This is a genomic window from Plantactinospora sp. ZYX-F-223 (assembly GCF_039649625.1).
In the GTDB taxonomy this organism is placed as follows: Bacteria; Actinomycetota; Actinomycetes; order Mycobacteriales; family Micromonosporaceae; genus Plantactinospora.
Genome location: NZ_JBDJAV010000046.1, coordinates 1 through 57,671, shown reverse-complemented (window position 1 = coordinate 57,671; position 57,671 = coordinate 1). Strand labels below are relative to the sequence as shown.

The window sequence follows — 57,671 nt, the reverse complement described above, 5'->3', positions numbered from 1 at the left end:
GGTCCGGACCCTGCGCGAACTCGGGCTCGACCTCGGGACGGTGCAGCGGATCCTGGAGCGGCAGAGCACCCTGGCCGAGGTAGCGAGGGCGCACGTACGCGCCCTGGACACCGAGATCCGCGCGCTCCAGTTGCGCCGGGCCGTGCTGCGGTCGATCGCCCGACGGAACAGCACGACCGAGGAGATGAGCGTGATGAACAAGCTGGCCCGGCTCTCCGCACAGGAGCGGCAGCGGATGATCGACGACTTCGTGGACCGTACCTTCGCCGGCGTCGACCCGGACGAGCCCGGGGCGAAGATCGCCGAGGCGATGCGGCAGCTCCCGGCCGAGCTGCCCGACGATCCCAGCCCGGAGCAGGTGGACGCCTGGCTCGAACTCGCCGAGCTGGTCGGCGACCCGGAGTTCGCGCAGCGGGCCCGGCAGATGGCGGTGGCCGGCGCGCAGCCAGCCGGCGACCGGGCGGCCGCGCCGCCGCCGTACGACCCGACGGTGGTGATCGAGCAGGTCGGTCGGGCGATGGCGGACGGGATCGCCCCGGACTCGGCGCAGGGCCGGGCGGTGCTGGACCGGATCGTGGATCCCGGCGTACCGGCCGACGAGCGGGTCCGGGTCGCCGACGAGGTGGAGACCTTCACCGACCGCCGGGTCGAGCGGTACTGGGAGTTGCTGGGCGTGCTCAACGGCCGGCCGCCGTTCCCGCCCCGGGTGCCGATGTTCGAGTGGTTCATCGCCGCACTGCGCGCCTCCGCCTGAACCGCGCTGGGCGCCTGAGGCTGAACCGCGCTGGGCGCCTCCGGCTGAACCCTTCCGGGCGCGTGCCGGGCGGCGGTCCGTAGCTTCGCCGACCGCCGCCCGGTGCGGCTCAACCCCGCCGGTCCGGCAGCGCCGCCGCGATCTCGCCGATCAGCCGCCAGGTCTGCGCCACGTGCTCCTCCCGGGTGTACGGCGAACCCGGCACCAGCCGCAGCGTGTAGCGGCCGTCCACCCGGGTGTGCGTCAGGTACGCCCGGCCGGTGGCGTTCACCCGGGCCAGCAGTTCGGCGTTCGCCCCGTCGTCGGCGGCACCGTCGGATGTGGACCGCAGCCGGAAGCAGACCAGCGCGAACGGGCTCGGCGCGACCAGCTCGAACCGCTGGTCGGCCCGGACCCGGTCGGCGAACCGCTCGGCCAGCGCGATGCTGTCCCGGATGTGCGCGCGCAGGCCCTCGGCGCCGTACCAGCGGAGCACGAACCAGAGTTTCAGGGCCCGGAACCGCCGCCCGAGCGGCACCTGCCAGTCGCGGTAGTCGAGCACCTCACCGGACTCGGTCGCCGCATTGCGGAGGTACTCCGGCAGCACGGTCAGCGCCTCGACCAGTTCCGCCCGGTCCGCCACCCAGAACGCGTCGCAGTCGAAGCCGGTGAGTAGCCACTTGTGCGGGTCGAAGCAGTACGAGTCGGCGTACTCCAGCCCGGCGTGGGTGTGCCGCAGTTCCGGGCAGACCGCGGCGGCTCCGGCGTACGCGGCGTCGACGTGCAGCCAGAGGCCGTACTCCCGGCACAGCTCTCCGATCGCCGGGATCGGGTCGACCGCGTTGGTGGAGGTGGTGCCGATCGTCGCCACCACCGCCGCCGGAACCAGCCCGGCCGCCAGATCCGCCTCGATCGCGGTACGCAGCGCCGCCGGATCCATCGCCAGGGTCTCCGGGTCGACCCCGACCGTACGCAGCCCCGCGTCGCCGAGTCCGGCGATCCGGACCGCCTTCTCGATCGCCGAGTGCCCCTGGCTGGAGGCATAGACCCGGTACGCCCGCTCCACCCCGTGCCCCCGCCACCGCCCGGCACCGGCCCGGTGCAGCGCGGCCAGTACGGCGATCAGGATGGCCGAGGAGGCCGAGTCCTGGATCACGCCGCCGCCGGAGCCGCTGGACCGGAACCGTGCCGGCAGGTCGAGCAGTTCCGCCAGCCAGTCCAGCACCACCGTCTCGACCTCGGTGCAGGCCGGGCTGGTGGACCAGAGCATGCCCTGCACGCCGAGGCCGGCGCAGACCAGGTCGCCCAGCACGCTCGGGCCGGAGGTGTTCGCCGGGAAGTAGCCGAAGAACCGCGGATGCTGCCAGTGGGTGAGGCCGGGCGTGATCACCGTGTCCAGGTCGGCGAGGAGCCGGTCGAACGGCTCACCCCGCTCGGGTGGGCCGGGCGGCAGCCGGGCGGCGACCGTGCCGGGCGGATCGGCGGAGGTGACCGGCCGCTGGTCCAGTGTGGACCAGTAGTCGGCGATCCAGTCGACGACCTGGTACCCGTGTCGCCGGAACTCGTCCGGGGTCATGTGGTTGGCCATGTCCCCGAGTCGACCAGCCCGGCCGTTGCCGATCAAGAACCGTTGCCGATCAAGAAACCGGGTGGCAGGAATCGTGCGGCGGGAGCCGTGCGGCAGGGGACCTTGCGGCAGGGGACCTTGCGGCAGGGGAGCCGGTCGGCGTGCTCAGGCGGCCGGCGAGCCGGTGGGTACCCGACCGGACCGGACCGGGCCCGGCGGCGGCGCGGCCGCCGTGCTGGCCCGGACGGTCAGCCGGGGTGGCAGCAGGGTGCCCTCCGGGACCGGCTCGCCCTCCAGCTTGCGCATCAGCAGCGACACCGCCTGCCGGCCCACCTCCTCGGCCGGGATCAGCACCGAGGTCAGCGCCGGACTGGCCCGCTCGGCGACCTCGTCCGGGCAGATCGCCACCACCGAGATCTCCTCCGGCACCCGCCGGCCCAGCGTCGGCAGCGCGGCGAGCACCTGGCCGACCGCCGCCTCGTTGTGCACCACCAGCGCCGACAGGTCCGGCGTTCGGGCCAGCAGCCCGGCCACCTCCTGGACGACCGCCTCGAAGTTCTCCTCACACGGCTGGGCGATCGCCGCGATCCCGTGCCGCTGCGCGGTCTCGGCGAACCCGGCCCGGGTGCGGTGGGCGAAACCGGTGTCCCGGTCGTAGACCACCGCGGGGGCGCCGAGCAGCGCGATCGTGCGGTGGCCGAGCCCGGCCAGGTGCTCGACACAGACCTGACCGGCGCGATAGAAGTCCAGGTCCACGCAGGTGAGTCCGGACGGGTCGGCCGGAAAGCCGATCAGTACGCTGGGCCGTTCCAGGTCGCGCAGCAGCGGCACCCGGGGGTCGTGCATCTCGACGTCCATCAGCACGATGCCGTCGACCATCGCGCTGGCGGCGATCCGGCGCAGCCCGGCCGGGCCCTCGTCGGCGGTCATCAGCAGGACGTCGTGGTCGAACTGCCGGGCCGTGGTCACCACGGCGGTGGCGAACTGCATGAGCACCGGCAGGTGCATGCCGGAGCGCAGCGGCAGCACCAGGGCGATCACGTTGGCCCGCTTGCTGGCCAGCGCCCGGGCCCCGGCGTTCGGGTGGTAGCCGAGGCCGCGCACGCTGGCCAGTACCCGCTCCCGGGTGGACGCCGAGATGGCGCGCTTGCCGCTGAGCACGTACGACACGGTGCTGACCGCGACCCCGGCGTGCCGGGCGACGTCGGCGATGGTCACCATGTCCGCACGCTTGGCGGAGCCTCCGCTGGACTGCCCGGGCGTCGGTCGCGAGGTGGGGCGCGACGATTCGGACACTAGGCGCCTCCAGATCCCGTCCCGGTACGGTCGCCGTCCCCGCCGGCCGTGAAGGTCAACCAACTCACCGTAGCGCCGGGGGCGTCGAACAGCACATACAGGTCCCGTACCCCGGTCGCCGCACCGTGCCAGTGGCCGGTCACCTCCCGGGCCGGCTGCCGGTCCGGGGTGGCGGCCCCGTTCGGCGGCGCACCGGCGCCCGGCTCCGGCGCGCCGGTGCCGGTGGGTGGGACGGCGATGGTGCCGGCGACCGGGCCCCGGACCGGATCGTCAAGCCGGAGTACGAGTTCGGCGCCGTCCGGCAGCGGTCGCCGGCCACCCACCCGGGCGGCCACGCCGCCTACCCCGGCACCGAAGTCGACCCGGGAGAACCGGATCCAGCCACCGGCCTCCCGGGCGACCACGGCGGCACCGTCCGGTCCGTCCGGCAGCGGCTCGGTGCCGGCGTACTCGTCGTGGTCGGCCGCCCAGAGTGGACCCGCCAGCGGTTGGCGGGGGCGCACCGGCTCGCCGTGCACCGCCAGGGTGGTGGTCAGCACCAGGTCGGCACTGGACCGGCCGACCGCGACGGTGTGCCGGGCGTCCTCCACCACGTACCGGCCCCGGGTCACGTCCCAGTGCGCCAACTCGCTGGCGCGCAGCCGGAGCCGCACCGTGGTCTGCGCGCCCGGGGCCAGGCTCACCCGGGCGAAGCCGCGGAGCTGGCGCAGCGGCTGCTTCACCCGGGACCGCCGCTGCCTGGTGTAGAGCTGGACCACCTCGTCGCCCGGTCGCGAACCGACGTTGGCCACCCGCACGCTGACCTCGATCTCTCCGGCCGCGTCCACCTCGTCCGCGCTCAGCCGCAGGTCAGAGTAGGCGAATTCGGCGTAGCTCAGCCCGTGGCCGAACGGGTAGAGCGGGGTGCCCCGATGGTAGAGGTACGTAGTGTCGGTGGCTATCACGTCGTAGTCGAACAGGTCGGGCAGCTCGGCCGCGTCGTGGTACCAGGTCTGGGTCAACCGGCCACCCGGATCGGCGTCCCCGGCGAGCACGGCCGCCAGCGCGGCGCCGTACTCCTGGCCGCCGTGCGCCGACCACAGGATCGCCGGCAGATGCTCGTCGGCCCAGTTCAACGCGTACGGATAGCTGCTGCTGACCACCAGCACGGTACGCGGGTTGGCCGCGTACACCGCCCGGAGCAGTGCCTCCTGAGCGCTCGGCAGCGCCAGGTCGGCCCGGTCCTCGGTCTCCCGGCCGCAGACCATCGGGTGGTTGCCGAGCACCACCACGGCTACGTCGGCGTCCCGGGCCAGCGCCGCCGCCTCGGCCGCACCGTCGGCGACGAGCTCGACGGTGAAGCCGGTGCCGTCGACCGGGTCCACCGCGTCGGCCCGGAGCACACCGTCCGGGCCGACCCGGACGTACCGCCGGCTGGCCAGGTGGAGCAGCACGGGGTCGCCGGTCTCCCGGTCGACCAGCCGGAACGTCTCCCGGACCACCCAGCCGCCCGGGCCGGGGCGGTCGTTGAGCAGCGGACCACCCTCCTCGCCGGCGCCGACGTGCCGGCCGTTCGCCACGCTGCGCAGCGCGACGACGTCCTGGCCCCAGTCGAAGACCTCGAACCAGCCGTCTCGGGGCACTGTCCCGGCCCCACCCGGCGCCGCCCCGCCGTCACCATCCACCGGCCCGACTCCGCCGTCCGAGGCGGCGCCGTCCGGCGCCGTCACCGGGCGGACCTGGTCGACCCGCAGGGTGGCGCCCTCCGGGTCACCGGCGGCCCGGACGTAGCCGTCGGCGGTCCGCAGCGCGATCCGGTCCGCCCCGCTGTGCTGCGTCGTGCTCGCCGGGGCGAACCGGGCGGCCAGGCCGTCGCGGGCGGTGATCGCGTACGGCAGGGTGCCGCTGTACCAGTCCTCGTAGAGCGTGTCGGCCAGCGGCCCGAGTACGGCCAGCCGGCCGATCCGGCCCGGATCCAGCGGCAGCAGTGCCCCGGTGCCGGGCCGGGCCACGTTGCGGAGCAGCACCAGCGACTGCCGGGCGGCCTCCCGGGCCAGCTCCTGGTGCGCCGGGCAGTTGATCACGTCCGAGGTGATCGCGGTGTACGGGTTCCGCTCGGGCGGGTCGAAGTCGCCGAGCCGGAACCGGAGGGTGAGGATCCGCCGGACCGCCGTGTCCAGGTCGGACTCGTCGAGCAGTCCGCGCCGCAGCGCCTCGGTCAGCCGCGCGATCGTCGGCCCGGAGTCCTCGCTGTCCTCGGTGAAGCTGTCGATGCCGGCCCGCAGCGCGGCGGCGTAACCGCTGGGATGGTCGGGGTGGTAGCCCTGGGCGCCGGCGATGTTGGAGATGGCACCGGCGTCGCTGACGACCAGGATCTCGTCGCTGGTCCAGCGGCGCAGTTCGGTGTCGATCAACGGGCTCAGGTGCGCCGGCCGACCGTTGACCAGGTTGTACGACGCCATCACGGCCACCGCCGCCCCGGTGGCGATGGGCGCCCGGAACGCGGGCAGTTCGTATTCGTACAGCACCCGGGGCGGCAGGTTGCTCGACGTGGTGCACCGGTCGGTCTCGTTGTTGTAGCCGAGGAAGTGCTTCAACGTCGGTGCGGTCTTCAGGTAGTCGGGGTGGTCGCCGCGCAACCCCCGGGCGTACGCGGTGCCGAGCCAGCTGGTCAGCCAGGGATCCTCGGCGTAGCCCTCCTCGTTGCGGCCCCACCGGGGGTCGCGGAGCGGGTTGACCACCGGCGCCCAGACGTTCAGCCCGACCCGGGTCGGGTCCTTGTGGTGCAGGCCCCGCACCTCGTCGCCGACCGCCGCGCCGACGGCCCGGATCAGTTCGGGGTTCCAGGTGCTGCCCAGACCGAGCGCCTGCGGGAAGACGGTGGCCGGGCCGAGCCAGGCCAGCCCGTGCAACGCCTCGGTGCCGGTGCGGAACGCCGGCAGCCCGAGCCGGGGCACCGGAGCCTGGTGCTGGTGCAGCAACGCGGTCTTCTCCGCCCGGCCGAGCCGGCCGAGCAGGTCGGCGACCCGTACGTCGAGCGGCTGGTCAGGGTCGCGGAACGTCGTGTCGGTCATGGTCGATCACCTTCCATGATCTTCGACTAGCGCTGCGCGGCGGTGGAGGCCGGGGTGGTGGCGACAGTCGAAGCGCTTCGAGCAAGCGGGACGGGATGGAGCGGGCGGGTGCCCGGCCGTCAGCCCGGGAAGCTCGAAGCGCTTCGACGACCGGGGAAAAAGTACTCCACCGTGGATAGCGGTTTCCCGCTGGTCACGAGGGAGCATTTCGAGGCTTCCACCAGCCGCCGTACCGGTCAAGGGGTTGTGTCGAACGGATTGGTAGGTATCGGTTTCCATCGGTCCCGCCGGACCGGCCGGTCATGCCGTCGTGGCTGCTCGGGACGGTACGGGCCGGCGCGGTCCCGGTCGGCTCCGCGCCTGGCGTGGCGTGCCGCCGTGGACGCGGCCGTCCGGTGTGGTCGGTCCGGTCAGCGCTGCCCGGCCGGTTGCCGGGGCGCGTCGGACGGCCGTGGATCTTGCGGAGCGGGCGCCTGCGGGCCGGACGTGGCCGTCCCGGCGCTCGCCTCCGGCTCCGGATCGCCAGGTGTGGTGCTGGATCGGGTGGGCGTCTTCCGGGAGACCCGGGCGGACGGGCCGGCATCCCGGGCGGTGCCCTGGGCCGGGTCGCGGAGCGGTAGCCGGCCGGCGTCGACGGTCTCCAGGGTCCGGGCCGCCCCGCCGGCCGCCGCCGCGCCGGTGCCGAGGGCCGAGGCGAGCAGCCGGGCCCCGCCGGCCTCCGGAGCCAGCGTGTGGGCGTGTAGTTCGGCCTCGGCGGCGGGCAGCAGCCACGGCGCCAGCGTCGCGAAGTAGCCGCCGAGCAGCACGACCTCGGGGTTGACCAGGTTCGCCAGCAGGGCGACGGCCCGGCCCAGGTGCCGGCCGGTCTCGGCGAGCGCGTCGAGGGTGGCCCGGTCACCCCGGCGGGCCTTCGTCCGGATCCGGTCCACCTCGGGGGCGAAGTCGGTGACCGGGCCGTCCTCGGCCGCGTCCGGCAGCGCCCGCCGGATCAACGCCGGGATGCCGGCCACCACCTCCAGGCAGCCGCGTCGGCCACACGGGCAGAGTGGACCGTCCGCGACGACCGGTACGTGACCCAGCTCACCGGCGAACCCGCGCCCGCCGCGCAGCAGCCGGCCGTCGGCCACCACGCCCGCGCCGAGCCCGGCGCCGCCGGTCAGGTGCACCAGGTTGGCGGTGCCGGCGTACGGGCCGTGCCGGTATTCGGCGAGGGCGGCGAGGTTGGCGTCGTTGTCCACCACCACCTCGTAGCCGGGATCGCGCAGGGCGCGCCGCAGATCGGCACCGAGTGGTAGGTCGCGCCAGCCGAGCGTGGTGGCGAGCCGGACGGTGCCGCTGGGGTCCACCAGGCCGGGGACGGCGACGGTGAGGCCGAGCACCTCGCGCCCCTGGTTGCCGACCCGGTTGACGGCCCGGCCGGCGAGCGCCGCGATGGCGCTGACCGCCCGGCCGGGGGAGGCGGACGAGCCGTCGAAGGCGCGCCGCCAGGAGAGCAGTTCGGTGCCGGCGAGGTCGACGGCGACCACGGTCAGCTCGTCGATGCTCACCTCGATGCCGATCGCCGCGTACGGGGCGCCGTCGACCACCAGCATCGTCGCGGGGCGGCCGATCCGGTTCTCGGCCAGCCCGGTCTCCCGGACCAGGCGCCGGTCGAGCAGTTCGGCGACCAGGCTGGAGACGGTCGCCTTGTTCAGCCCGGTCGAGGCGGCGATGTCGGCGCGGGAACAGGGTGCGTGTGCCCGGACGAAGCGCAGCACGACGGCAAGGTTCGTGGCCCGTACGTCGGCGAGATCGGCCGGCTGTGGCCCGGTCTGCGTCGTGAACAAGATCAGCCCCGCTCCTCGCGTGTCGGTCTCCGGGCCCGGTGTCACGCCGGTTGCCGACGGCGCGCCCATCATGCCGCACCGCCACGCACGGGCCACGCTCGCCCGTCGCGCCATGATTCCGGTGTCTTGTGGCACCGGTCACCGTCGATTACTTTTGTTTAGTCACCCGACTAACTAACTCTACCCCATACCCACCCAGCAACCGAACGGGTTCGTCCGCCGCGTGCCACGCGGGTCGCCGACCCGGACGGTGATATCGAAGGGAGCGCCCCCCGTGGAACCATCCGGCCCGGGCAGCGCCACCAACCGTAGGAACTTCCTGAGCCTGGTGGGCCTCGGTGCCGCGGCGACCGTCGGCAGTGGCCTGCTCGCCGGCTGCGGCGGCGAGGTCGCCTCCACCAGCGACGCGCAGAACCTCGACAAGCTCGCCGGCCTGCTGCCCAACCAGAAGGAGCTGCCGCCCGGCATCCCCAAGCCGAGCATCGTCGGCACCCGCCCGGTGCCGGACGGCTACACCGAGTTCCCGAGCACCCTGGTCGACGCCATCACCGACAAGCCCGGCACCAGCGGCCAGCGGATCAACGCGATGACCCCGGCCTGGGGGCCGGCCCCGCCCGGGCTCGGCCAGAGCCAGTACCTGGCGGCGGTCAACGCGGAACTGGGCGTCGAGGTCAACTTCAGCGTCCAGGACGGCAACCTCTACGCCGACAAGCTCAACGCCATGCTCGGCGCCCGGGACGTGCCGGACCTGCTCTGCGTACCGGAGTGGGAGGTCTCCAAGCTGCCGCGGTTCGCCGACGCGACCGCCGCGCTCTTCGAGGACCTCACCGACTACCTCAAGGGAGCCGGGATCGACCCGTACCCGATGCTGGCCACCTTCCCGGTCGGGGCCTGGCGGCACGCGTTCTGGAACGAGCGGCTGATGGCGGTGCCCTGCCCGAAGGACGGGCCGTTCCCGTGGGCGCTCTTCTACCGCAAGGACCTGCTCGACGCGGCCGGTCTCGGCTATCCGAAGACGATCGACGAACTCTTCGAGGTCGGCAAGAAGGTGACCGACCCCGGCAAGGGGGTCTGGGCGTTCAACGACATCTTCGCGATGGTCCAGATGTTCCACAAGGTGCCGGGCACCGACGACGGCTGGCGGCTGAAGCCGGACGGCACGCCGGAGTTCAAGTACGAGACGCCGGAATACAAGCAGTCCGTCGAGTTCATGGCCAAGGTCTACCAGGCCGGCCTGGTCCACCCGGACCTGGTGGCCAGCAAGGGCGCCGACTCCAAGCAGTTGATCGCGGGCGGCAAGATTATGTTCTTCCAGGACGGCCCGGGCGCCTGGCAGGTGATGCAGGCCGAGCAGCAGCGGATCACCCCCGGCTTCAACATCCAGCCCGTGCCGATCTTCTCGGCCACCGGCGGCGACCCGCTGGTCTGGGGCGACGACAACCCGATCTCGTACACCTTCATCAAGAAGGGGCTGGGCAAGGCCCGGGTGGAGGAACTGCTGCGGGTGATCAACTGGTGCTCGGCGCCGTTCGGCACCAGGGAGTTCGACCTGCGTGAGTACGGGGTGGAGGGCACGCACCACAACCGGACCGCGACCGGCCCGGTCAAGACCGACCTCGGCTTCAAGGAGATCCAGAACCAGTACTTCTTCATCAGCGGGCGCAGCCCGGTGGTGCAGCCGTTCCCGCAGACCCCGAACTACGTCCGGGACATGCTCACCTACTCCAACGAGATGGTGAAGTACCTGGAGAAGGACCCCTGGTCGGGGTTGAAGCTGGAGATGCCGGCCCGGTTCAAGGCGAGCCTCACCCCGACCGACGACAAGGTGACCGACCTGCTGCGCGGCCGCCGGCCGATCAGCGACCTGGAGACGATCGTCGCGGAGTGGCGCAACGGCGGCGGTGACGAGGCCCGGGAGTTCCGCGCCAAGGCGCTGGCCGACGCCGGACGATGAGTACCCGCGAAACGGCCCGGCCGGGTGGCGCCGGCGAGGACCGGAGCCGGCAGCCCGGCGGGTACGCCCCGGTGACTCCGCAGGCCGGCGGCCGGGCGGGCGAGCCGAGTGCCCTCGTCGAACCCACCGTCGCGCCGACCCGGCCCGGCGAGGATCCGCGGAGCGGGCCGGAGCAACCCCGGGACAGCCCCGCAGCAGCCGTACCCGCCTCCGGCGGTCCGGGCCGGACGGGTAGCGGGCCGGTGCGGCACGGGCGGAAGCGGCGTCGCGAGCGGGCGCCGCTGCGGGCCCGGCTGCGTCGGGACTGGCCGCTGCTGGTGATGGTCGCCCCGGCCGCGCTGCTGCTGCTGGTCTTCCACTACCTGCCGACGCTCGGCAACGTCGTCGCGTTCCAGGACTACAACCCGTACGCCGGGGACAGCCCGCTGCAGGCGTTCCTGCACAGTCCGTGGATCGGGACGACCCACTTCGAGACGCTCTTCGGCGACCCGGCGTTCTGGGACGCGCTGCGCAACACCCTGGCGATCACCGCGTTCCAGCTCGTCTTCTACTTCCCGCTGCCGATCATGCTGGCGATCATGCTGCACAACATCCTCTCCCCGAGGCTGCGGGGTTTCGTGCAGACCGTCGTCTATCTGCCGCACTTCTTCAGCTGGGTGCTGGTGGTCACGTTCTTCGTGCAGATGTTCGGCGGGGCCGGGCTGCTCGCCCAGGAGATGCGTGACGTCGGGCTCGAACCCTGGAACATCATGTCCAACCCGGACACCTTCATCGTGCTGGTCACCGCCGAGACGGTGTGGAAGGACGTCGGTTGGGGCACCATCGTCTTCCTCGCCGCGCTCTCCACCATCGACCCGCACCTCTACGAGGCGTCCGCGGTCGACGGTGCGAGCCGGTGGAAGCGGCTCTGGCACGTGACGCTGCCCGGGTTGCGGCCGGTGATCGTACTGCTGCTGATCCTGCGGCTCGGTGACGCGCTCTCGGTCGGCTTCGAGCAGTTCATGCTGCAACGCGACGCGGTGGGACGGCAGGCCGCCGAGGTGCTGGACACCTTCGTCTACTTCAACTCCATCACCACCGGCAACTACGGCTACGGGGCGGCGGCGGGGCTCTTCAAGGCCGTGGTCGGGCTGGTCCTGATCCTGGCGGCCAACCGGTTCGCCCACGCCCTCGGCGAGCGGGGAGTGTATTCGCGATCATGACTGTGACAGATCCCCTGCGGACGGCTCCACCGCACCGGCACCGGGGGCGGAACCAACGACCGGCCTGGGAGGAGAAGCCGAGCGCGGTCGGCCAGGTCTTCCGGGGCGGCGTGCTCACCGGTGTGGTGCTGGCGGTGCTGATCCCGCTCTGGGTGGTGCTGGTGACGAGCCTGGCGTCCCGGGAGACGATCAACGAGGCGGGCGGGTTGGTGGTGGTGCCGAGGGAGATCGACTTCTCGGCGTACCGGGCGATCTTCTCCGGCGGGTTGGTCACCCAGGCACTCTGGACCAGCACGCTGGTCACCATCGCCGGTACGGCGGTGAGCCTGGTGCTGACCGTGCTGGCCGCGTACGGGTTGTCCCGGCCCGGCTCGGTCGGGCACCGGGGGCTGCTCTTCTACTTCCTGCTGACGTTTTTGATCTATCCCGGCATGGTGCCGAGCTATCTGGTGGTCACCGCGCTCGGGCTGAAGGACCAGATCTGGGCGCTGGTGCTGCCCACCGCGATCAGCGTCTTCAACCTGGTGGTGGTGCGGGCGTTCTTCCAGAACATCCCGACCGAACTGCTGGACAGCGCCCGGATCGACGGCGCCGGCGAGTTCCGGATCCTGGCCCGGATCGTGCTCCCGCTCTCCCGGGCGGTGATCGCGGTGGTCGGGCTCTTCTACGCGGTCGGCTACTGGAACGTCTGGTTCAACGCCCTGCTCTACATCGACGACAACTCGAAGTTCCCGATCCAGCGGGTGTTGCAGAGTTTCATCCTGGCCGGCCAGTCGCCGAACAACGCCGGCACGCTCGGTGTCTCGATGCCGCCGACGCTGGCCATCAAGATGGCCGTGGTGGTGGTCACGGTCTCGCCGATCGTCCTGGTCTATCCGTTCGTGCAGCGCCACTTCGTCAAGGGCGTGATCATCGGGGCGGTGAAGGGCTGACTCGGGTCGCCGGGAGTGACCAGAGGAGCCGGAGTGCCAGAAGTGTGACTTGTAGTAGACGATCCGTAACGGACCGGATTGATATGCTGGTCGGCATGACCGCCATGGCCCCGACCCGTACCGTCCCGGACGTCTCCTTCCTGCTCGATCGCACCAGCCACGTGCTGCGCACCCGGATGGCCGCGGCGCTGGCCGAGATCGGGCTGACCGCCCGGATGCACTGCGTGCTGGTGCACGCCATGGGGGAGGAGCGGACCCAGGCCCAGCTCGCCGAGATCGGTGACATGGACAAGACGACCATGGTGGTCACGGTCGACGCGCTGGAGGCGGCGGGTCTGGCGCAGCGGCGGCCGTCCGGTACGGACCGGCGGGCCAGGATCATCGCGGTCACCGCCGAGGGAGCCCGGGTCGCGGCGGAGAGTCAGGCGATCGTGGACCGGGTGCACGCGGAGGTGCTGGCGACGCTCGGCGAGCGGGACCGGGAGGTCTTCCTGCGGGTGATGGAGGGCCTGGTCACGGGCCATCTGGCCGAGCCGGTCGAGACCCCTGGACCGGTACGCCGGGCCCGGCAGCGCGAGAGCTAGATCCCAAACAGATAGTCTGCAACAAAACTATCTGCTACGGTCCCTCCTGTCGGCATCACTGACAGGAGGACGACGTGTCCCAGACTTCCGCGCCCCGCGCCGCCACCGGCACCGCCCCGGCGACGGCCGAGCCGCCGGTCACCGGCGGACCCGCGTCCCGGCGGCGGTGGCTTGCCCTCGGAGTGATCGCCTCGGGGACGTTGATGACCATCCTCGACGGCAGCATCGTGACCGTGGCGATGCCGGCCATCCAGCAGGACCTGGGCTTCTCCGCCGCCGGCCTGAGCTGGGTGGTCAACGCCTACCTGCTCGCCTTCGGCAGCCTGCTGCTGCTCGCCGGCCGGCTCGGCGACCTGTTCGGCCGCAAGAGGATGTTCCTGGCCGGCACGGCCCTCTTCACCGGCGCGTCGGTGCTGGCCGGAGTGGCCGGCTCGCCGGCCGTGCTGATCGCCGCCCGCTTCCTCCAGGGCGTCGGCAGCGCGGCGGCGACCGCGGTCGCGCTGGGCATCCTGGTGACGCTCTTCGTCGAACCCCGGGAGCGGGCCCGGGCCATCGCGGTGTTCGCCTTCACCGGTGCCGCCGGCGCCTCGCTCGGCTCGGTGCTCGGCGGGGTACTCACCGACCTGCTCAATTGGCAGTGGATCTTCTTCATCAACCTGCCGATCGGGCTGGCGGCGCTGGCGATCGCCCGGCCCGCACTGCCGGCGGACCGGGGACTCGGCCGGGCGGCCGGCGCCGACGTCCTCGGCGCTCTGCTGGTCACCGCCGGCCTGGGGCTGGGCCTGCACACCGTGGTCAGCGTCGAGTCGCGCGGCTGGACCTCGCCGGCCACCCTGGGCTTCGGTGCAATCGCCGTACTGCTGCTCGCCGCGTTCGTCGCCCGGCAGGCCACCGCGGTCAGCCCGCTGATGCCGCTGCGGATCCTCCGGCCCCGCAACGTCGCCGGGGCCAACCTGGTGCAGGTGCTGATGGTCGCGGCGTGCTTCGCGTTCCAGGTGCTGGTCGCGCTCTACCTCCAGCAGGTGCTCGGCTACGGCGCCGCCGGGACGGGGCTGGCGATGCTGCCGGCGGCGGTGACGATCGGCGCGGTCTCGCTCGGCGTCTCGGCCCGGCTCAGCGCCCGGTTCGGCGAGCGGAACGTGCTGCTCGCCGGGCTGGCGCTGCTGGTCGGGGTGCTCGGGCTGCTCACCCGGGTCCCGGTGCGGGCCGACTATCTCACCGATCTGCTGCCGGTGATGCTGCTGACCGCGGGCTTCGGGCTCGCCCTGCCGGCGCTGACCAGCCTCGGCATGTCCGGCGCCCGGTCGGACGACGCCGGGCTGGCCTCCGGACTCTTCAACACCACCCAGCAACTCGGGATGGCGGTCGGGGTCGCGGTGCTCGCCACGCTGGCCGCCGGGCGTACCGAAGAATTGCTGGCGGCCGGCGCGAGCCAGCCGGCCGCGCTGACCGGCGGGTTCCGGCTGGCCTTCGCGGTCGCCACCGGGCTGCTGGTCGCCGCGTTCGCCGTCGCGTTCACGGTGCTGCGCCAGCCCGCCCGGCGCTGACCTGCGGCGGTCACCTGAAGGGGGACGGGGCGCCCCCCACCTGGGCACCCCGCCCCGACCTTCAACCCCGCACGGTGGGTAGTCCGTCCAGCGGCACCGCGCTCGTCGCGGTGCCGCCCAGCAGTAGCCGCCCGGGCAGCCGGGCGCCGTCGACCGGGGCGAGGGCGACGCCGCTGACCGGGAGCGGTCCGTCGACCTCCACCCGGAACTCGTCGCCCGAGCGGCTGGCCCGGATCGTGGTGTCGCCGTCGACGTCGTGCACCACCGTGCTGGCGTCGGTGGCGCCGAAGCTCAGCACGGTGACGTCGGAGAACGCTCCGTCGCCGACCCGGTCGGCCGGCGGCATCACCGGGATCAGCGCGCCGTACCGGACGAAGAGCGGGATCTGCCCGAGCGGCCGGTGCACCCGCAGGTGCCGGCCACCGGCGTGCACCTCGCCGGTCCAGAAGTCCACCCAGTCGCCGGCCGGCAGATAGAGGTGCCGCCGGTTCTCCGGACTGGTCATCGGCGCCACCAGCAGGTCCGGGCCGAGCCGGTACTCCAGCTCCGCCGTCCAGGCGGCCGGGTCGTCGGGGGAGTCCACCAGCAGGGCCCGCATCATCGGGGCACCGGTCCGGGCCGAGGTCACCGCGGCCGAGTAGAGGTACGGCATCAGCCGGTAGCGCAGCCGCAGCGCCTCGACCGTGAGCCGTTCGGCCTCGGCCGGGAAGTCCCAGGGCAGCCTGCTGGTGGTGCCGTGGAACCGGACCAGCGGGGAGAGCGCCCCGAACTGCGCCCAGCGTACGTAGAGGTCCGGCGTCGGCGTGCCGTGGAACCCGCCGCTGTCGTGGCTCCAGAACGGCACCCCGGACAGGCCGTGGCTCAGCCCGCCGCGCAGCGTACTGGCCAGTGCCGGGTACGTCGCGTTCACGTCACCGCTCCACTGTGCCGCGTGCCGCTGCCCACCCAGGTACGACGACCGGGCCCACACCGTGCCGTGCCCGGCCACCTCGCGGGTGACCTTGACCACGACATCGTTGAAGAGCAGCGCGTAGACGTTGTGCAGCTCGACGCCGGTCATCCCGTTGTGCGCCACCGCGTCCGCCGGTACTCCCTCGGCGAAGTCGGTCTTGAACACGCTGGCGCCCTGCTCCAGCAGCGGCCGGAGCAGCCCGGTGAACCAGTCGACCGCGGCCGGGTTGGTGAAGTCCACGATCCCGCCGGCCGGGTGGCTGCCGTGCCAGGTGTCGGCGACGTAGACCGAGCCGTCGGCCCGGCGCAGGAAGTAGCCGGCCTCGGCCGCCTCGGCGTACAGCGGGCTGCCGGTCATCACGTACGGGTTCATCCAGAGGCTGACCTTGAAGCCCTGTCCGGCCAGCTCGGCCAGCATGCCGGCCGGGTCGGGGAACTGCTCGGCGTCCCAGCGCAGGTCCGACCAGGCGCCGGCGACCTGCCAGTAGCAGTCCAGGTGCAGCACGTCGCAGGGGATGCCGCGCTCGCGGATCCGCCGGGCCCGGTCCAGCACCCGCCGCTGGCTGTCCCGGAAGAAGCCGGAGGAGATCCAGGCGCCGAACGCCCACTTCGGCGGCAGCGCCGGCCGGCTGGTCAGCCGGTCGTACCGGTCCAGGATCTGCGTCGGGGTGGGCCCGGCGATCACGTAGTAGTCGATCAGGTCGTCCGGTACCAGGATCTGCACGCAACTGTGCGTGGACTGGCACATGTCGAACTCGACCGGCATGCCGCTGTCCACCAGCACCCCGTAGCCCCGGTCGGAGAGGTAGAGCGGGATGTTCTTGTGCGAGCGGTCCGACTCGCTGCCGAAGGCGTCGAAGTTCCACATCAGCGCCCGCTGGCCGCGCTTGTCCAGCGGGGTGAACTTCTCGCCGAGCCCGACGAACCGCTCGTCGCCGGGGGTCACGAAGCTCTCGTGGTACGCCGCGACCGCGCCGTCGACAAGTGAGCGGCCGAACGGCAGCGTGCGCAGCCGGCCGCTGATGTCCTGCTCACCCCGGCTCTGGCTGACCAGCACCGCGCCGGTCGGGTCGACGAAGCGCAGGTGCCACGGGTCGAGGCTCAGCTCGGCGACCACCGCTCCGGCATCGACGCGGACCCGGTCGCCGTCGACGCGGACCTCGGCCCGGTGCGCCTGGGGATGTACCAGGGGCAGTGCCCGGCTGGCCCGGCCCCGGGCGAGCGGGTCCTCGCTGAGGCGTACCCGGATGACGCCCTCGGCGGCGGCGGTGATCCGGACCGCGAGCGAGCCGCCGTCCGAGGTGGCCGCCTTGAGAGTCACGCCCTGGCCGTCCGTGCTCAGCACCTCGGCCCGGTGAAGCGCGGAGAGCCCGTGCTCGCCCGGCGCCCGGACCGGCAGGTCGGGCGGATCGGCGACGAACGTCTCGTGCGGCACCAGGGGCGGGCGGTACGGCATGCGGTCTCCTCGGCTCCCGGGACGCGGGTCCCGCACCGCCGACGGTGCCGGCCGGCGCATGGACTCCCCTTAGTTTCTTTGGTAACCCAACAAACTGTCAACGGCACGATCGCGGTCGATGCGTCAGGCCGGCCGCCAGCAGGAGGAGCTGTTGGTGCGTGACGGTGACCCGGACGGCGTCCGAACCGCCGTAGCAGAGGGCGCCCTGCCGGCCGTCGCCGCTGATCAGGACCGCTGCCCAGTCCTCAATCCGGGTGGTCGAGCCGAGGCCGTTGACAGGGCGATGCACCCCGCCTACTTTGGCTGGAACCCAAACAAAGGTCAACGGCGACGGTTGCGGGTACGCCGGGAGAGGCGGGGCGGGTGCGCTGGCCGAAGGGTCTGACCGGGCTCTGCTACGGCGGTGACTACAACCCCGAGCAATGGCCGGCAGAGGTCTGGCCGACCGACGTCGAGCTGATGCGGCGGGCCCGGGTCAACCTGGTCACCGTCGGGGTCTTCGCCTGGTCCCGGCTGGAGCCGCAGCCCGGCCGGTACGACTTCGAGTGGCTGGACCAGGTGCTCGACCTGCTGCACGACGGCGGCATCCGGGTGGCGCTGGCGACCCCGACCGCGTCCCCGCCGCCGTGGTTCTCGCTCCGGCACCCGGACGCGCTGCCGGTCACCGCCGACGGGGTACGGCTCAGCCACGGCAGCCGGGACACCTACTGTGCCAGCGCCCCGGCGTACCGAGCGGCGGCCCGGGAGATCGCCGTCGCGCTCGCCGAGCGCTACCGGGACCATCCGGCGCTGGCGCTCTGGCACGTGCACAACGAGTACGGCACCACCTGCTACTGCGAGCATGTCGCCGTCGCCTTCCGGGCCTGGCTGCGGGCCCGCTACGGCGACCTCGACCGGCTCAACGACGCGTGGACCGGCAGCTTCTGGAGCCAGCACTACTCGGGCTGGGAGCAGATCCGGCCGCCCCGGGCCACCCAGTACCTCGGCAACCCGAGCCAGCTACTGGACTTCCGCCGGTTCGTCTCCGACGAGCTGCTGGAGGCGTACGTCGAGCAGCGGGACCTGCTCCGGGCCGCCACCCCGGACGTACCGGTGACCACCAACTACGTGCTCGGCGGCTGGGTACCGGTGGACCACGCGCGGTGGTCCGCCGAGGTGGACCTGGTGGCGATCGACCACTATCCGGCGGAGATCGGGCCGGGCGCCGAGGAGCAGACCGCGTTCGCCGCCGACCTGGCCCGGTCCTGGGCCCGGCACGGGCAGCGGACCGGGCGGGCCGGCCGGACCGCCGCCGGACCGCCGGAGGGCCGGAACCCGCCCGGCGGCCCGGCCTGGCTGCTGATGGAGAGCGCGCCGAACCTGATCGTCACGCCGGACCGGATGCACGCCAAGGAGCCGGGCCGGATGACCCGGCACAGCCTGGCCCACGTCGCCCGGGGATCCCGGGGTGCGATGTTCTTCCAGTGGCGGGCCTCCCGGGGCGGTGCCGAGGTCTTTCACTCCGCACTGGTCCCGCACGCCGGCCCGGACAGCCGGGCGTTCCGCGAGGCGGTGTCGCTCGGCGCACTGCTCGACCGACTCTCCGAGGTGGACGCCGGCACGGTACGGGCGCGGGTGGCGATCGCCTGGGACGCCGCCAGTTGGTGGGCGTTGCAGGCCACCGTGCTGCCCTCGGCGCAGCTCGACTACTCCGCCGAGGTGTCGGCGGCACACCGGGCGCTGTACCGGGCCGGCCACGCGACCGACTTCGTGACCGACGGCGACGACCTCTTCGGGTACGCCCTGCTGGTGCTTCCGGCGCTCTACCTGGTCTCCGACCGGTACGCGTCCCGGATCCGCGACTACGTGGCGGCCGGCGGTCACCTGCTGGTCAGCTACTTCAGCGGGATCGCCGACGAGCATGCCCGGGTCCGGGTCGGCGGCTATCCGGGAGCGCTGCGCGACCTGCTCGGCATCCGGGTGGAGGAGTTCCATCCGCTCGATCCGGACACCCGGCTGCCACTCTCGGACGGCACCACCGGTCGGCTCTGGGCCGAGACCGTACGCCTGACCGGCGCGACGCCGTCGGTCGGTTACCTCGGCGGACTCCTCGACGGCCAGCCCGCGCTGACCCGGCACGGGTACGGCGACGGCGTGGCCTGGTACCTCGCCACCCGGCTCGACGACGATCCGTACCGCGACCTGCTGGCCCGGCTGGCCGAGGCGGCCGGCGCGGCACCGACCTGCCCGGCGGCGCCGGCCGGGGTGGAGGCGGTCCGCCGGTCCAGCGCCGAGACGAGCTGGCTCTTCCTGCTCAACCACACCGACGCGCCACAGACCGTCGCGGTGTCCGGAGTGGACCTGTTCACCGGCGTACCCGTCGACCCGGTGGTGCTGCCCGCCGGAGGTTGTGCGGTGCTCCGCGAGACCTGAGATTTCCGGTGCGTGTTCCTCGGTGGACGGGAATGGCGGTTGCCGGTGTCGTGAAAGCGATAGTGAACACAAATGTTCAGCGCGACCCGCGTCATACGGAGCGAGTGTGTCACTGCGGCTTTGTATCGGCTGCATTAGCTGATCGTCAGGGATGTCCGCCGGACGGTGGACCGGAGCCCGCCGCCCCTACCGCTACGCTGGCGGTCCGAGCTTATGTCAGGTGATTCCAGCTCGGCATGCTCATGAGACACACATGACCGGGGTGTGCGTGGGATGACCACGAGAACCGACGCGGAGGGTGGAGCGTGGTGACGGCTACAGTGGAAGCACCGGTCAACGCCGCTGATCTTCAGGAGTACCGGGCGTATCTTCAGCGCGGAGAAACGCGTCTATCGACTCTCCACCGGGTGGCGGGCGCCTTTCTCGGCGGGGCCGGCCTGCTCACCCTGCTTCCGGTGCTGTTCCGTGACACCTTTTCGGAGTTGTTTTCCGAGCTGCTGTTCCTGCCCTACCCTTCTTTTCCGCCCTCCAGCGCGCCGCAGCGGTGGCTCATGATGTTCCCGGTCGCTGTCTCCCTGGTGCTACCTCTGTGGGCGCTCTATGCCCTGTTACGCGACCTGGTCCGCTTCTACTTCACGAGCCACCACTTCGGCGCCCAGTACCCAGGCGTTTCGTACCCGAGGTTCATCCTGTCCGGGATCCGGGTTTCCGACAAATCCCTGTCCGATCCGGAACCGATACGTCAGGCGCGTCAGGAACTCGGGGTGACGGAGTTGCTCGTTCCGGTGTCGGCCGCCGCCCGGCAGCGACTGCTCAGGGAAGCTCATCTCATCGGTGAGTGCCGGGGCCTTGAAGTCACCTCCAACATGACCGTCGTGCAGAACAAGCTGCGCGAGTTCATGTTCAAGTACACCGCGTCGGTCCCGCGGACGCTGGCTCAGGAATCCGCCAAGATGGAGGCATCGCTGGCGCGTCACAACCTGTTGCTCAGGGTTCTCGTTCTCCGGTACGCCAAGGCGTTCCTCCTGACCATCCTCACCACCGGGATCACCATCACCACCCTGGTCTTCCTCGACCTCGCCGCACCGGCGCGCCGGGTCGAACTGGTGGGTAACGCGGGCGCGGAGGTGGTGCCCGGGACGGTGCTGTGGCTCGGTGTCCTCGGTGTCTACGCGGCCTGGTGCCCGGTTGCCGCGTTTGTCGTGCGGCGTCCTGTCGCCTGGATCTACCAGGAACTGGACGACCGGAACCGGTCCTTCAGGACTCCGCAGAGTCTTCTCCAGTTTGAGGTCGTCACACTCGCCTCGGTCGCATTCGCCAGCATTCTCACGACCGCCTCGCTGTGCTGGTTCGTGCTGGAATCGCAGAGCCTGGCGGCCACCTGGCCCGCGATGGTGGCGGGTGTGGCGCTACTGGGGGCGACGCTCCTGTACGTGGGCAGGAACATCGCCTCGGGATTGAGGAGGGACGGGTGAGCGGTGAGGAGACGGCGAACGCCTCGACGGCAGTGAGCGACCACGGATCGGGCGTCGACGAGGTGCTCGCGATGAAAGTAGAGGTCGCGGAACTCCGGGAGTGGCTGACGAACCTCAAGCACGAGTACGTGCTGGCCGGCGCTTCCGTGCGGGACGGCGCGGACGCCGACGTGGAGATGATACGCCAACTGCGGCAAGAGGCGGAGGGCCTCGTCAAGTTGGTGCGCAGCGCGACCCTGTTCGGCCGGTACGCCGACGACGCGGACCACCATCGCCGCCAAGCGAATCGATGGCGACGGTTCGCCGTCGCAATCCTCGTCACGGCGGTGGGCCTGGCGGTCTATTTCGTCGTCGCGGTGCCGAACCTGGCGTGGTATCAGATCGCGGTGCCGATGCTGCCACTCGCGCTTCTGTTCACCTACGCCTCAATCGAGTCACACAACCATCGACGCGCCGAACTCGATCGCAAGCGTATCTATCTTCGGATGGCCGCGATCGAGTCCTACACGACGACCGACATTAGTGATCAAGTTCGTGACGACCTGGGTGGACTGCTCTACAAGTTCATAGAGAAGCACTTCATCGAGCCCCAGCTCGACCCCAATGAACTTTCATCGGTCTCGGCAGGCTGGCCCGCCTGGCGTGCGCGTGTCGAGCGGCGGGGCGGAGGCCGGCAGTCGCAGTAGGAAGCGGGTTAGGATAGGGCCGTTGAGGTGCCTCCCGTAGCCCGGCGGCTCCGGTCCGGGCAGTTCACCCGCGGGTATGCCCGGCCAGCCTCCGCCGCCGGGTATGCCACTATGCATCGATGGCATATCCCTCGGTCCCACCGCCGGGCATGGCCCTGGCCGCCTACCCGTACCCGGTCCCGCTGCCGCCGGGCTGGGGCGCGCTGATCGTCTCGGCGAACCGGGGGCCCTACCTCGTGCCCGCGCCGAGCACCTGCAAGCTGAAGATCGATGGGCGTGAGGTCTCCGGAATGGCGGAGGGCACCTTCCACATCGCGGTGCCGGCCGGGGAGCACGAGGTCAAGTACACCGACCTGTTCGGCATCCCGATGATGACCACGAGGGTCGTCGTACAGCCGGGTGCCGGGCACCAGTTGTCGTTCCGGTTCGGCGGGTGGCGCAACCGGGTGCACGACGGGCTGGGTACCGACGTGACGAAGTTCGGCATGTGGTCGAACTACAGCATCGCCCTGATCAGCTTCGGCGTGGTCGGCCTGATCTGCTGCGGCGGGCTGGTGCTGGTCCCGATGCTGACCGGCGGGGGCGGGAGCTGACCCACCCGTACGGCCCGGAGTGGCGGGTAGCGCTCAGAAGTAGTCGAGCAGTTCGGCCCGGTGGCCGGCGCCGAGCAGGTCGAGCGCGCCCGGGTCGGTGCCGGCGGGGCAGCGCAGCAGGCCGGCCTCGGCGACCGCGTACCCGTCGGCGGCACCGGTGTAGAGCAGCGCGAAGCCGCGTACCGAGAGCTGGGTCGGGGGCTCCTCGGGGATCCGGTGCAGTTCGGCACCACCGCCGTCGACCTCCAGCCGCCAACTGCCGGAGTTCCACGGCGCGATCTCGTCGGTCAGTGCGAAGTCGACCCGACCGCGCACGTGTGCCGGCCAGCCCCGGCTGCGTACCGCCCGGACCACGTCGACCGGCCGGTGCATCCAGATCCGCTGCTCGTGCTGCCGGGCCTGCTCCAGCGGCAGGTTGGCGGCGACCGCGTCGGTGCCCAGCGGCCAGAGCCGGACGGTCGGGGTGACGCTCTGCCAGCTCGCGAGTACGCCGACCAGTTCGCGGGCCGCCTCGGGCGTGCTGGCCAGCACCTCCTCGACGGTCAGTACGGCGTGCTGGTCGTAGCCGCGACCGCGCTGCCAGCTCGCGTACCCGACCAGCCGGCCGTCCTGCTCGACCAGGGTGAGCCCGTCCACCCCGTCCGGCAGCGCCGTCGGAGGCTGGTTCCGGTCGAAGACCCCGCCCCGGCGGGTGAGCAGGCCGCAGCGGTGCCGGACGATCCGCTCGTACAGGTCGGCCGTGGCGGCGAGATCGGCGGGACCGCCGGGCCGGACCGTCAACCCGGGTGCCGGCCGGTGCCGGGGCAGCGCCACGGTGGGCAGGTCGACGGCGCGCAGGGCGCCGGTCACCTCCCAGCCGGCCCGCCGGTACGGCCCGGTGACCGTCGGATAGAGCGCGCTGATCGCGGCACCCCGCTCGCGGGCACCCCGGAGCAGCTCGCGGAGCAGCGCCAGGGCCACGCCCCGGCCGCGCGCCTCGGGCAGCACCGCGACTCCGCCGACGTCCGCCGCGGAGACCCGGCGGCCGGCCCACCACTGCTCGTGGTGCAGGTCGACCGCCTTGCCGACCAGCCGGCCGTCCGGGTCGAACGCGCCGTAGCCGGTGACGCCCGGCCGGGGATCGGTCGACGGTGCTGCGGTGGACGGGGCGGAGCCGAAGGCCAGCCGGCCCAACTCGCCGGCCGCGGCCAGGTCGTCGGCTTCGAGCTGCCGGATGAGGGTGGGCACCGACCGAGCCTAGTCAGCCCGCCTCGACCGTCGCGAGCGAGTTCGTCGCCGGGTGCCGGCCCACGGCCGGGCCGGCGGGACGCTCCGGTGGCGGCGCCGGGCGGGCTGAAACCTTTAAACCGACCGGGCTCGATGTTGTGTACCGGAAAGCGGTTGCCCTAGCATTCAGGTGCGCAGGAAGCCGTTCCCCCGTTGTCGGGTTGCCGTTGAACTGTTCCATTTCGGCCGCCCTCCCGCGGTTCGGGTCCGGCCGGCCCCAGGGCAGGGTCGGTACGGCATGGCCATCCCCGGTCGGGCTGGCGAAACCCGGTACCGCGCCCCGCCCCCAACGGAGTTGATCATGCGTATCTCAGCACGTCGCCGTACCCTGCTCGCCGCCACCGCGGCCGCCGCGCTCGCCGCGACCGGCACCTTCACGGTGGTCGCCTCGGCCGCCGCCGCCGGTTGCCGGGTCGACTACCAGGTGACGAACCAATGGCAGGGCGGCTTCGGCGCCAGCGTCAGCCTCACCAACCTCGGTGACCCGGTCACCGGTTGGAGCCTGACCTGGTCGTACGGCGCCGGCCAGCAGGTCACCCAGGCCTGGAACGCCACGGTCAGTCAGAGCGGCGGCCAGGTGACGGCCAGCAACGTCAGCTACAACGGCGCACTCGGCACCGGCGCCAGCGCCACGTTCGGCTTCAACGGCTCGTGGAACGGCAGCAACCCGGTGCCGGCGAGCTTCGCGATGAACGGCACCACCTGCACCGGTGCGGTGGCGCCGACCGCGACCACGCCGGGCGGACCGCCCACCGGCACCCCTCCGGCGACCACCCCGCCGGTGACCACACCGCCGCCGACCAACCCGCCGGCCGGGGCCAAGCAGGTCGAGAACCTCGACCGGGGCCTGGTCAGCGTCCGCTCCGGCAGCGCCAACCTGGTCTCCTGGCGGCTGCTCGGCACCGAGACCTCCGGCGTGTCGTTCAACCTCTACCGGGGCTCGACCCGGGTCAACTCCACCCCGATCACCGGCGCCACCAACTATCTCGACTCGGGCGCCGCCGCCGGGTCGGCGTACACGGTGCGGGCGGTGGTGAACGGGACCGAGCAGGCGGCCTCGGCGCCGGCGCTCCAGTTCGGCAGCGGCTATCTCGACGTACGGCTCCAGGTGCCGCCCGGCGGCACGACACCCTCCGGGGAGGCGTACAGCTACGTGGCGAACGACGCCTCCGTCGGTGACCTGGACGGCGACGGCCGGTACGAGATCGTGCTCAAGTGGGATCCGTCGAACGCCAAGGACAACTCGCAGTCCGGCTACACCGGCAACGTGTACGTCGACGCGTACACCCTGACCGGCACCCGGCTGTGGCGGATCGACCTGGGCCGCAACATCCGGGCCGGCGCGCACTACACCCAGTTCCAGGTGTACGACTACGACGGCGACGGCCGCGCCGAGGTGGCGATGAAGACGGCCGACGGCACCCGCTCCGGCACCGGCCAGGTGATCGGCTCCTCCTCGGCGGACCACCGCAACTCCAGTGGCTACGTGCTGGCCGGGCCGGAGTTTCTGACCATGTTCGACGGGCAGACCGGCGCGGTGCGCTCGACGGTCAACTACGAGCCGGCCCGGGGCAACGTCTCGTCCTGGGGCGACGACTACGGCAACCGGGTGGACCGGTTCCTCGCCGGAACGGCGTACCTGGACGGGCAGCGACCCTCACTGATCATGGCGCGCGGCTACTACACCCGCAGCGTCGTCGTCGCCTGGGACTTCCGCAACGGCTCGCTGACCCGGCGCTGGACCTTCGACTCCAACTCGGCCGGTTCGCAGTACGCCGGCCAGGGCAACCACGCGCTGACCGTCGGCGACGTGGACGCCGACGGCCGGGACGAGATCCTGTACGGAGCGATGGCGATCAACGACAACGGCTCCCCGCTGTGGAACACCGGGCACGGGCACGGCGACGCGGCCCACCTCGGCGACCTCGACCCGAGCCGCTCAGGGTTGGAGTACTTCAAGGTCAGCGAGAACTCGTCCAGTCCGTCGTCCTGGTTCGCCAACGCGCGTACCGGGCAGGTCTACTGGTCCACCTCGCCGGCCGGGGACAACGGCCGGGGCGTGGCCGGGGACGTCCACGCCGGCAGCGCCGGGGCGGAGTCCTGGTCGTCGGCGGCCGACGGGCTGCGCAGCCCGAGCGGGTCGAACGTCGGCCGCAAGCCGTCGTCGGCGAACTTCCTGATCTGGTGGGACGGCGACCCGGTCCGGGAGCTGCTGGACCAGACCCGGATCGACAAGTACGGCACCAGCTCCGACACCCGGCTGCTCAACGGCAGCGGGGTGGCGTCGAACAACGGCACCAAGGCCACCCCGGCGCTCTCGGCGGACATCCTCGGCGACTGGCGCGAGGAGGTGATCTGGCGGACCAGCGACAACGGCGCGCTGCGGATCTACAGCACGCCGACCGAGACCAGCACCCGGATTCACACCCTGATGCACGACCCGATGTACCGGGTGGCGATCGCCTGGCAGAACACCGCCTACAACCAGCCGCCGCATCCGAGCTTCTTCATCGGGAACGGCATGTCCACCCCGCCGGCACCGTCGATCTATCTTCGGTAGCCCGGATCAGGATCCGGAAACGATAGGGCCCGGAAACGCGAAGCCGCACCGGCCCGCGGGGTCGCTCATCTCCCCGCGTGCCGGTGCGGCACACACCGCGACATCACGCGACCCGTCCCGATCGCGCTTGTCGAACCACCACCGGTAAGAACATTAGGCCGCTTCCGGTGCGCGCCGATGACGGCACGGTGAAGAGTGTGTTTCGCGACCTCGATTCGGCGTGACGCCGGTCACGGTCACCGCCGCGACCGGCCTCGCCATGGAGATCGCGACCGGCCTCGCCATGGAGATCGCCGGGCCGGTCAGCCCTGCCGGCGGAGCCCGCCGGCGACCTTCTCCGCGATCAGCTCGTACGAGCGCACCCGGTCGGCTATGTCGTAAACCAGGGTGGTGATCATCAACTCGTCGGCCCCGGTCCGGGCCTGCAGGTCGGTGAGCTGCCGGCGTACCGTCTCCGGCGAACCGAGCGCCTGCCCCTCCCGCCGTTCGAGCACGAACTGCCGCTCCAACTCGGTGTACGGGTACGCCGCCGCCTCCTCCGGGGTGGCCAGCGGGGCCGGCCGGCCGGTACGCAGCCGCAGGAAGGACAGCGAGGCCGGGCCGGAGAGCCACTCCGCCCGTTCGTCGTCCTCGGCGCAGACCGCGTTGACCGCCACCATCGCGTACGGCCGGTCCAGCCAGCGCGACGGCCGGAAGCTCTGCCGGTAGAGGGCCAGCGCCGGCAGGGTGTTCGCCGCGCTGAAGTGGTGCGCGAAGGAGAACGGCAGGCCGAGCAGCCCGGCGAGTTGGGCGCTGAACCCGCTGGAGCCGAGCAGCCAGATCTCCGGCCGGTCACCCTGGCCCGGGGTGGCGGTGATCGGGCCCGGCCGCTCCCCGGTGAAGTAGTTGACCAGGTCGTCCAGCTCCTCCGGGAAGTTCTCGGCCGACAGCCCCGCCATGGTCCGGCGCAGCGCCAGCGCGGTCGGCTGGTCGGTGCCGGGCGCCCGGCCGATGCCGAGGTCGATCCGGCCCGGGTGCAGCGCCTCCAGCGTGCCGAACTGCTCGGCCACCACCAGCGGCGCGTGGTTGGGCAGCATCACCCCGCCGGACCCGACCCGGATGGTCGAGGTGGCCGCCGCCACGTGGGCGATCAACACCGCCGGGGCGGAGCTGGCGATCGCCGGCATGTTGTGGTGTTCGGCCACCCAGAACCGGTGATAGCCGAGTTCCTCGGTGCGCCGGGCGAGTTCGGTGGTGTGCCGCAGGGCCGCGCCGGCGGTGGTGCCGGCGGCGACCGGTGCGAGGTCAAGGACAGACAACGGTACGTCGATCACACGTGCGGCAACCGGCGACGGACCGGATTTCTTCCGGGCGGCGCCTTCACCGGCGGATTTCCCGCGTCTCGCCGGACGGGTTTGCCCGGCCCCGCTCCCGGGACCGGCGCCCCGTGGTAATCCTCTGGCAGGAGACGTGAGCCTTCGACGGCAGTGTCCCGGAGCGGGGGAAAACAGGCGGGCGGATGGTACTCGGTGGCGGGGCGGAACTGCTGCGGAGAGAGGAAAGCTCGCCACGGGCGACCTTCCTGGAACTCTTCCTGGACCTGGTCTACGTCTTCGCGCTGACCCGGGTCTCGCAGCGGCTGGTGCACGACCTCACCCAACTCGACCAGGAGGTCTTCCTCGAGGCGCTGCGCGCGCTGGTGCTGCTGCTGACCCTCTGGCTGCTCTGGTCGATGACCACCCTGATGACCAGCCGCTTCGACCCGGAACGGCCGCTGGTCCAGGGCGTCGTGGTGGTCACCATGTTCGGCTCGATGGTGATGGCGGTCGCCGTACCCCAGGCGTTCGGCGGGCACGGGCTGATGTTCGCGCTCGCCTACGTACTGCTCCAGTTCGGCCGGCCGTTCGTGCTGGGGCTGACCCTGCGCGGCGACCCCCGGCAGCGGATCTCCGTCCGGCTGGTCTTCTGGGTACTCTGCACCGCCCCGCTCTGGATCGTCGGGGCACTCGTCACCGGCGACCTCCGGCTGCTGCTCTGGGGCCTGGCGCTGGTCGCCGACTATCTAGGCCACCTGCTGCGCTGGCCCACCCCCCGGCTGGGCTCGTCGACGAGCCCGGAATGGGCCTTCGCGGGCGAGCACATCGCCGAGCGGTACCAGCAGTTCTTCCTGATCGCGCTCGGCGAGTCGATCCTGGTCACCGGGTTCGCGTTCAGCGGCGGCGACTTCACCGCCGCCCAGTCGGCCGCTTTCCTGATCGCCTTCACCACCACCGTGCTGCTCTGGCGCGTCTACTTCTTCCAGGCCGGGTTCCTGCTGGCCGCGGCCTTCGGCACCGCCCGCGACCCGGCCCGGTTCGCCTGGTCGGCCACCTACACCCACCTGGTGATCGTGGCCGGGGTGGTCACCACCGCGGTCGGGTACGAACTCGTGGTGGCCCGGCCGCTCGGGCACACCGACGGCGCCTGGGTCGGGGTCATCGTCGGCGGCCCGTTGCTCTTCCTTGCCGGCCGGGCCCGGTTCGGGTACGAGGTCTTCGGCACGGTCCTCCGGTCCCGGCTGCTCGGCATCGTCGCGCTGGTGGCGGCGGCGCCGGGCATGCTCTTCGTGCCGCCGCTGGCCGTGGCCGGCACCGTGAGCACGATCCTGCTGGGCATCGCCCTGCACGACCTGGCCCGGACCCGGGGCCGCCAGCCGAAACCCCCCGCCTCGCCACTCTGACCGCCCCGAACACCGACCGGCGGGCCCGGCTGGGCGGCCCGGCTCAGCGTGCCGTCGGGCGGGCCCGGACGTGCAGGCGTTCGCCCTGCGGTCCGAAGAGGGAGAGGACCTCGGTGACCCCGGGGCCGGGGTTGGAGACGTGGTGCGGGACCCGGGTGTCGAACTCGGCGACCTCGCCCGGGGTCAGGATCAGGTCGTGCTCGCCGAGCAGCAGGCGCAGCCGCCCGGAGAGCACGTAGAGCCACTCGTAGCCCTCGTGGGTCTGCTGTTCCGGCTCGCCGCCCGGAGTGTTCGGCGGGAGGATCTGCTTGAACGCCTGCAAACCGCCCGGCCGGCGGGTCAGCGGGAGGAACGTGATGCCGTGCCGGACGATCGGCCGGGGATGCACCCGGGGGTCCGCGGTGGCGGGCGCGTCGACCAGTTCGTCGAGGGAGACCTGGAAGGCCCGGGCGAGCGGCAGCAGCAACTCCAGGGTCGGCTTGCGGCCGCCGGACTCCAGCCGGGACAGGGTACTCACCGAGATGCCGGTGAACTCGGCGAGCTGGGTGAGCGTATTGCCCCGCTGCCTGCGCAGCTCCCGCAGCCGGGGGCCGACCGAGGTCAACGCGAATTCGTCCTTTGCCATACCGGCAAGGATAGTTGCTGACCGTCCCAACGCGCCGCACCGTGGAGGCGTACCGTGCGAGGAAGGGGAGCGCAGCGTGGAGAAGACATACGACGTGGTGGTGGTCGGTGGCGGCGCCGCCGGGCTGGCCGGAGCGCTGGCGCTGGCCCGGGCCCGGCGGTCGGTGCTGGTGGTGGACGCCGGGGAGCCGCGCAACGCACCGGCCGACCGGGTGCACAACTACCTGGGCCGGGAGAACACACCTCCGGCGGAGCTGGTGGCGGACGGGCGTGCCGAGGTGACCCGGTACGGCGGCGAGATCCGCACCGGTCGGGTCGAGACGGCCGCCCGGGACGGCGACGGTTTCCGGCTGACCCTGGACGGCGGCACCGAACTGCGGGCCCGACGGCTGCTGGTGACGACCGGCCTGGTCGACGAACTGCCCGAGCTGCCCGGGCTGGTGCAGCGGTGGGGCCGCGACGTGCTGCACTGCCCGTACTGCCACGGCTGGGAGGTGCGCGACCGGCGGATCGGCGTACTGGTGACCGGGCCGACCGCCATGGCGGTGCACCAGGTGAACCTGTGGCGGCAGTGGAGCCCCCAGGTGATGCTGCTGACGCACGAGGCCCCGACACTGGAACCCCCCGACGCCGAACAGCTCGCCGCGCGGGCCATTCCCGTGGTCCCCGGCCCGGTCGCCGGGCTGGAGATCGCCGACGACCAGCTCACCGGGGTACGCCTGGCCTCGGGCGAGGTCGTCGCGCTCGACGCCCTCGTGGTCGCGCCCCGGTTCACCGCCCGGGCCGGCCTGCTGGAGTCGCTCGGGGTCAAGCCGGTCGACGTGGAGATGGGCGGGCACGTCGTCGGCAGCCAGATCCCGGCCGACCCGAGCGGGCTGGCGGTGCCCGGGGTCTGGGTGGCGGGCAACGTGGCGGACGTACGCGCCCAGGTGATCTCGGCCGCCGCGTCCGGCCTGATGGCCGGTGCGCAGATCAACATCGACCTGGTCGCCGAGGAGACTCGCAACGCCGTCGAGTCCTACCGGCACCAGGTGCGCACGATGTTCGAGCAGGAGGGCTGGGAGGAGCGCTACCAGGCCCGCCCGGCGATCTGGAGCGGCCGCCCCAACCCGCAACTCGTGGCCGAGGCGGCCGGGCTGGCGCCGGGCCGGGCGCTCGACGTCGGCAGCGGAGAGGGCGCCGACGCCATCTGGCTCGCCGAGCGGGGCTGGCAGGTGACCGGGGTGGACATCTCGACCACGGCACTCGGCCGGGCCGCCGCGCACGCCGAGGCGGCCGGTGCCGAGGTCGCCGGCCGGATCGAGTGGCGGCACGCGGACCTGCGCGAGCAGCCGCCGGCCGAGGGCCGGTACGACCTGGTCTCCGCGCAGTTCATGCACCTGCCCGGCGAGACCCGACGGGAGGTGTTCGGCCGGCTCGCCGCCGCGGTGGCCCCCGGCGGCACCCTGCTGATCGTCGGGCACCACCCGTCCGATCTGCGTACCTCGGCACACCGGATGCACTTCCCGGACATGATGTACACCGCCGAGGAGGTCGCGTCCGGGCTCGACCCGACCGCCTGGACGGTGCTGGCCGCCGAGACCCGGCCCCGGCCGGTGGTGGACCAGGAGGGACGCGAGATCACCATCTCCGACGCGGTACTGGTCGCCCGCCGCCGGTAGCCGACCCGGGGGCGGGCCCGGTGGCTCAGCGCGGCGCCACCGTCCGGAGCGGACGGCGCCGCCCCGGTCAGGCGGGCCGGGTGACGGGTTCGGCCCGGGCGAGGACGGCGTCGGGATCCCGTAGCGGCCGGCCCGGGTCGACGTCGCCGCTCACCAGCACCGCCTGATCCGGGCCGGCAGCGGAGAAGAGCGTTCCCTCGTGCTGGACGGCGGCCGTGCCCCAGGCCACGGCGGTACGGAGCGCGGCGATGCCCGTCCCGCCGCCGTGCAGGAAGCCGGCCAGGGCGGCGTCACCGGCACCGACGGCGCTGACCACTCGGGGCACCCGCGCCTCGGCGTGCCGTACCTCGGCGGCCTCGACCAGCAGTGCGCCGTCGATGCCGAGGCTGGCCAGCACCGCGCCGGCGCCGAGCTTGCGGACCTGGAGCGCCGCGTCGATCACGTCGCCGAACGTCCGCAGTGGCCGGCCGACCAGGTGGGCCAGCTCGGAAGAGTTCGGTTTGACCAGGTCGGGTCGGCCGGCGAGGCTGGCCCGCAGCGGCTCGCCGGAGGTGTCGACCGCGACCCGGACCCCGCGGGACCGGGCCGCCTCGGCCAGTTTGGCGTACAGGTCCGGCGGTACGCCGTCGGGCAGGCTGCCGCAGCAGGCCAGCCAGGTGACGCCGGCGAGGTTGTCCAGGACTGCGCGCACCAGCGCCTCGGTCTCCCCGGCGTCCAGCTCGGGACCGGGCTCGTTCACCTTGGTGACGGTGCCGTCCGGCTCGACCAGGCTGATGTTGCTGCGGATCTCACCCCGCACCGGCACTTCCCGAACGGGCAGTCCGGCCAGCCGGAGCATCTCGGAGAGCTGGGCGCCGACCGAACCGCCCACCGGCAGGACGGCGGTGACCGGTCGGCCGTGGCGTTGCAGGGCCAGCGCGACGTTGACGCCCTTGCCGCTGGGTTCGTTCCAGCCGCGACGGCTGCGGATCACCGTCCCACGGGGTAGGGCGTCGATGAAAACCGTCCGGTCGACGCTCGGGTTGGGGGTCAGGGTGAGAATCACAGGTACTCCACGTGCCGGCCGGGCCAGGCCGGCTCGGGCGATCGCTGCCTCACCACCGCCCCCCGGCCACGGTGTCGCCGGAGTGCACTCCTGCCGGGGTACCGGGGGCGTCCGGGAAGTCGTCCACGCTGCCGTAGACCCCGGCCGAGAGCCCGGCCAGCAGAGCGGCGCCGCGCGCCCCCGCCTCGACGACCGGGGAACGGCGTACCGGGCCGAGCCGGCGGGCCTTGGCCGCCATCAGCGCGTCGCTGCGCGACCAGCCGCCGACGGCGACGAGGTCGTGGTGGTCACCGCTGTACGCGGTCATCGCGTCGTGGATGACGCCGATCTCGTCGGTGACCGTCTCCAGCGCCGCCCGCCAGATCTCCGCCGGCTCGGCGGCTTCCCCCGCCGGTACGACCACCGACCGGCCCTCGTCGGTGATTCGCACCCCGACCCGGCCCGGCTGGACCTGCTCGGCGAGGGTGTCGATTCGGGTCAGGTCGGCACGGTCCAGGCCGAGTCCGGCGAGCACCCGTTGCAGCACCAGTCCTCCGGTGGTGGCGCCGAGCAGGCACCAGCGATCGGCCAGGGCGTGCCACCCGACGGTGACCCCGGCGGCGACCAGCCCGGCGACGGTCTCCGGGGCCAGGCCCGGCGGGACCGACCGGACCAGTGCCTCCGCCGTACCACAGGAGTCCAGTTCGTCGCCGGGGCGTACCGCGCCGGCGCCGATCGCGGCGACCTGGTGGTCGTGGCCGCAGACGGTGAGCGTGGCTCCGGTGAGCCGGTCGAGTCGGCCCCCCGCGCCGACGGTGCCGAGCGCGGTTCCGGCGGTCACCACCTCGGGCATCAGCGAGGCGCGCGCCCCCGACCACTCCAGCGCCTCGGGCCACCAGTCCCGGTCGTCGAGCCGGAGCCAGCCGGTCCGGGAGGCGAGGGACTGTTCGGCGGCCTCCGCACCGCCGAGCCTGCGGACCACCCACTCGGCGATGTTGAGCCGGCGCACGGCGGTCCGGGTCTCCGGATGGTGGGTGAGCAGCCAGCGGTGCTTGGTGAGCGCCCACTGTTGCCGCAGCGGCAGCCCGGTGGTGCGGGCGAAGCTCTCCGGGCCGATCCGGGCGTACAGGTCGGCCAGTTCCGTCTCGTCCCGGGTGTCGTGCCAGGCGACGACCGGGCCGACCGGAGCGCCGGACCGGTCCAGCAGCACTCCGGATTCGCCCAGGCTCGCCACGCCGAGTCCGGCGACCGGACCGGGCGGGGCGGCGGCCAGCGCGCCGGCCAGGGCCGCTAGGGCGGAGCCGAGCAGGGCGGTCGCGTCGAGTTCGGCGCCGGTTCGGGTGGCTGTCCAGGGCGTGGCCGCCGAGGCCTGGGACAGCGGCTCACCCGTGTCGGTGAAGACCACGGCCTTGCTGGTCGTGGTGCCGACGTCGAGGCCGACGAGCAGTGCAACTGCCACCTCGTCACCTCCCGCTGATGCGGTGCCAGCCGGTTGTTCAAGGATGGGAATACTTGTTTTCGATCGGGAAAGCTGTCAAGGGCTGGCACCACTGAACCTTTTTCAACCTGGACCGCGCGGCGCTCACGCACCGCGTCCGACCTTGCGGTCCGCCGGACCGCAAGGGGAGGTTGAAAAAGGTTCACTCTGGCACCCCCCACGGAAAATGGAGCACCGGATGCCCCTTACCGCCACCGGCCAACTGGTCGACCGCGCCCGTGCCGCGAACACGGCGATCGCCGCCTTCAACGTGATCACGCTGGAGCACGCCGAAGGAATCGTCGCCGGAGCCGAGCAGGCCGGCCGGGGCGTGATCCTCCAGATCAGCGAGAACGCCGTTCGCTTCCACCACGGCCGGCTCGCCCCGATCGCCGCCGCCGTCACCGCGGTGGCCGAACTCGCCGCCGTGCCGGTGGCCGTACACCTCGACCACGTGCAGAGCCGGGACCTGCTACACGCCGCGGAGGGGACCGGGATCAGCTCGGCGATGTTCGACGCGTCGAGACTCGACTACACCGCCAACGTCAGCGCCACAGTGGAGGCGGTCGGCTGGGCGCACGCGCGCGGCCTGTGGTTGGAGGCGGAGCTGGGTGAGGTCGGTGGCAAGGACGGCGCACACGCCCCGGGGGTCCGTACCGATCCGGCCGAGGCGGCCGAGTTCGTCGCCGCGACCGGGGTCGACGCGTTGGCGGTGGCGGTGGGCAGCTCCCATGCGATGACCGACCGGACCGCCGCGCTCGACTTCGCGCTCATCGGCCGACTCCGGGAGACGCTGCCGGTGCCGCTGGTGCTGCACGGCTCCTCCGGCGTCCCCGACGACGACCTGGTCCGGGCCGTGCGGGCCGGGATCGTGAAAATCAACGTCGGCACCATCCTGAACGTCGCCTTCACCGAGGCGGTCCGGGCCGAGCTGGCGGCCGCGCCGGTCCTGGACCCGCGGAAATACCTGGCACCGGCGCGGGACGCGATCGCCCGGACCGTCGCCCACCTGGTCAGCACGATCTCCTGAGCGACGGGTCAGGAAGGTGCTGAACGACGGCGCGGCACGCGTCCATGGCGGCTCAGTATTGAACCTCTCCACCTCCCCGTGGGGTCCGCCGGGCCGCCGGTCCGGACGGGGTCCGGACCGGCGGCCGCCGGGGTCTCCCACCTCGTCGTACCAGGTCCGGGGTCAAGGGCAAGACGATGAAGGCGCTGATGGGTCAGGGCGCCGGTTACCCCGGCGACCATGTCGAGCTGAGCGGCGGCGGCGACTTCGCGTCGAGTTACGGCGTCCGTGCCGTCCTGTCGACCAAGCCGCGAGGTCTCCATGAGAGGGTTCATCGACGAGGAAGAACCTGGAGCTGGGGTGGCCGCCGCGGCCGGCCGGCTTGCTGATCCCGTGGCGCTGGTCGATGCGCAGCGACGCGAGGTGCTGCGCCGGCTGCGTGACACCCAGCGCGCGGCGCCGGACCGTTCGGTGGATCCGGTTGCCGGGGTGCTGCTGGAGGGCGTCGTGCTGCGGCTGCGGGCCGACCTGGAGTGGCTGGAGGCAGGCGAGCGCATGTGGGCTGAGCGTGATCGGACTGGGCGGAAGGCGGAGGCATGACCGGATCGATGGCGCTGCGGGCCCGTGGGCTGACCAGACGGTACGGCTCGAACAACACGCTGGTACGCGCGGTCGACGAGGTCGACCTGGACGTGCCCGCCGGACAGACGTTAGCGATCATGGGGCCGAGCGGCTGTGGCAAGTCCACCCTGCTGCACCTGCTCGGCGGGCTGCAACGCCCGACCGGTGGGCAGGTGTGGCTGGCCGAGCACCGGATCGACACGATGAGCGAGCGGGCCCTGGCCCGGCTGCGGCGCGACAGCGTCGGGTTCGTCTTCCAGTCGTTTCATCTCATGGACGAGCTCACCGCGGTGGAGAACGTCGAGCTGGCCGCGCTGCTGGCCGGCCAGTCACCGGGGCGGGCCCGCAAGCGGGCGATGTACCTGCTGGACCGGGTCGGGCTGGCCGACCGCGCCGCGCACCTGCCCTCGGCGCTGTCCGGTGGGCAGCGCCAGCGGGTCGCCATCGCCCGCGCGTTGAGCAACGAGCCGCTGGTCGTGCTGGCCGACGAACCCACCGGCAACCTGGACAGCTCCGCCACCCTGGAGGTACTGCGGCTGTTCGAGGCGTTGCGCGCCGCGGGACAGACCCTCGTGGTGGTCACCCACGACGCCCGCATCACCGCGGTCGCCGACCGGGTGATCTCCATGCGCGACGGGGCGTTCGCCGACGACAACCGATTCGCCAGCATCGCTGCCGGCACCGTCTACGACGGGCGGCGCTGACATGTCCGGCCGCCTCCTGCTCGTGTGCCGGCTGCTGATGCGGGATCTGCGTCGCCGCCGGACCGAAACCGTCCTGCTCCTGGTCGCCGTCACCGCCGCCACCGCCACGCTGACCCTCGGCCTCACCCTCAACGACATCGCCGACCGGCCGTACCAGCAGACCCGGACCGCCACCGCCGGCCCGGACGTGATCGTGACACCCCGGGCCACCGGTCAGGCCGCGTTGGACGAGCTCGCATCGCTGACCACCGCGGCCGGCGTCACCGATCACAGCGGCCCCTTCCCGATCGCCTACCTGACGATGACGGCCGGCGGCAAGTCCGCGCACGCCGTCGTCGAGGGCCGGGACAGCGCACCCGTATCGATCGACCGGCCCGCCGTGACCGACGGCACCTGGGTACGCCCCGGCGGCGTGGTCGTCGAGCGTGCCTTCGCCGAGGCCCTCGGCATCCGTGCCGGCGACACGGTCAGCGTCGACGGCCATCCGCTGCGCGTGAACGGGACCGCGGTCACCGCCGCGAGAGCGACGTATCCGTACGCCGGGTGGCACTACCCGGGCAGCGTCCTGGTCGAGCGCGGCGGCCTGGTCTGGGTCGACCGCAGCGACATGGCCAGGCTCGCGGGCGGCCAGCCGCTGTCGTACACCCTCAATCTCAAACTCGCCGACCCGGCGGCCAGCACCACGTACCCCGTCGGCGACCAACTCACCACCTGGCAGGCGATCGGCCACCTCAACGGTCGGCTGTACAGCGACGCGCGGATAGCGCTGCTCGTCGGCAGTTGGCTGCTCAGCGGCCTTGCGCTGGCCGGCGTCGCCGGCATCGTCGCGGGCCGGATCATCGGCCAGCGCCGCCGGGTGGGGCTGCTCAAGGCCGTCGGCGCCGGACCTGCCATGATCGCCGCCGTCCACCTCGCCGAGTACCTCGTGATCGGGCTCGCCGCCGCCGCCACGGGCCTGGCCGCGGGCTGGTTCGCCGCACCCGTGCTGATCCGCCCCGGCGCCGGACTCATCGGTTCCGTCAACACCCAGCCACCCGCGCTCCGCACGGTGATCGCCGTCACGGCCCTCGCCCTCACGATCGCTGTGGCGGCGACTCTGATACCAGTGGTGCGCGCCGCCGCCACCAGCACCGTCCATGCACTGGCCGACGCTGCAACGCCACCGCGGCGCCGATGGTGGCGTATCTGGCTGTCGCGGCAGCTGCCCACCGCCCTGCTGATCGGGGTGCGGATCAACGCGCGCCGGCCGCGCCGGGCCCGGCTGATCACCGTGAACACCCTGATCACCACGACCGCACTCGTCGCCATACTTCTGGTCAACACCCGTGTGGTGCACTTCGACCTCGGCTACACGGAGCTCGCCAATCCCCGATGGGAACGGGGCGAGCAGGCCACGCTCCTGCTCACCGTCGTGCTGTGCACTCTTGCGCTCATCAACGCCGTCGTGAGCACCTGGTCCGCGGTCCTCGACGCCCGGCAGCCGCTGGCCGTCGCGCGGACGCTGGGTGCCACGCCCGCACAGGCCGGCGTGGGCCTGGCGGTGGCGCAACTGCTTCCCGCCATACCCGGCGTCGCCGTGGGGGTCCCGGCCGGCATCGGGCTTGTTACGTTCCTCAGCACCGGCGAGGTCCAGTACCCACCCGGTTCCTGGCTGCTCGCCACCGCACTCGGGGTCCTGCTCGCCATCGCCGCACTCACCGCCATCCCGGCGATGGTTGCCACACGGCGCCCGGTCGTGGACACACTCCAGTCCGCACCGACCTGACAGCCGTCGTGCCTGGCTCCGCACTCAAGCTGTCCCCGACCAGGCAAAACGCGTATGTGTCGAGTGCCCCCGGTGGGATTCGAACCCACACTTTCGATCTTTTGAGAATCGCGCCTCTGCCGTTGGGCTACAGGGGCCTGGCGTCGATAAGACTACCCACTACGCTGAGGGCGGCGACACCCGGCTGGGCAGGTGTCGGAAATGTAGTTGGGGGTAGGGGCTCGTGGCCGACATTCAGGCTGGTACCGAGCGTAGGCGGGTGTTGATCGCCGAGGACGAGGCGCTCATCCGGCTGGACCTGGCCGAAATGCTGGTCGAGGAGGGCTACGACGTGGTGGGGGAGGCGGGCGACGGCGAGACTGCGGTGCGCCTCGCCGAGGAGTTGAAGCCCGACCTCGTCATCCTCGACATCAAGATGCCCATCATGGATGGGCTGGCCGCGGCGGAGCGGATCGCCGGTGGCCGGATCGCCCCGGTGGTCATCCTCACCGCGTTCAGCCAGCGGGACCTGGTGGAGCGGGCGCGGGCGGCCGGCGCGATGGCGTACCTGGTCAAGCCGTTCCAGAAGAGCGACCTGGTGCCGGCGATCGAGATCGCGCTGTCTCGCTACTCGGAAATCGCCGCTCTGGAGGCCGAGGTGGCCGGCCTGACCGACCGCCTGGAGATCCGCAAGACGGTGGAGCGGGCCAAGGGTGCGCTGATGACGACCTACGGGATGACCGAGCCGCAGGCGTTCAAGTGGATCCAGCGCACCGCCATGGACCACCGGATGACGATGCGCGAGGTGGCCGAGCGGATCCTGGCCGAGGGCACCGGCGCGGAGCCGGCCGAGGCAGGCTGAGTCCGCCGGCCGAGGGGTTGTTCGGGACCGGTCGAGGGGCAACCGGCGTCGTACTCCGGGCTTACACTCGGGCGATGTTCCCCGGACGGCGTGGCATCGGCGCCATGGTCCTCGCGGCCGTGCTGCTCGGCGCCGGCTGTTCGGAGCCCGCGCCGGAGCCGCCGCCCGAGCCGGTCCGGCCGCAGTGGCAGCGGCTGACCCTGCCCGCACCGGCCGGGACCCCCGGCCGACCGATGGTGCGGGACGTCACCGGCTGTGCCGGCCGGTGGTATGCGGTCGGCGGGGTCGGCGGCGCCGCCGGAGAAACCCGGCCGGCGGCCTGGACCAGCACCGACGGGGTGACCTGGGCGGCGATGTCGCTGGAGCCGAAGGGCTACTACGGGCGGCGCAGTGTGCTCTACTCGGCGGCCTGCCGCGACGGCCGGGTCGCGATCCTCGGCGACAAGCCGGGCGGGGCGCACGGCAATCCCCGGGCGAGCAGCTGGCGGCAGCTCCCCGACGGCTCCCTGGTGGAGGTCGAGGCCCGGTTCGAGCTGTACGGCGGTCCGACGGCCGTTAACGTCGCCCGGCTGGTCGCGGGTCCGAGGGGCTACCTGATCGCCGGTAACCGGTCCAGCGGGGTGGCCTCCTGGGTCTCCGCCGACGCGGGCGAGTTCGAGATCATGGAGGGCGTGCCGGAGCTAGCCACCGACGGACGGGGCACGACCTGGGGCTTCGACGCGGTGGCGACCCCGCAGGGCTGGCTGATGGTCGGCGGCATCCTGCCGCCCGGCGGCCGGATCGACCGGGACCCGCTCGGCTGGACCTCGCCGGACGGCCGGACCTGGCAGCGGGATCCGGTGCCGGCGACCGAGGCGTACGAGGAACTGCAGCGGGTCGTGATGCTGGCGGGGACACCGGTGGCGGTGGGACTGCGGGGCAAGGAGTTCGGTGTCTGGCGACGCGGGCCGCAGGGCTGGGAGTCGGTCGGCGCATTCGGCACGCACGGCTCCGCCGGGGCTCCGGCGGTGGGCGCGCTGGCCGTGGCCGGGGACGGGCTGCTCGCCGCCGTCTCCGACGGGGCGTCGTACTCGCTCTGGTCCGGCGCGGACGAGGGCCGCGGCTGGCGGCCGGTGACCGGGCCGGTGCCGATGCCGGCCGGCGCGAACCGGGACGTCAGCGTGTTCGCCGTAGCCGACCAGGTGCTGCTGGCCGTGGACGACGGCCGGGAGGCGGCCGTCTGGAGCACCCGGCTGTCCTCCGGAACGTAACCCGTCGAGGCCCCGGAGACGGGTGCGGCGGGACCGGACAGCAGGTCAGATAAGGGGCGTAGCCGGACTCGGTTGTTACGGCTGTGGTCAAAGGTGTGCACGTGTTCGTAACGGTTTGGCAAGCCCGGCCCCCAGACCTTTCCTTGACCGAATAAGCCTCGGTACGCTCCGCCATCACGAGCCGTAACGCAGGTGGACGTTAATCGTCCGGCGGTGGGGTGGGCCGATCCCGGCACTACCCGCCACCAGGCCGTCGTCGCCTGCATCTTGAGGAGGTCAAGGAGCCGTGAGGCGTAAGTATGTACGGGCGCTGAGCACCACCGCCCTGGCGGCGGTTATGGTGGCCGCGGCCGGCTGCCAGGACTCGGGCGGCGGCAGCACCGAGGCTGAGGCCTGTGGCGGCAAGATCGCGATCTTCGGTGCGTTCACCGGTGACAACGCGGGTCTGGTCATCCCGTCGCTGAACGGCGCCAAGCTCGCCGTCAAGCAGCACAACGCGGCGAAGCCGGACTGCCAGGTCACCCTGCAGGAGTTCGACACCCAGGGCGACCCCGCCGTTGCCACCCCGTTCGCGAGCCAGATCGCGGGCGACGCGTCGTTCCTCGGCGTGATCGGCGGGCACTTCTCCGGTGAGAGCGACGCGACGATGCCGGTCTACCAGGCCGCCGGCCTGGCCATGGTGAGCCCGTCGGCCACCCGGATCGACCTGACCCAGAAGGGCAACACCTCGTTCTTCCGGGTGGTCGGTCACGACGGCACCCAGGCCGCCGCGGTGGCGACCTACCTCAAGGGCCAGAACGCGCAGAAGGTCTTCGTCGTCGACGACGGCAGCGCGTACGGCGCGGGCATCACCGCCGAGCTCGGCAAGGCGCTCGGCCCGCTGGTGGTGGCCACCGACAAGATCCAGGAGCGGCAGTCGCAGTTCGACGCCACCGTCTCCAAGATCAAGAGCAGTGGCGCCGACTACCTGTTCTACGGCGGCTACACCCGTGAGGCCGCTCCGCTGGTCCGTCAGATGCGCGCCGCGGGTGTGACCGCGAAGTTCATCGGTCCGGACGGTCTCTACGACCCGGCGTTCCCCGAGGGCGCGGCCGGCGGTGCCGAGGGCGCCGTCATCACCTGCCCGTGCCTGCCCGCCGACAAGGCCGGCGGCACCTTCTCGGCGGACTACCAGAAGGAGTACAACATCGCGCCGGGTTCGTACGGCGCCGAGGGCTACGACGGTGCCAAGGTCTTCCTGGACGCGTTCGACGCGGGCAAGCAGACCCGGAAGGACATCCTGGACTTCGTCAAGGCCTACGACAAGCAGGGTGTGTCGAAGTACATCAAGTTCGACGGCAAGGGCGACGTGGACCCGACCAAGGTCGTGATCTGGGCGTACGAGGTGAAGAACAAGCAGATCACCGCGCTGCAGGAACTCAAGATCAGCTGACCGGGTTCTTTTTGAGGGCGGCCGGGGGAGAACCCCCCGGCCGCGCTCGATGCAAGGAGCTTTTGTGAACTTCGACGAACTATTCGGCCACTTCGGCCAGCACACCGTCGACGGTCTCTCCAAGGGCGCGATCTACGCGTTGATCGCCCTCGGTTACACCCTGGTCTACGGCGTACTCCGGCTGATCAACTTCGCCCACTCCGAGGTCTTCGTGGTGGGTACCTTCGCCGTCCTCGGCGCGTGGACCGCGTTCGGGATGCAGGACCATCCCGCCGCCGGGCAGGCGATCCTCTTCCTCATCATCGGTCTGGTCGCCGCTGCGGTCGCCTCCGGCGGTACCGCGCTGGCACTGGAACGCATCGCATACAAACCCCTGCGCAAGCGCAACGCGCCACCGCTGGTCTTCCTCATCACCGCGATCGGACTCTCGCTCGTGCTGGTGGAGATCCTCGGCCTGCTGCTGCCGCGACTCGTCGGCGGCGTCTTCCCCACGCTGTTCGGTCGGGAGCGCCAGATCGTCGGCATGCCGACGATTATCGAGCAGAAGCCGCTGCTCACCATCGGTGACACGGCGATCACCAACGTGCAGGCGATCGTCTTCGTCTCCGCTCTGGTGATGATGGCGGCGCTGGACTGGTTCATCAACCGGACCCGGTACGGCCGCGGCGTGCGGGCGGTGGCCCAGAACCCGGAGACCGCCGCCCTGATGGGGGTCAACCAGGACCGGGTCATCATGCTCATCTTCGTGCTCGGCGGGGTGATGGCCGGCGCCGCGGCGCTGCTCTGGAGCGTCCGCTTCGGCTTCACCCAGAGCAGTCTCGGCTTCGTCCTCGGCCTCAAGGCGTTCACCGCCGCGGTGCTCGGCGGGATCGGCAACCTGCGGGGCGCCCTGCTCGGCGGCCTCTTCCTCGGCCTGGTCGAGGTCTACGCCGCCACGCTCTACACCTCGGCCTGGGAGGACGTGGTGGCGTTCGTGGTGCTCATCGTCGTGCTGATGTTCCGGCCGACCGGTCTGCTCGGCGAGTCGCTCGGGAGGGCCCGCGCATGATGGACAAGCTCCGGGCCACCGAGGCCCGCCGCCGTGCCGCGCTCTCCGGGATCGCCGACCGCTGGACCGCACTGCCGCCCTGGCAGCGGATCGTCGGGATCCTCGCGTTCATCGCGTTCCTCTACTACCTTCCCCTGCTCGGCATCCCCGGCCTGACCTGGCTGCGTACCGACTCGATCGACGGCGGCAACAGCTGGGCGGGCGTGCTCTTCACCTGCGCCATCTACGTCCTGGTCGCGATCGGCCTGAACGTGGTGGTCGGGCTCGCCGGCCTGCTCGACCTGGGCTACATCGGGTTCTTCGCGATCGGCGCCTACAGCGTGGCGCTGTTCGGCTCGACGAACTCGCCGGTGGTCAAGTGGATGCAGCGGACCTTCGACCTCGAACCCACCTGGGCGGTGGCGTGGGCGATCTGCATCCCGCTGGCGATCGCGCTGAGCCTCACCTCCGGGGTGATATTGGGCTGGCCGACGCTGCGGCTGCGCGGTGACTACCTGGCCATCGTCACGCTCGGCTTCGGCGAGATCATCCGGATCGTCGCCCGTAACCTCACCGGGGTCACCAACGGCGCCGCCGGGATCTCCGCGATCCCCGGGCCGGAGGGCGCGCCGTCCGCGGACAACAAGATCTTCGGTCTCCAGGACCTCAAGCCCTGGTACTGGCTGGCGATCACCGTCGTGCTGCTGATGGTCTTCGCCGTGCGCCGGCTGGAGAACAGCCGGGTCGGCCGCTCCTGGCTGGCGATCCGGGAGGACGAGGACGCGGCCGCCGTGATGGGCGTGAACGGCTTCAAGTTCAAGCTCTGGGCCTTCGCGATCGGCGCGGCGCTGGGCGGCCTCTCCGGGTTCCTCTTCGCCAGCCGGAACGCCTTCATCGACCCGAGCCAGTTCAACGCCACCCTCTCGATCCTCTTCGTCGCGATGGTGGTGGTCGGCGGTTCGGGCAACATGGTCGGGGTCGCGTTCGGTGCGGTGCTGCTGGCGTACCTGCCGGAGCGGTTCCGGTTCGTCAGCGACTACCGGTGGGTGGCGTTCGGCTTCGCGATGGTGGTGGTGATGGTCCTGCGGCCGCAGGGTCTGATCCCCAGCCGGCGGCGTGCCCGTGAACTCCAGGACCGGGCGAAGGAGGCGAAGGTCAGTGTCTGAGACGACCTCTACGGAGGCCCGCGAGCCGGCGATCCCCAGCCAGCCCGGACCACGCCGGTTGCTGCTCGAGATCGACCAGGTCGTGCTCCGCTTCGGCGGCGTGGTCGCGCTCAACGAGGTCAGCTTCCAGATCCACGAGGGCGAGATCCTCGGGCTGATCGGTCCGAACGGCGCGGGCAAGACCACCTGCTTCAACGTGATGACCGGGGTGTTCAAGCCGACGTCGGGCCAGGTGCGCTTCGCCGGCGCCCGGGTCAGCGGCCGGAAGCCACCGGAGATCAGCCGGATGGGCATCTCGCGTACCTTCCAGAACATCCGGCTCTTCCCCGAGATGACCGCGCTGGAGAACGTGATGGTCGGGACGGACTCCCGGCACAAGACCAGCGTGATCGGGGCGCTCTTCCGCTCCTACCGGGTCAAGCCCAAGCCGGAGGAGTTGCCGGTGGTGGACTCGGAGGTCCCGCTCTACCGGACCTGGCAGCAGGTGCGCCTGACCTGCGCCAAGATCTTCGGCATCTCCCGGCACACTCTGGAGGAGCGGGCGGCGGAGAAGAAGTCGCTGGAACTGCTCCGCTTCGTCGGCATCGAGGGCCGGGCGAACGAGGTGGCCCGCAACCTCTCCTACGGCGACCAGCGCCGGCTGGAGATCGCCCGGGCGCTGGCCACCGAGCCGAAGCTGCTCTGCCTGGACGAGCCGGCCGCCGGGTTCAACCCGGCGGAGAAGGAGCAACTGCTCGCGCTCATCCGGCAGATCCGCGACCGGGGCCACACCGTGCTGCTGATCGAGCACGACATGCGGCTGGTCATGGGCGTCACCGACCGGGTCGTGGTGCTGGAGTTCGGCACCAAGATCGCCGAGGGTACGCCCGAAGAGGTCAGCCGAGACCCGCGGGTGATCGCCGCGTACCTGGGGGAGTCCGTCGATGCTGCTTGAACTCGAGAACGTCACGGTGGCGTACGGGCGGATCGAAGCCCTGCACGGGATCAGCCTGCACGTCGACGAGGGCGAGATCGTGGCCCTGATCGGCGCCAACGGTGCCGGCAAGACCACCACGATGCGGGCCATCTCCGGCATCCGGGGGCTGGCCGGCGGTGCGATCCGGTTCGCCGGTGAGGACATCAGCCGGCTCCGGGCCGACCTGCGGGTGGGCCGGGGACTCTGCCAGTCTCCGGAGGGCCGGCAGATCTTCCCCGGTATGACGGTGCTGGAGAACCTGGACATGGGGGCGTACACCCGGCGAGACTCCGCTGGGATCGCCGCCGACCTGGAGCGGGTGTTCGGGCTGTTCCCCCGGCTGGCCGAGCGGCGCAAGCAGGCCGGCGGCACGCTCTCCGGTGGCGAGCAGCAGATGCTGGCGGTGGGCCGGGCCCTGATGAGCCGGCCGAAGCTGCTGTTGCTGGACGAGCCCTCGATGGGGCTGGCTCCGCTGGTGATCAAGCAGATCTTCGACATCGTGACGGAGATCAACCAGCAGGGCACCACGGTGCTGCTGGTGGAGCAGAACGCCCAGCAGGCGCTCTCCCGGGCGCACCGGGGTTACGTGCTGGAGACCGGCCGGATCGTCAAGGAGGGCACCGGCCAGGAACTGCTGCACGACCCGGCGGTCAAGGAGGCCTATCTCGGGGTCGCCTGATCCCGTACCCGGCAAGCCCCGGTCCGGTCGTCCGGACCGGGGCTTCCGCGGCTGCGCTGGCACGTTCCAGGTCGGGCCGCCGCCCCGCCGGCCCGTCGCCGATCGGCACCGCCGGACCGGGCGTGCCGCCGAGTCCGCCGGGCGGCCCGGCGGTGGATGCGCTGTCGGGGGTGCGGACTAGAGTCGCCTATCGTGACAGCTTCCACGCCGCGCCTGCTGCTGCTCGACGGTCATTCGCTCGCATACCGGGCGTTCTTCGCCCTGCCGGTGGAAAACTTCTCCACCACGACCGGGCAGCCGACCAACGCGGTCTACGGCTTCACCTCGATGCTGATCAACGTGCTCCGCGACGAACGCCCCACGCACATCGTGGTGGCCTTCGACGTCTCCCGGCGGTCGTTCCGCACCGAGCGCTACGCCGAATACAAGGCCGGCCGCTCGGAGACGCCGGGCGAGTTCGCCGGCCAGGTCAGCCTGGTCAAGGAGGTGCTGGCCGCGCTCCGGGTGCCGACGGTGGAGAAGCCGGGCTACGAGGCCGACGACGTGCTCGCCACCCTCGCCTGCCAGGGCCGGGACGCCGGCATGGAGGTGCTGATCTGCACCGGTGACCGGGACGCCTTCCAACTCGTCGATGACCGGATCACCGTGCTCTACCCCCGCAAGGGCGTCTCCGACCTGGCCCGGATTGACCGGGCGGCGGTCGCCGAGCGCTACGGCGTCGGTCCGGAGCAGTACCGCGACCTGGCGGCGCTGGTCGGCGAGACCAGCGACAACCTCCCCGGCGTGCCGGGAGTGGGCCCGAAGACGGCCGCGAAGTGGATCCTGCAATACGGCGGCGTCGAGGGTGTGGTCGCCCGGGCCGACGAGATCAAGGGCAAGGCCGGCGACAACCTGCGCGAACGGCTCGCCGACGTGATCCGGAACTACGAGATCAACTGCCTGGTCTCCGACCTGGAGTTGCCGCTGCGCGCCGAGGACACCCGCTGGCCCGGCTGGGACCGGGAGGCGGTGCATCAGGTCTTCGACACCCTGGAGTTCCGCATCCTGCGGGACCGGCTCTACCAATACCTCGACGCGGTGGAGCCGGAGGCCGAGGCCGGTTTCGACCTGGCCGGCAAGGTCCTGCCGACCGGAGAGGTGGCCGGCTGGCTCGCCGAGCACGTGCGGCCCGGCACTCCGGTCGGGATCGCTGTCGCCGGCTCGTTCGGCCGAGGCACCGGCGCGCTGACCGGCGTCGCGCTGGCCACCGCGACCGGGGTGGGAGGCTGGTTCGACCCGGCCGGGCTGACCGAGGCCGACGAGGCGGCGGTGGCCGGCTGGCTGGCCGACCCGGAACGGCCCAAGGTGCTGCACGACAGTAAGCCGGCGCTGCTGGCCCTCGCCGCGCACGGCTGGACGCTGCGCGGGGTGGCCCGGGACACCGCGCTCGCCGCGTACCTGGCCCGCCCCGACCAGCGCTCCTACGACCTCACCGACCTGGCGCTGCGCTACCTGCACCGGGAGTTGAAGGTCGACGCGCCGGAGACCGGCCAGCTCGCCTTCGACGGCCTGGGCAACGACGGCGAGGTCGAGCAGAACCTGATGCTCCGGGCCCGGGCCACCCTGGACCTGGCCGATGCCATCGGCGCCGAGCTGTCCCGGGACGGCGAGCAGTCGGCCGGACTCCTCGGCGAGGTGGAGCAGCCCCTGGTCGAGGTGCTCGCCGCGATGGAGCGGACCGGCATCGCCGCCGACACCGACTACCTGTCGGAGCTGGAGGCGCACTTCGCCGGCGAGGTGAAGGCGGTGGCCCAGGCGGCGTACGGGGTGATCGGGCGGGAGTTCAACCTCGGCTCGCCCAAGCAGTTGCAGGAGATCCTCTTCACCGAGCTCGGCCTGCCCAAGACCAAGAAGATCAAGACCGGCTATACCACCGACGCCGACGCCCTGCAGTGGCTCTACGCTCAGCAGCCGCATCCGCTGCTGGAGCACCTGCTCCGGCACCGCGACGTGGCCCGGCTCAAGTCCACGGTGGACGGCCTGCTCAAGTCGGTCTCCGACGACGGCCGAATCCACACCACGTTCCACCAGACGGTCGCGGCGACCGGCCGGCTCTCCTCCACCGACCCCAACCTGCAGAACATCCCGATCCGCACCGAGGAGGGCCGGCGGATCCGCCGGGCCTTCGTGGTGGGGCCGGGCTACGACTGCCTACTCACCGCCGACTACAGCCAGATCGAGATGCGGATCATGGCGCACCTCTCCGGCGACGCCGCGCTGATCGAGGCGTTCAACTCCGGCGCCGACTTCCACGCCGCGACCGCGTCCTCGGTCTTCGGGGTGTCGGTGGCCGAGGTCACCCCGGACCAGCGGCGCAAGATCAAGGCGATGAACTACGGCCTGGCGTACGGGCTGAGCGCGTTCGGCCTCGGCCAGCAGCTCGGGATCGCCGCCGACGAGGCCCGCGCCCTGATGGAGGAATACTTCAGCCGCTTCGGCGGGGTCCGGGACTACCTCCAGACCGTGGTGAAGAAGGCGGTGAAGGACGGCTACACCGAGACCATCCTCGGCCGTCGGCGCTACCTGCCCGACCTGGTCAGCGACAACCGGCAGCGCCGGGAGATGGCCGAGCGGATGGCGCTGAACGCCCCGATCCAGGGCTCGGCCGCCGACATCATCAAGGTGGCGATGCTGCACGTCGACACCGCGCTGCGCGACGCCGACCTGCGTTCCCGGATGCTGCTCCAGGTGCACGACGAACTCGTCTTCGAGGTGGCGCCCGGCGAGCGGGCCGACCTTGAGGCGCTGGTCCGGCGCGAGATGGGTGGCGCCTATCCGCTGGCCGTGCCACTGGAGGTCTCCGTCGGCGTCGGTTCCGACTGGAACAGCGCCGACCACTGACCGCGTCGGCCGGGGTCGAGCGTCAGCGGCGCCGGTTCCGGCCCGATGAGCGTTCGGCCTCCTGGTGCCGTTGCCGGGCCTTTCGGGACGGTCCGCCGACCGCCGGCAGCGGCGCCTTCAGCGGGTCGTGGCCCCAGTTCATCAGCGAGTAGCGCCACCTGGTGTCGCGTACGTCGCCGGCCGGGCGCTGGGCCATGTGCCGCCGGACGTACCCGACGACCTTGCGCATGTGCGCGAAGTCGCGGTCGGTGAACTGGTTCGCCCGCTTGCGCAGCAGGTCGACGATCCGCCGGCCGGACTCGTGCCCGACCGACTCGCCGCCACCCCGGCCGCCCCGGCGCCAACCCACCGCCTTCGAGTCGTCGGTCGCCAGCCACCTGCCCAACTCGCCCGGGTTCATGTTCACCGCCTCCCGGAACTCCCGGACGGTGTCCCGGCCGTCGTCGTCCCGACTACTCATCGAACAACGCCTCCGGCTTGTGCACCGCGTCCCGCCCCTCGTCGGTGCGGACCCGGTACTGCGGATTCTCCTCGGACGCGGCGACGGTGCGCTTCCCGGCGTACGTCCGTTCGGTGATCTCCTCCTGGACCGTGCCGTACGCGCGGGAACCGTGGCTACGCCAGCTCACCCGGTCGCCCCTGCGCAGCTTCCTCCGCTCTGGCATACGGCGGTCTACCCGACCGGCCGGGGCGGTAACCGGTACGCGGGCCGGGGCAGGAAGGGGACTTACGGGGTGATGTCGCCGATCGGCAACGTGATCGGGAACGGCTGGGCCAGTTCGAGCAGTTCGTCGGCCTCGGCGAGCAGTTCGTACTCCCGGTTGCCGCTGCGCCCGGGCCGGTCGGCCAGCCGGTAGGCGTACACCCGGACCGGATCCTGCTCCACCCGCCAGTAGCAGGCGATGCCGGCGGCGGCGTACTCGGCCGGCTTGCTGAACCGGTCGGTACGCCGGGTGCCGGGCGAGACGACCTCGACCGCGAGCACCACCTCGTGCGGCAGCAGGAAGTGTCGGTCGCCCGAGACCTCCGCCCGGTAGACCAGGACGTCCGGCTCCCGGGTGTAGTCGGCGCCCAGCGCCACCCCGACCGCCTGCGCCACCCGCAGGTGCTCCGGTGCGTGGTCGCCCAGCCAACGCCGGAGCAGGTACGAGATGTCTTGATGGCCCAGGGTGGGGGAGGGGACCACGTGGATGACTCCGTCGACGAGTTCGACCCGGGGGGCGTCCGGCGGCAGGCGCAGCAGGTCTTCCAGCCGGTAGCCGGCCTGGCGCTGCCGGACCGGGTCCGGCTGCCAGGGCCCGGGCATGTCCGCGACCGGCTCGGCGCTCATCGGCTCAGCATACTGAGCCGGCCCGATGTCAGGTCGCCGCGCTGTCCGGTTTGTCGCAGACGAAGATGGCGGTGCCGGGGAAGAGCCGGCCGCGCAGCGGGCTCCACTGCCCCCAGATCTGCTCGTGGCCGGCCGGCCACTCCGGCTCCACCAGGTCGCGCAGTACGAAGCCGGCGCCGACGATCTCGCGTACCCGGTCGCCGAGGGTGCGGTGCTGTTCGACGTAGGTCGGGGTGCCGGTGGCATCCTGCTCGACGTAGGGGTCGCGGTCGAAGTACGAGTGCTTGACGACCAGCCCGCCCTCGCCCGGGTCGTCGAGGAAGATCCACCGCATCGGGTGGGTGACCGAGAACACCCACTGGCCGCCGGGCCGGAGCACCCGGTACACCTCGCGCAGCGCCGCCGCCGAGTCCGCCACGAACGGGATCGCGCCGAACGCGGTACAGACGATGTCGAAGCTGGCCGCCCGGAACGGCAGCGCGAGGGCGTCGGCCTGGACCAGTGGCACCCGTACCCCGGAGGCGGTGGCCCCGAGCGCGGCGTGCCGCAACATGCCGGCGGAGAGGTCCAGCCCGACCGGCCGGGCACCCTCGCCGGCCAGCCAGCGGGCCGCCGAGGCCGCGCCGCAGCCGAGTTCGAGCACCCGCCGGTCGGCCAGCTCGCCGAGCAGCCGGGCGTCGGCCTCGCGCAGCCCCTCCGGGCACCAGACGAAGTCTGCCTGGCCCAGGAACGCCCCGTGTTCGGCCTGGTAGTCGTCGGCGTCGGCATCCCACCAGCGCCGGTTGGCCCGCCGGCTCTCGCCGTCGGTGACGGGGCGCCGGAGCACCCCGGGCGGGTCGTCCTCGGGCAGCTCGGCCAGGGTGTTCTCGGGCATCCCGCCACGCTAGTGCCCGGGGGCGGCGCGGGCGCCGGTCGGGTCCCGGCCAGGGCGGCGTCACCGACCGTTTCGGCGCGGTTCGGTTGCCGTTTGCCGGTACCGGTGCGGGGTAAGGTGCTCTCCGGGCGCGGACCACGGCGCCTCGGCGACCTCTTCCCGAGCAGTGGACAGCGGATCTCATCACGTGCGGGGAGGGCTTGCATGCTGTGGTAATGCGCACGGTAAGCTGTTCGATGCGCTCGCGGATCGTGTGCCTCGGCAGGGAGCAGGTCCGCGGTCGTCGGATAATCCCCGCGGTCGGAGCAGCGATCGCCCGGTGCACCTGACGACGGATCCGCAGGCGTAAAGGGTCACCGCGACACAAACCTGCTGTGACATCCATCCGACCGGAGCAACCGCCCACATGACGAGCAGCATCGAGGCCCCCTCGAGCGCCACCAAGGTCACCGTCGACGACCTCGGTTCCGAGGAAGCTTTCCTCGCCGCGATCGACGAGACCATCAAGTACTTCAACGACGGCGACATTGTCGAAGGCACCGTCGTCAAGGTCGATCGGGACGAGGTCCTGCTCGACATCGGCTACAAGACCGAGGGCGTCATCCCCTCGCGCGAGTTGTCGATCAAGCACGACGTCGATCCCGCCGAGGTGGTGTCGGTCGGTGACCACATCGAGGCCCTCGTCCTCCAGAAGGAGGACAAGGAGGGGCGGCTGATCCTCTCGAAGAAGCGGGCCCAGTACGAGCGCGCCTGGGGCACGATCGAGAAGATCAAGGACGAGGACGGTGTCGTCCGCGGCTCCGTCATCGAGGTGGTCAAGGGCGGCCTCATCCTGGACATCGGGCTGCGTGGCTTCCTGCCCGCCTCCCTGGTCGAGATGCGTCGGGTGCGGGACCTCCAGCCGTACGTCGGCCGGGAGCTCGAAGCCAAGATCATCGAGCTGGACAAGAACCGCAACAACGTGGTGCTGTCCCGCCGGGCCTGGCTGGAGCAGACCCAGTCCGAGGTGCGCACCGAGTTCCTCAACAAGCTGCAGAAGGGCCAGGTCCGCAAGGGCGTCGTCTCCTCGATCGTCAACTTCGGCGCGTTCGTCGACCTTGGCGGCGTGGACGGTCTGGTGCACGTCTCCGAACTCTCCTGGAAGCACATCGACCACCCGTCCGAGGTCGTCGAGGTCGGCCAGGAGGTCGAGGTCGAGGTGCTGGACGTCGACCTCGACCGCGAGCGGGTCTCGCTGTCGCTGAAGGCGACCCAGGAGGACCCGTGGCGCCAGTTCGCCCGTACCCACGCGATCCAGCAGATCGTGCCGGGTAAGGTCACCAAGCTGGTGCCGTTCGGTGCGTTCGTCCGGGTGGACGACGGCATCGAGGGCCTGGTGCACATCTCCGAGCTGGCCGAGCGCCACGTGGAGATCCCGGAGCAGGTCGTCCAGGTCGGCTCGGACGTCATGGTCAAGGTCATCGACATCGACCTGGAGCGGCGGCGGATCTCGCTCTCGCTCAAGCAGGCCAACGAGGGCTTCGTCGAGGGCGAGGAGCACTTCGACCCGACCCTCTACGGCATGACCGCGACCTACGACAACGAGGGCAACTACATCTACCCGGAGGGCTTCGACCCGGAGACCGGGGAGTGGCTCGAGGGCTTCGACAAGCAGCGGGAGGCGTGGGAGCAGCAGTACGCCGAGGCTCGCAACCGCTGGGAGGCGCACACCAAGCAGGTGCAGAACTCCCGGGCGGCCGACGCCGAAGCTGCGGCCAACCCGGCGGCCGCGACCGGTGGCGCCGGTGGTGGCGGTGGCGGCACCTCGTCCACCAGCACCGCTCCGGCCCGCCAGGCGGAGGAGCCGGCCGGCACGCTGGCGACCGACGAGGCTCTCGCCGCACTGCGGGAGAAGCTCGCCGGCGGCAAGTAGTCGACGCGTAGTACAGGCGGCGGAGGCCCGCTTCCCGGACCGGCTCGACCGGCCCGGGAAGCGGGCCTTCTCCCTTTCCCGGCTCGTTTCCCGGCCGGCTCGCCGGTAGCGGGTGCCCGGAATGGGGTGCGGAATCCGAAGATCTTGGCGAGCGGCCGCCGATCGGGTTGACTGGACCGGTGCTGAAGGTCGGACTCACCGGTGGGATCGGGTCGGGAAAGAGCGTCGTCGCGGCCAGGCTGGCCGACCTCGGTGCGGTAGTGGTCGACTCCGACCGGATCGCCCGTGAGGTGGTGGAGCCCGGTACCGACGGGTTGCGGGAGGTGGTGGCCGCGTTCGGCGCCCGGGTGTGCGCGGAGGACGGCAGCCTGGACCGGGCGGCGCTCGGCGAGATCGTCTTCGCCGACCCGTCGGCGCGGGCCAGGCTGGAGGCGATCATCCATCCCCGGGTACGCCGGCGCAGCGCCGAACTGATCCACGGTGCGGCTCCGGACGCCATCGTGGTCAACGACGTACCGCTGCTGGTCGAGGTGGGGCTCGCCCCGACGTACCACCTGGTGCTGGTGGTGCGGGCCGCCGAGTCGACCCGGGTCGAGCGGCTGGTCCGGGACCGTGGCATGACCGCCGAACAGGCGGCGCAGCGGATCCGGGCACAGGCCGGCGACGAGCGGCGGGCGGTTGCCGCCGACGTACTGCTGGACAACGACGGTGCGCTGGCCGAGCTGCATGCCGCGGTGGACGAGTTGTGGCGGGACCGGCTGACGCCGTACGAACGCAACGTCCGGGAGCGCCGGCCGGTACGGGCGACCGAGGCGCGGCTGGTCGAGCCCGACCCGAGCTGGCCGGCCCAGTACCAGCGGCTCGCCGCCCGGATCCGGCACGCCGTCGCCCCGGCCGAGGTACGCGTTGACCACATCGGCTCGACCTCGGTGCCCGGACTGGCGACCAAGGACGTCGTCGACATCCAGTTGGGCGTCGCCTCGCTGGCCGAGGCCGATGCACTGGCCGACCGGCTCGCCGATGCCGGCTTTCCGCGCTGTCCCGGGCAGTGGTGGGACAACCCGCGCCACCCGGACCACACCTCCCGGTGGGAGAAGCGGCTGCACGGCGGCGCGGACCCGGGCCGGCTGGTCAACCTGCACGTCCGGGAGATCGACTCGCCCGGCTGGCGGTTCGCCCTGCTGATGCGTGACCACCTGCGGGCCGACCCGGAGCGCCGGGCCGACTATCTGGCCGTGAAGCGGCGGCTGGCGGCGGCCGGCCCGGATCTTGACGGCTACGCCGAGGCGAAGGAGCCGTGGTTCGACCTGGAGCACCGGTATGCCGAGGAGTGGGCGACGGCCGCTGGTTGGCGGCCGGCGCCGCCGGAGGAGGGCTCGTGAGAGGCAGCGGAGCCGCCGGATAGCCGCGTCCTCGCGGGGATCGCCCGGCGGAACCGGAGGCCGGCGGCCGCAACGAGATCGGCGCCCGGCGCCGGAGGTCAGCGGCGGCGATGAGATCGGCGGTCGGCACCCATGGCGGCGGGCGGCAACGCCGGGGGAGGGACGTAAAGGGCGCTCGCGGCGGCCGGTCTGCGCTCTCGCGCGACCGCGTCGGTGCGCTCGCCGGCCTGGGCCGGGGCTGCAACCCCTGCGCCGGATGCGACCCAGCCGGTGTGGCGGCTGGGGTCGCAGACCCGGGCGGCCGCCGCGAGCGGCCTACCCTAGAACGGTAGCGCGGTGATCTTTCACACACAATGACGATATCGAAGCCGATCGTGTACCCACCGTGGCCCGGCGGCTTGTCACACCGTCGGCGTACGGTTGAGGTCATGGCGCTCGACATTCCGCGGCTCGACGGCCGCTTCCAGGTGATCTCCGAGTTCCAGCCCTCGGGTGACCAGCCGACCGCCATCGACGACCTGGAGCGCAGGGTGCGTCGGGGCGAGCGGCACACCGTGCTGCTCGGCGCGACCGGCACCGGCAAGAGTGCGACCGCCGCCTGGCTGATCGAGCGGTTGCAGCGCCCCACCCTGGTGCTGGCACCCAACAAGACCCTCTGTGCCCAGCTCGCCAAGGAGTTCAGCGAGCTGCTGCCGCACAACGCCGTCGAATACTTCGTCTCGTACTACGACTATTACCAGCCCGAGGCGTACATCCCGCAGACCGACACCTACATCGAGAAGGACTCCTCGATCAACGAGGAGGTCGAGCGGCTGCGGCACGCGACCACGATGTCCCTGCTGACCCGCCGGGACGTGGTGGTGGTCGCCACCGTGTCGGCGATCTACGGCCTGGGCACCCCGCAGGAATACCTGGACCGGTCGGTGCGGATCCAGATCGGTCAGGAGATCGAGCGGGACAAGCTGCTCCGCCGGCTGGTCGATGTGCAATACACCCGCAACGACATGGCCTTCAACCGGGGCACCTTCCGGGTCCGGGGCGACACGCTGGAGATCATCCCGGCGTACGAGGAGCTGGCGCTCCGGATCGAGTTCTTCGGCGACGAGGTGGAGAAGCTCTATTACCTGCACCCGCTGACCGGCGAGGTGGTCCGGGAGGTCGACCACCTGCTGATCTTCCCGGCCACCCACTACACCGCCGGCCCCGAGCGGATGGAGCGGGCGCTCGCCGGCATCGAGGCCGAGCTGGCCGAGCGGCTGGCCGAGCTGGAGCGGCAGGGCAAGCTGCTGGAGGCGCAGCGGCTGCGGATGCGCACCAGCTACGACGTGGAGATGATGCGCCAGGTCGGCTTCTGCTCCGGCATCGAGAACTACTCGATGCACATCGACGGCCGGTCGCCGGGCAGCGCGCCGCACTGTCTGCTGGATTACTTCCCCGACGACTACCTGACCGTGGTCGACGAGTCGCACGTCACCATCCCGCAGATCGGCGGCATGTACGAGGGCGACGCCTCCCGCAAGCGGATGCTGATCGACCACGGCTTCCGGCTGCCCAGCGCCGCCGACAACCGGCCGCTGCGCTTCGACGAGTTCCTGGACCGGGTCGGCCAGATGGTCTTCCTCTCCGCCACACCCGGCCCGTGGGAGCTGGAGCAGGCCCAGGGCGAGGTGGTCGAGCAGGTGATCCGGCCGACCGGCCTGGTCGACCCCGAGGTGGTGGTCAAGCCCACCAAGGGGCAGATCGACGACCTGATGCACGAGATCAAGCTGCGCACCGAGCGGGACGAGCGGGTGCTGGTCACCACGCTGACCAAGAAGATGGCCGAGGATCTCTCCGACTACCTGCTGGAGCACGGCATCCGGGTCCGCTACCTGCACTCCGAGGTCGACACGCTGCGCCGGGTGGAGCTGCTGCGCGAGCTGCGCAAGGGCGACTACGACGTACTGGTCGGGATCAACCTGCTCCGGGAGGGGCTGGACCTGCCCGAGGTGTCGTTGGTGGCGATCCTCGACGCCGACAAGGAGGGCTTCCTGCGCAGCGGCCGGTCGCTGATCCAGACCATCGGCCGAGCCGCCCGGAACGTCTCCGGCCAGGTGCACATGTACGCCGACAAGATGACCCCGTCGATGGCCGAGGCGATCGAGGAGACCAACCGGCGCCGGGCCAAGCAGGTCGCGCACAACGAGGCGAACGGGATCAGCCCGGAGCCGTTGCGCAAGAAGATCCACGACATCCTGGACGACATCTACCGGGAGGCCGAGGACACCGAGGGGGCGACCACCCGGGTCGGCGGCGCGGTGCGGCAGATGTCCCGGGGCAAGGCGCCGACGCCGGAGACCCGCAGCCGGGGCCGGATCGGTGCCGCGCCGGCCCGGGAGGGGATGGCCCGGGCCGAGTTGGCCCAGCTCATCCAGGAGCTCAACGACCAGATGCTCGCCGCGGCTCGGGAGCTCCAGTTCGAGCTGGCCGCCCGGATCCGCGACGAGGTGGCCGAACTGAAGAAGGAGCTGCGCGGCATGGACGCGGCCGGGGTCAACTGACCACCGGCGCCGGCCCGGGTCGCGGTGGTCGAAGCCGTCAGGCGTACCGGTTGAAGCCGCCCTCGGAGTCGATCACCTGTCCGGTGATCCAGCGGCCGTCCGGCGAGCAGAGCCACTCGACGAGCCGGGCGGCGTCGTCCGGGCGGCCCCACTCGCCGCCGGGAAAGAGGTGCCCGCTTGCGGCCAGGTCCTCGGGCGAGGCCCAGCCGGTGTCGGTCGGCCCGGGGTTGACGCAGTTCACCGTGATGCCCCTCGGCATCAACAGCGGACTCAACTGCCGGGCCAGGTTCTCCACCCCGGCCTTGCTGGCCGCGTACGCCAGCTCGCCGGGCATCGGGCCGAGCCGCTGGCCGCTGGAGAAGAGCACCAGTCGGCCTCCGGAGCCGGCGTCGAAGGCCGCCGCGAACGCCTCGACCAGCAGCAGGGTCGCCCGCACGTTGACGACCAGGTGCCGGTCGATCTCGTCCGCGTCGAGCTTGCCGAGCGGGGTGTGTGTCGAGTAGGCGTGCACCGCGACCAGCACGTCGAGCCGGCCGTGCGTGCGTACCGCCGTCTCGATCAGTTCGGCGGGGGCGGTCGGCGAGGTCAGGTCGGCGGCCCGGTACCGGGCCACGTCGGGGTCGCCGGTCACCTGTTCCAGCTCGGTCAGCAGCCCCGGGACGCCCTCGGGGTCGCCGCCGTACGGCTGCGCCTCGTCGTACCCGGGCAGGCCGGTCAGCTGTAGGCGGTAGCCGGCGGCCGCGAACCGCCGGGCGACCGCGGCGGCGATCCCGACCCGGCGGCTGACCCCGGTAATCAACGCGACCCGTTCCTCCATGCCGCAGAGTCAACCCGATCCGCCCGTTCCCGGCCAGCAGGAATTGCCGGCGGAGCAGCCGGCGACGCGAGCGGTACGCCGTCCGGAGAACCGCCCGGCCAGCCCACCGCGTGCCCGGCGCCCGGCGTGCGGAGCGGTCCGGGAACGGGAAGCGGTGTGCGGGCAGGTCGCTGCTGTCGGCGCCGCGCCGGGCGGTCGGATGTCGGGTCGCCTTGTTAGGGTTCTGCCGCCCCCGAGCCTTTTCCGGAGTCCCCCAATGACGATCAATTCGCACATCACCGAATTCGCCGGGCTGCCGGTGGTCGACTTCCAGCCGGACCGACTGCCGGACGTGGCGCCCGACACGGTTGCCTGGCGGCTCAGCCTCACCGACTTTCCGCAGGGCGACGGAGACTTCGCCGACCTGACCGAGCGGTTCCTGACCGCTGTCGACCCCGCCAAGGTCTCCGCACTGATCGTCGGCGACTGGGGCGCGGCGTACGAGGAAGCCGCCCCCGTCGATCTGCTGGTCCGATTGGCGCCGCGACTGACCGGGTTGACGGCGCTGTTCATGGGCGAGATGGTGATGGAGCAGTCGGAGATCTCCTGGATCACCCAGGCCGATCCGGCCCCGCTGCTGGCGGCGTACCCGGGACTGGAGATCCTCCGCATCCGTGGCGCGACCGAGGGGTTGACCCTCACCCCGACCCGGCACACCGCACTGCGCGAGCTGGCGATCGAGGCCGGTGGCCTGCCCGGACACGTGGTCCGGGCGATCGCCGAGTGCGATCTGCCGGCGCTGGAGCACCTGGAGCTGTGGCTCGGCACCGACGAGTACGGCGGGGACGCCACTGTGGAGGATCTGGCGCCGATTCTGGGTGGGGCGCGGTTGCCGGCGTTGCGGTCGTTGGGGTTGCGTAACGCGGAGATT

The 57,671-nt window shown here is 71.8% G+C and carries 44 protein-coding genes and 1 tRNA gene (1 of these 45 running past the window's edge); 29 read left to right on the top strand and 16 right to left on the bottom strand.

Annotated elements, in window-relative coordinates; all coding sequences use genetic code 11:
* Positions 1-754, top strand: the 3' portion of a protein-coding gene (locus tag AAH979_RS34185) for a MerR family transcriptional regulator (RefSeq protein WP_346262264.1). The gene continues 167 nt to the left of window position 1, outside the view; the window shows 754 of its 921 coding nt (coding positions 168-921); its start codon lies beyond the left edge, outside the window; its stop codon occupies positions 752-754.
* Positions 755-863: 109 nt separating this feature from the next.
* Here the strand turns inward: AAH979_RS34185 and AAH979_RS34180 are convergent, their stop codons facing one another.
* The 4 genes from AAH979_RS34180 to AAH979_RS34165 all read right to left on the bottom strand — a co-directional run bounded on the left by AAH979_RS34180 (position 864) and on the right by AAH979_RS34165 (position 8,475).
* A complete protein-coding gene (locus tag AAH979_RS34180; protein WP_346262263.1) occupies positions 864-2,321 on the bottom strand; it encodes a pyridoxal-dependent decarboxylase in 1,458 nt (485 codons plus the stop codon).
* A gap of 144 nt (positions 2,322-2,465) precedes the next feature.
* The gene (locus AAH979_RS34175; protein ID WP_346262262.1) at positions 2,466-3,521 is read right to left on the bottom strand and encodes a LacI family DNA-binding transcriptional regulator; all 1,056 of its coding nucleotides are present in this window, start codon (positions 3,519-3,521) and stop codon (positions 2,466-2,468) included.
* Between the two features lie 74 nt (positions 3,522-3,595).
* Positions 3,596-6,649: a glycoside hydrolase family 3 C-terminal domain-containing protein gene (locus tag AAH979_RS34170; protein WP_346262261.1), complete on the bottom strand. Its 3,054-nt coding sequence runs from the start codon at positions 6,647-6,649 to the stop codon at positions 3,596-3,598.
* A gap of 410 nt (positions 6,650-7,059) precedes the next feature.
* The gene (locus AAH979_RS34165) at positions 7,060-8,475 is read right to left on the bottom strand and encodes an ROK family transcriptional regulator (protein WP_346262260.1); all 1,416 of its coding nucleotides are present in this window, start codon (positions 8,473-8,475) and stop codon (positions 7,060-7,062) included.
* Between the two features lie 274 nt (positions 8,476-8,749).
* Here AAH979_RS34165 and AAH979_RS34160 point away from each other — a divergent pair, with 274 nt between their 5' ends.
* The 5 genes from AAH979_RS34160 (at position 8,750) to AAH979_RS34140 (ending at position 14,694) form a co-directional block, all read left to right on the top strand.
* Positions 8,750-10,429: an extracellular solute-binding protein gene (locus AAH979_RS34160; protein ID WP_346262259.1), complete on the top strand. Its 1,680-nt coding sequence runs from the start codon at positions 8,750-8,752 to the stop codon at positions 10,427-10,429.
* The gene (locus AAH979_RS34155) at positions 10,426-11,631 is read left to right on the top strand and encodes an ABC transporter permease subunit (RefSeq protein ID WP_346262258.1); all 1,206 of its coding nucleotides are present in this window, start codon (positions 10,426-10,428) and stop codon (positions 11,629-11,631) included. The genes AAH979_RS34160 and AAH979_RS34155 overlap by 4 nt, the downstream gene beginning before the upstream one ends.
* Positions 11,628-12,563 (top strand): carbohydrate ABC transporter permease, encoded by a 936-nt coding sequence (locus tag AAH979_RS34150; protein ID WP_346262257.1) that lies wholly within the window; start codon positions 11,628-11,630, stop codon positions 12,561-12,563. The genes AAH979_RS34155 and AAH979_RS34150 overlap by 4 nt, the downstream gene beginning before the upstream one ends.
* A gap of 95 nt (positions 12,564-12,658) precedes the next feature.
* Positions 12,659-13,147, top strand: a complete 489-nt coding sequence (locus tag AAH979_RS34145; protein WP_346262256.1) for a MarR family winged helix-turn-helix transcriptional regulator — start codon at positions 12,659-12,661, stop codon at positions 13,145-13,147.
* A gap of 74 nt (positions 13,148-13,221) precedes the next feature.
* Positions 13,222-14,694, top strand: a complete 1,473-nt coding sequence (locus tag AAH979_RS34140) for a DHA2 family efflux MFS transporter permease subunit (protein WP_346262255.1) — start codon at positions 13,222-13,224, stop codon at positions 14,692-14,694.
* A 61-nt stretch (positions 14,695-14,755) separates the two neighbouring features.
* On the opposite strand, the gene AAH979_RS34135 is transcribed toward AAH979_RS34140, so the two are convergent.
* Positions 14,756-17,101, bottom strand: a complete 2,346-nt coding sequence (locus tag AAH979_RS34135; RefSeq protein ID WP_346262254.1) for a TIM-barrel domain-containing protein — start codon at positions 17,099-17,101, stop codon at positions 14,756-14,758.
* A 363-nt stretch (positions 17,102-17,464) separates the two neighbouring features.
* On the opposite strand from AAH979_RS34135, the gene AAH979_RS34130 reads away from it, so the two are divergent.
* The 4 genes from AAH979_RS34130 to AAH979_RS34115 all read left to right on the top strand — a co-directional run bounded on the left by AAH979_RS34130 (position 17,465) and on the right by AAH979_RS34115 (position 22,267).
* Complete coding sequence (locus AAH979_RS34130; RefSeq protein ID WP_346262253.1) at positions 17,465-19,513, top strand: beta-galactosidase; 2,049 nt, start codon at positions 17,465-17,467, stop codon at positions 19,511-19,513.
* Positions 19,514-19,821: 308 nt separating this feature from the next.
* A complete protein-coding gene (locus AAH979_RS34125; RefSeq protein WP_346262252.1) occupies positions 19,822-20,988 on the top strand; it encodes a hypothetical protein in 1,167 nt (388 codons plus the stop codon).
* Complete coding sequence (locus AAH979_RS34120) at positions 20,985-21,674, top strand: hypothetical protein (protein ID WP_346262251.1); 690 nt, start codon at positions 20,985-20,987, stop codon at positions 21,672-21,674. Before AAH979_RS34125 ends, AAH979_RS34120 begins: the two co-directional genes overlap by 4 nt.
* A 119-nt stretch (positions 21,675-21,793) precedes the next feature.
* Positions 21,794-22,267 (top strand): hypothetical protein, encoded by a 474-nt coding sequence (locus tag AAH979_RS34115; RefSeq protein WP_346262250.1) that lies wholly within the window; start codon positions 21,794-21,796, stop codon positions 22,265-22,267.
* 33 nt (positions 22,268-22,300) lie between these two features.
* On the opposite strand, the gene AAH979_RS34110 is transcribed toward AAH979_RS34115, so the two are convergent.
* Positions 22,301-23,494 carry a GNAT family N-acetyltransferase gene (locus AAH979_RS34110; protein ID WP_346262249.1) on the bottom strand — a complete coding sequence of 398 codons (1,194 nt, stop codon included), beginning with the start codon at positions 23,492-23,494 and terminating at the stop codon, positions 22,301-22,303.
* A 340-nt stretch (positions 23,495-23,834) separates the two neighbouring features.
* On the opposite strand from AAH979_RS34110, the gene AAH979_RS34105 reads away from it, so the two are divergent.
* Entirely contained in the window at positions 23,835-26,093 is a 2,259-nt protein-coding gene (locus AAH979_RS34105; RefSeq protein ID WP_346262248.1) for a cellulose binding domain-containing protein, read from the top strand.
* A 302-nt stretch (positions 26,094-26,395) separates the two neighbouring features.
* On the opposite strand, the gene AAH979_RS34100 is transcribed toward AAH979_RS34105, so the two are convergent.
* Positions 26,396-27,406, bottom strand: a complete 1,011-nt coding sequence (locus AAH979_RS34100; RefSeq protein WP_346262247.1) for an LLM class flavin-dependent oxidoreductase — start codon at positions 27,404-27,406, stop codon at positions 26,396-26,398.
* A gap of 185 nt (positions 27,407-27,591) precedes the next feature.
* Between AAH979_RS34100 and AAH979_RS34095 the strand changes: the two genes are divergently transcribed.
* The gene (locus tag AAH979_RS34095; protein ID WP_346262246.1) at positions 27,592-28,791 is read left to right on the top strand and encodes a low temperature requirement protein A; all 1,200 of its coding nucleotides are present in this window, start codon (positions 27,592-27,594) and stop codon (positions 28,789-28,791) included.
* Positions 28,792-28,834: 43 nt separating this feature from the next.
* Here the strand turns inward: AAH979_RS34095 and AAH979_RS34090 are convergent, their stop codons facing one another.
* Complete coding sequence (locus AAH979_RS34090) at positions 28,835-29,416, bottom strand: helix-turn-helix domain-containing protein (protein WP_346262245.1); 582 nt, start codon at positions 29,414-29,416, stop codon at positions 28,835-28,837.
* 76 nt (positions 29,417-29,492) lie between these two features.
* On the opposite strand from AAH979_RS34090, the gene AAH979_RS34085 reads away from it, so the two are divergent.
* On the top strand, positions 29,493-31,076 hold the full coding sequence (locus tag AAH979_RS34085) for a bifunctional NAD(P)/FAD-dependent oxidoreductase/class I SAM-dependent methyltransferase (RefSeq protein WP_346262243.1): 1,584 nt from the start codon (positions 29,493-29,495) through the stop codon (positions 31,074-31,076).
* Positions 31,077-31,143: 67 nt separating this feature from the next.
* On the opposite strand, the gene pfkB is transcribed toward AAH979_RS34085, so the two are convergent.
* On the bottom strand, positions 31,144-32,121 hold the full coding sequence (gene pfkB / locus AAH979_RS34080; protein ID WP_346262242.1) for a 1-phosphofructokinase: 978 nt from the start codon (positions 32,119-32,121) through the stop codon (positions 31,144-31,146).
* A gap of 49 nt (positions 32,122-32,170) precedes the next feature.
* Complete coding sequence (locus AAH979_RS34075; RefSeq protein ID WP_346262241.1) at positions 32,171-33,559, bottom strand: FGGY family carbohydrate kinase; 1,389 nt, start codon at positions 33,557-33,559, stop codon at positions 32,171-32,173.
* Positions 33,560-33,776: 217 nt separating this feature from the next.
* Between AAH979_RS34075 and AAH979_RS34070 the strand changes: the two genes are divergently transcribed.
* The 4 genes from AAH979_RS34070 (at position 33,777) to AAH979_RS34055 (ending at position 37,676) form a co-directional block, all read left to right on the top strand.
* Positions 33,777-34,607: a class II fructose-bisphosphate aldolase gene (locus AAH979_RS34070; RefSeq protein WP_346262240.1), complete on the top strand. Its 831-nt coding sequence runs from the start codon at positions 33,777-33,779 to the stop codon at positions 34,605-34,607.
* Positions 34,608-34,946: 339 nt separating this feature from the next.
* Entirely contained in the window at positions 34,947-35,186 is a 240-nt protein-coding gene (locus tag AAH979_RS34065; protein WP_346262239.1) for a hypothetical protein, read from the top strand.
* Positions 35,183-35,911, top strand: coding sequence for an ABC transporter ATP-binding protein (locus tag AAH979_RS34060; protein ID WP_346262238.1), 729 nt, complete (start codon positions 35,183-35,185; stop codon positions 35,909-35,911). Before AAH979_RS34065 ends, AAH979_RS34060 begins: the two co-directional genes overlap by 4 nt.
* Before the next feature lies 1 nt (position 35,912).
* A complete protein-coding gene (locus tag AAH979_RS34055; protein ID WP_346262237.1) occupies positions 35,913-37,676 on the top strand; it encodes an FtsX-like permease family protein in 1,764 nt (587 codons plus the stop codon).
* A 64-nt stretch (positions 37,677-37,740) separates the two neighbouring features.
* On the opposite strand, the gene AAH979_RS34050 is transcribed toward AAH979_RS34055, so the two are convergent.
* Positions 37,741-37,813 (bottom strand) — tRNA-Leu (locus AAH979_RS34050).
* 86 nt (positions 37,814-37,899) lie between these two features.
* On the opposite strand from AAH979_RS34050, the gene AAH979_RS34045 reads away from it, so the two are divergent.
* The 8 genes from AAH979_RS34045 (at position 37,900) to polA (ending at position 47,906) form a co-directional block, all read left to right on the top strand.
* The gene (locus AAH979_RS34045) at positions 37,900-38,517 is read left to right on the top strand and encodes a response regulator (protein ID WP_203862146.1); all 618 of its coding nucleotides are present in this window, start codon (positions 37,900-37,902) and stop codon (positions 38,515-38,517) included.
* A gap of 74 nt (positions 38,518-38,591) precedes the next feature.
* Complete coding sequence (locus tag AAH979_RS34040) at positions 38,592-39,767, top strand: hypothetical protein (protein WP_346262236.1); 1,176 nt, start codon at positions 38,592-38,594, stop codon at positions 39,765-39,767.
* Between the two features lie 286 nt (positions 39,768-40,053).
* Positions 40,054-41,199 carry a branched-chain amino acid ABC transporter substrate-binding protein gene (locus tag AAH979_RS34035; RefSeq protein WP_346262235.1) on the top strand — a complete coding sequence of 382 codons (1,146 nt, stop codon included), beginning with the start codon at positions 40,054-40,056 and terminating at the stop codon, positions 41,197-41,199.
* Between the two features lie 64 nt (positions 41,200-41,263).
* Positions 41,264-42,247, top strand: a complete 984-nt coding sequence (locus tag AAH979_RS34030; RefSeq protein WP_346262234.1) for a branched-chain amino acid ABC transporter permease — start codon at positions 41,264-41,266, stop codon at positions 42,245-42,247.
* A complete protein-coding gene (locus AAH979_RS34025; RefSeq protein ID WP_346262233.1) occupies positions 42,244-43,392 on the top strand; it encodes a branched-chain amino acid ABC transporter permease in 1,149 nt (382 codons plus the stop codon). The genes AAH979_RS34030 and AAH979_RS34025 overlap by 4 nt, the downstream gene beginning before the upstream one ends.
* 31 nt (positions 43,393-43,423) lie before the next feature.
* Positions 43,424-44,326, top strand: coding sequence for an ABC transporter ATP-binding protein (locus tag AAH979_RS34020; RefSeq protein WP_346262274.1), 903 nt, complete (start codon positions 43,424-43,426; stop codon positions 44,324-44,326).
* Positions 44,316-45,026 (top strand): ABC transporter ATP-binding protein, encoded by a 711-nt coding sequence (locus AAH979_RS34015; protein WP_346262232.1) that lies wholly within the window; start codon positions 44,316-44,318, stop codon positions 45,024-45,026. The genes AAH979_RS34020 and AAH979_RS34015 overlap by 11 nt, the downstream gene beginning before the upstream one ends.
* A gap of 192 nt (positions 45,027-45,218) precedes the next feature.
* On the top strand, positions 45,219-47,906 hold the full coding sequence (gene polA / locus AAH979_RS34010) for a DNA polymerase I (protein WP_346262231.1): 2,688 nt from the start codon (positions 45,219-45,221) through the stop codon (positions 47,904-47,906).
* 22 nt (positions 47,907-47,928) lie between these two features.
* Here the strand turns inward: polA and AAH979_RS34005 are convergent, their stop codons facing one another.
* The 4 genes from AAH979_RS34005 to AAH979_RS33990 form a co-directional block, all read right to left on the bottom strand.
* On the bottom strand, positions 47,929-48,366 hold the full coding sequence (locus AAH979_RS34005; RefSeq protein ID WP_346262230.1) for a DUF3140 domain-containing protein: 438 nt from the start codon (positions 48,364-48,366) through the stop codon (positions 47,929-47,931).
* On the bottom strand, positions 48,359-48,535 hold the full coding sequence (locus AAH979_RS34000; RefSeq protein ID WP_346262229.1) for a DUF2945 domain-containing protein: 177 nt from the start codon (positions 48,533-48,535) through the stop codon (positions 48,359-48,361). Before AAH979_RS34000 ends, AAH979_RS34005 begins: the two co-directional genes overlap by 8 nt.
* Before the next feature lie 98 nt (positions 48,536-48,633).
* Positions 48,634-49,236: a Uma2 family endonuclease gene (locus AAH979_RS33995; RefSeq protein WP_346262228.1), complete on the bottom strand. Its 603-nt coding sequence runs from the start codon at positions 49,234-49,236 to the stop codon at positions 48,634-48,636.
* 28 nt (positions 49,237-49,264) lie between these two features.
* Positions 49,265-50,110, bottom strand: a complete 846-nt coding sequence (locus AAH979_RS33990; protein WP_346262227.1) for a class I SAM-dependent methyltransferase — start codon at positions 50,108-50,110, stop codon at positions 49,265-49,267.
* Between the two features lie 406 nt (positions 50,111-50,516).
* Here AAH979_RS33990 and rpsA point away from each other — a divergent pair, with 406 nt between their 5' ends.
* From rpsA to uvrB, 3 genes are all read left to right on the top strand, one after another.
* Entirely contained in the window at positions 50,517-52,022 is a 1,506-nt protein-coding gene (rpsA, locus tag AAH979_RS33985; protein WP_346262226.1) for a 30S ribosomal protein S1, read from the top strand.
* 179 nt (positions 52,023-52,201) lie between these two features.
* Positions 52,202-53,404 carry a dephospho-CoA kinase gene (gene coaE / locus AAH979_RS33980; protein WP_346262225.1) on the top strand — a complete coding sequence of 401 codons (1,203 nt, stop codon included), beginning with the start codon at positions 52,202-52,204 and terminating at the stop codon, positions 53,402-53,404.
* Between the two features lie 428 nt (positions 53,405-53,832).
* A complete protein-coding gene (gene uvrB / locus AAH979_RS33975) occupies positions 53,833-55,944 on the top strand; it encodes an excinuclease ABC subunit UvrB (protein WP_346262224.1) in 2,112 nt (703 codons plus the stop codon).
* 37 nt (positions 55,945-55,981) lie between these two features.
* On the opposite strand, the gene AAH979_RS33970 is transcribed toward uvrB, so the two are convergent.
* A complete protein-coding gene (locus AAH979_RS33970) occupies positions 55,982-56,761 on the bottom strand; it encodes an SDR family oxidoreductase (RefSeq protein ID WP_346262223.1) in 780 nt (259 codons plus the stop codon).
* 256 nt (positions 56,762-57,017) lie between these two features.
* On the opposite strand from AAH979_RS33970, the gene AAH979_RS33965 reads away from it, so the two are divergent.
* On the top strand, positions 57,018-57,671 hold a 654-nt coding region (locus AAH979_RS33965), incomplete at its 3' end, for a leucine-rich repeat domain-containing protein (protein WP_346262222.1).

Excerpts from the sequence above, each read along its gene's own strand:
- AAH979_RS34005 (WP_346262230.1), bottom strand. The coding sequence starts at position 48,366 with ATGAGTAGTCGGGACGACGACGGCCGGGACACCGTCCGGGAGTTCCGG.
- AAH979_RS34170 (WP_346262261.1), bottom strand. The coding sequence starts at position 6,649 with ATGACCGACACGACGTTCCGCGACCCTGACCAGCCGCTCGACGTACGG.
- AAH979_RS34055 (WP_346262237.1), top strand. The coding sequence starts at position 35,913 with ATGTCCGGCCGCCTCCTGCTCGTGTGCCGGCTGCTGATGCGGGATCTG.
- AAH979_RS34155 (WP_346262258.1), top strand. The coding sequence starts at position 10,426 with ATGAGTACCCGCGAAACGGCCCGGCCGGGTGGCGCCGGCGAGGACCGG.
- AAH979_RS34180 (WP_346262263.1), bottom strand. The coding sequence starts at position 2,321 with ATGGCCAACCACATGACCCCGGACGAGTTCCGGCGACACGGGTACCAG.
- AAH979_RS33995 (WP_346262228.1), bottom strand. The coding sequence starts at position 49,236 with ATGAGCGCCGAGCCGGTCGCGGACATGCCCGGGCCCTGGCAGCCGGAC.
- AAH979_RS34015 (WP_346262232.1), top strand. The coding sequence starts at position 44,316 with ATGCTGCTTGAACTCGAGAACGTCACGGTGGCGTACGGGCGGATCGAA.
- AAH979_RS34175 (WP_346262262.1), bottom strand. The coding sequence starts at position 3,521 with ATGGTGACCATCGCCGACGTCGCCCGGCACGCCGGGGTCGCGGTCAGC.
- AAH979_RS34095 (WP_346262246.1), top strand. The coding sequence starts at position 27,592 with ATGGTACTCGGTGGCGGGGCGGAACTGCTGCGGAGAGAGGAAAGCTCG.
- AAH979_RS34115 (WP_346262250.1), top strand. The coding sequence starts at position 21,794 with ATGGCATATCCCTCGGTCCCACCGCCGGGCATGGCCCTGGCCGCCTAC.
- AAH979_RS34060 (WP_346262238.1), top strand. The coding sequence starts at position 35,183 with ATGACCGGATCGATGGCGCTGCGGGCCCGTGGGCTGACCAGACGGTAC.
- rpsA (WP_346262226.1), top strand. The coding sequence starts at position 50,517 with ATGACGAGCAGCATCGAGGCCCCCTCGAGCGCCACCAAGGTCACCGTC.
- AAH979_RS34105 (WP_346262248.1), top strand. The coding sequence starts at position 23,835 with ATGCGTATCTCAGCACGTCGCCGTACCCTGCTCGCCGCCACCGCGGCC.
- AAH979_RS34040 (WP_346262236.1), top strand. The coding sequence starts at position 38,592 with ATGTTCCCCGGACGGCGTGGCATCGGCGCCATGGTCCTCGCGGCCGTG.
- AAH979_RS33990 (WP_346262227.1), bottom strand. The coding sequence starts at position 50,110 with ATGCCCGAGAACACCCTGGCCGAGCTGCCCGAGGACGACCCGCCCGGG.
- AAH979_RS34135 (WP_346262254.1), bottom strand. The coding sequence starts at position 17,101 with ATGCCGTACCGCCCGCCCCTGGTGCCGCACGAGACGTTCGTCGCCGAT.
- uvrB (WP_346262224.1), top strand. The coding sequence starts at position 53,833 with ATGGCGCTCGACATTCCGCGGCTCGACGGCCGCTTCCAGGTGATCTCC.
- AAH979_RS34150 (WP_346262257.1), top strand. The coding sequence starts at position 11,628 with ATGACTGTGACAGATCCCCTGCGGACGGCTCCACCGCACCGGCACCGG.
- AAH979_RS34025 (WP_346262233.1), top strand. The coding sequence starts at position 42,244 with ATGATGGACAAGCTCCGGGCCACCGAGGCCCGCCGCCGTGCCGCGCTC.
- AAH979_RS33970 (WP_346262223.1), bottom strand. The coding sequence starts at position 56,761 with ATGGAGGAACGGGTCGCGTTGATTACCGGGGTCAGCCGCCGGGTCGGG.
- AAH979_RS34145 (WP_346262256.1), top strand. The coding sequence starts at position 12,659 with ATGACCGCCATGGCCCCGACCCGTACCGTCCCGGACGTCTCCTTCCTG.
- AAH979_RS34090 (WP_346262245.1), bottom strand. The coding sequence starts at position 29,416 with ATGGCAAAGGACGAATTCGCGTTGACCTCGGTCGGCCCCCGGCTGCGG.
- AAH979_RS34070 (WP_346262240.1), top strand. The coding sequence starts at position 33,777 with ATGCCCCTTACCGCCACCGGCCAACTGGTCGACCGCGCCCGTGCCGCG.